The organism is Nocardioides sp. IC4_145, from assembly GCF_011250565.1.
Lineage (GTDB): Bacteria > Actinomycetota > Actinomycetes > Propionibacteriales > Nocardioidaceae > Nocardioides.
Genome location: NZ_JAANMS010000025.1, coordinates 1 through 56,731, shown reverse-complemented (window position 1 = coordinate 56,731; position 56,731 = coordinate 1). Strand labels below are relative to the sequence as shown.

Here is a 56,731-nt window from a genome sequence, read left to right as displayed (position 1 = left end):
ACCAGGAGCGCGACGGCGAGGACGGCGAGGACCAGCAGCAGGGTCGCCACCCGAGGCATGCGCGCGACGCGTGACCCTTCAGCCATAGGTCTGCTCCGGCGCGGCGACGGGCCGGACCTCGGTGACGGCGATGGACGGGGCCGTGTCGGCGGCGGTGCCCGAGCCCACGACGTACGTCCCGTCCACCTCGACCCACTGGTCACGCGCCGGGCGCTCCGGGCCCTCGACCTGGACCCGGTATGCCGCGGCGTCGGCGGCGCAGCAGCTGATCGCCATCCGGGTCACGAACCAGGACCGGTCGCCGCCGTAGCTCACGAAACCGGTCAGCGTGACCGGCTGCCCCTCGAGCGTGGCGCCACCCTCCTGGGCCCGCCAGATGAACTCGTCGAGCGGGACTGCGGCGAGCTGTGAGCCGTCGAGGACGGTCACCTCGTCGGGCTCGGCGACCATCGTGGTGTCCCCGGCGCGACGCTCGGCCAGGTAGGAACCGAGCTCCGGCGGGTCGACCACGACCGCGACCAGGGCGGGGAGGACGAGCAGCCACGTCACCAGCGGTACGCCGTGGCCGTGCTCGTGGTCGTGCTTGTGGACGTGGTCGTCGCCGCGGTCGTGCGCGCCGCCGCGGACGGCAGCGACCAGCGGTCCGGCAGCAGCCGCGAGGAGCAGCACCGCGCTGGCCAGCAGGGGCCACCTCATCCAGTCGGCGACGTAGCGGAGGTGCTCACCGGTCACGGAGAGTCGGACCAGGACGACCGCGAGCAGGGCGAGCAGGAGCGCCTGGACGGCAGGCCTCACAGCAGCCACCAACCGGTGGCGACGGCGCTCAGGACCGCCGTCCCGACGACGACCGGCACGAACTGGCGGGCGAAGGCCGAGCCGAACGCGCCGATCTCCATCGCCGCGAGCTTGACGTCCATCGCGGGGCCGACCACGAGGAACACCAGCTTGGCGGTGTCGGAGAAGGCGGTGAGGCTGGCAGCCACGAAGGCGTCCGACTCCGAGCAGAGGGCGACCACGAAGGCGAAGGCGGCCAGGGTCAGCACGCCGAGGACGGCTTGGCCCGCGACGGTGTCGACGATCGAGCGGGGCACGAAGGTGTTGACGGCGGCCGCCAGCATCGCGCCCAGGACCAGGAAGCCGGCGGCGTGCACGAAGTCGTGACGGGCGGTGCCGACGAAGCGCTCGCGCGCCCCCGCCTCGTCCTGCAGCGACCGCGCGCGCAGGACGATCGGCAGCCGGCTGCCCCGCGAGAGGCACCACCAGCCCACGACCAGGGCGGTGGTCAGCGAGGCGATGAAGCGCGCCAGCACCATCTCCGGCTGGCCGGGGAAGGCGACGGCGGTGGACACGAGCACCGCGGGGTTCACCGCTGGCGCGGCCAGCAGGAAGGTCAACGCGACCGCCGGGGCGATGCCACGGCGCATCAGGCTGCCGGCGATCGGGACGGCCGCGCACTCGCACCCTGGCAGGCCCAAGCCGGCGACGCCGGCGACGGGGACACCGAGGACCGGCCGCTTCGGCACGACCCGGGCGAGCACTCGCTCAGAGAGCAGCACCGAGATGGCGGCCGACAGCAGCACCCCCAGCACCAGGAACGGCGTCGACTGCACCACGATGGCGAGGAAGACCGTGCTCCAGGTGACGACCTCGGGCCGGTCCAGGAGCGGGCCGACCACCGGGGCGGACCCCAGCGCCACCAGCAGGGCGACCGCGACGAGCTCGAGCTGACCGGGGCGCGGTCGCCGACGCCCGGTGGCGTCCGTCGTGCTGGGCGACCGGGTGGTCGTGGTGGTCACGGTGCTCTCCTGGGGCAGGTCGTCGACCGCTGATCCTCGCCCATGGGCGAGGCGACGTCTCGGGTTCGACCGGGTCGAGACCCGCCGGACACCGGACTGCAACCCGCTCGTCGCGCCGCGGCTCGCCCCTCAGGTCCGGTCGACGTACCACCGCGCCAGCAGCGTGCCGGCGTCCTCGAGCAGCAGCTCGAGCGTGAGCGGTACGTCGACGCGCGGGCCGGCGGAGATGCGAGGACCGTCCGCAGCGACGACGGTCGGGACGACCGTGGTGCACAGCTCGTCGACGAGGCCGGCGGCGACCAGGTCCCGCAGCAGGTGCGGCCCACCTTCGGAGAGCAGGCTCTCGTAGCCGCGACCGACCAGGGCGTCGCGCAGCGCGACCAGGTCGACCGAGTCCTCGCCGAGGACCAGCACGTTGTCCTCACCCAGCAGCGACCGCGCCTCGTCCAGGCGCTCGGCAGCGGCGCACGTCGCCACCAGCACCCGGCCGGGCTCGTGACCCCGCAGGCCTTCGGGCACCTCGGCCCGCCGGGACACCAGCACGAGCGGCACGTCGGCCGGTCCGTACCCCTCCGCCCGGGCCGTCCCGGCGCCGACGACGATCGCGTCCGCGAGCGACCGGAGCACCCGGAAGACCCGGTGGTCCGCGGCGTTGTTGATCGACCCGCTACGCCCGTCGGCGCCGGTGGCGGAGCCGTCGACGGTGCTGACCATGTTCGCCCGCAGCCACGGGCGTCGCGGCACGGCGTACAGGTCGGGCAGCTCCGGTCGGTCGAGCTCGTCGAGACCCTGCGGGCCGAGCAGGACCCTCACGAGCCCCACCTCATGACCCAGTACTGCACGCCGTACGGGTCGTCGGCGTAGTCCACCGCAGCACTCCCACTGACAAGAGGCGAAGCCCGACGCAGCCCGTCGACCGACGCCCACAGCTCGTCGGCGAGCGACCAGTCGACGCCGGACAGGTCGCCGGCGACCAGCGCGTCCCCCAGGGCCGCGTCGAAGCCGAAGGAGCGCTCGTCGAGGTGCCCCGGCGCCTTCTCGGAGCGCTTGGCCGAGCCGTTGCCGACGACGAGGTACGCCGCCGTGCCACCGCGCCGCACGCCGGCGGCGCCCATCAGCGCTGCGGCCACCCGCTCCCCCTGCGTGTCGCCGAGAACCGCGGCCTCCGGCCCGAGCCACCGCACCGCCGCCAGCGCGGCCGCCCGCAGCTCGGCGACCGGGTCGACCTGGGAGGCGTACTCCGGCAGCAGCGCCAGCGCGCCGGGAACCAGCACCACGCGCGTCACTGGAGCCCCCGGATCGCCCGCGCGGGCAGCCGACGCCCGACGATCGTGTTCACCATGTCGACGACCTGACGCGTCTCGACGACCTCGTGCACGCGGTAGATCCGCGCACCGGCCAGCGCGCAGACGGCGGTCGCGGCCAGCGTGCCGGTGAGCCGTTCGCCGACCGGCAGGTCCAGCGACTCGCCGACGAAGTCCTTGTTCGACAGCGACACCAGCACCGGCCACCCGGTCGCCACCATCTCACCGAGCCGGCGGGTGATCTCGAGGGAGTGGAAGGTGTTCTTGCCGAAGTCGTGCGCCGGGTCGATCACCAGCGACTCCCGCGCGACGCCCGCGGCGAGCGCCCGCTCGGCGTACGCCACGGTGTCGTCGATCGCGGACCGCACCACGTCGTCGTACTCCACCCGGTAGGGCCGCGTCCGCGGCACCGCCCCACCCGTGTGCGTGCAGATCAGCGCGACGTCGTGCTTCGCGGCCACGTCGACCAGGGCGGGGTCGGCGCCGCCCCAGGCGTCGTTGAGGACGTCCGCGCCCGCCTCGCAGACCGCGTCGCCGACCGAGGCGCGCCAGGTGTCGACGGAGATGACGAGCGAGGGGTACGCCGCCCGAATCCGCGCCACGAAGTCGACGACCCGCCGCTTCTCCTCGACCTCGTCGATCTCCTCGCCGGGGGCAGCCTTGATGCCGCCGATGTCGACCATCTCGGCGCCCTCGTCGACGACCTGGGCGACCCGGTCGAAGGCCTTGTCCTCCGCCCAGGTGGCGCCCTTGTCGTAGAACGAGTCGGGCGTCCGGTTGACGATCGCCATCATCAGCGTCCGGTCGTCGTCGAACTCGTGTCGTCCGAGTCGCAGGGTCATGCCACGGACCTCGCCGGCGGGCGCTCCGAGACGAGCACCTGGCGCTCGACCGGCGTGATGCCGTCCGGGCCGGGCTGGTACTGCCGGAGGGTCACTGCTCGGCTGGTTGAGGAAGGCGCGCTAGCGCCTGTCTCGAAACCCGTCGCGCCTCGCCGCCGCGCCATGGCGGCCAGGATCTGCGTCGCCATCGCACCGAGGTCGTGCAACGCCTGGTGCGCATGGTCCCGTCGCCCGAGGTCGACCTGTGCGATCGCGTCGACCCCCAGCAGGGAGGCGGTGTCGACGAGGGCGGCCAGCTCGACGGCGTACCCGACCGGCACGGGCAGCGCCTCGAAGAGCGACCGCCGCACGGCCCACTCCCCCGCGAGCGGTTGCACGAGGCCGGCCAGCTCGGGGTGCTCGAGCGCGACGAGCGGCCGAGCGACGAGCTCGGTCACCCGCCCGCCGTCGTACGGCCCCTCCGCCCCCGGCCGCTCGTAGAAACCCTTGACCAGGGCGACGTCCGGCCGGGTCAGCAGCGGGCCGAGCAGGCCGGGCACGAAGTGGGTGTCCCACTCGGTGAGGTCGGCGTCCATGAAGACGAGGACGTCGCCGGTGGTCACGAAGAGCGACTTCCACATCGCCTCGCCCTTGCCGGGCCGCGAGCCGAGGTCGGGCCGCACCTCGGCGGAGCGGTGGACGACCGCGCCGGCGTCGCTCGCCACGTCGTACGTCGCGTCGGTGGAGTCGGAGTCGATCACCACGACCTCGTCGACGAGCGCGACCGTCTCGACGAGCGCCTCCCGCACCCGGGTGACGACGTCGCCGACGGTGCCGGCCTCGTTGCGCGCGGGGACCACGAGGCTGACCCGCTGGGAGCCCTTCGCCGCGACGAGGTCGTCGAGCGACCAGTCGTCCCAGTGGGAGGTGTTGCGGGCGAACCAGCCGCCGTCCGCAGCATCGACAACCATGCCGCCAACGTAGTCGGCGGCCGGGTGGTTGAATCGCGGGCATGGCGTCCCCCTCCCCCGCGCCGCGCCGCAGCCGCGGCCGCCCGCGCACGCCGGGAGCGGAGGCGCGGATCCTGGAGGCGGCGCTGGAGGAGTACGGCGAGCGCGGCTGGGCCGGCTTCACCATCGACGCGGTCGCCCGGCGGGCCGGCGTCGGCAAGTCGACGGTCTATCTGCGCTGGCGCGACAAGGACTCGCTCCTCGTCGACGCCGTCGAGCTCCGCGCGGCCGGCATCGAGGACGTCGACACCGGCTCGCTGCGCGGCGACCTCGAGGCGCTGGCGACCAACCTGTTCCGCCACTACCTGGACCCGGCCGGCTGGGCGACGGTCCGGATGATCGTCGACGCCGCCGGCGCTCCGTCGTCGCTCGGCTCGTTCACCGAACGGGTCGCCCGCCACCACACCGACGCCGTGCTGCCGATCCTCCGGCGCGCGGTCGACCGTGGCGAGGTCCCCGCGGACCTGCCTGCCGCGACCCTCGTGCTCTGCCTGTACGGCGCGGTCACCATGAACCGCCTGCTCCTGCCCGGCGGGGGCACCGCTGCCGGCGAGCCCGACCTGCAGGCCCAGGTGGCGTCGATCGTCGACTTCGTGCTGGCCGGCGCCGGCGCGACCTGAGCCGGCAGCGCCGGCACCACCTCGTCAGCTCAGTGGAAGCCGCTCACGTGCGGACAGGCGGGTCCGTGCTTGACCCGGCACTTCACTCGACGCTTCCACTTCTTGATCCCCCTCCACATGCCCTCAGGGTGCAACGCCGGAGAACCTGACGCAGGCGAACCGATCAGGCTGGTGGCACGGACCACACCTGCACGGCCGAGCTGTCTGGACCTGGTGCGGCGGCGCATGTCACCGAAACCGGTGAGTTCTGTGAACTACTGATTGGTAATCCAGCAAGGATGCGGTATAGGCGCCGCGGCTGTGCAAAGATCTGCACGTCTTGCACGCGATGCGTCCCCCCGGGCGCCACATGGGGAGATACCCACTATGAAGAAGCTCATCATCGGACTCCTGGCGTCCGTGCTCATGGCCGCCGGTTTCGTCGGCGCCAGCACCGGTGCGGCCAACGCGGCTTGCAACGGCTACAGCGGTTGCACCAAGCCCCAGACCGAGGTCGTCAAGGACAAGGTCATCGACCGCGGCGAGCGGCCGAAGGTCAAGGTCAAGTTCGACAGCAACGGGGACGCGACCGTCAAGGGTCAGGTCCGCATGAAGATCAAGCAGGTCGGCGGGCCGGTCGTCTCGAACAAGCTCAAGAAGGTCAACAAGAACGGCGCGGTCACCATCCAGGGCCCCAAGGGCCTGGCCCCGGGCAAGTACAAGGTGACCGTCCGTCTGCTCCCGAAGAAGGGTTCCCCCTTCGCGTACGTCACCCGGACGTACTGGATCACGGTCAAGTAACCAGCCTTGGTGCGAAGACCCCGGCCATCGGCCGGGGTCTTCGTCGTTTCTTGCCGGCTCGTCCCGAAAGTCACCGTCCTGCCGCTCGATAGGGTCCCGCCATGCCTCGCCCCCGCCGTCTCGGCACCGTCCTGGCTCTCGTCGTCGTCCTGGTGGTTGCGGCCGCTGCCTGGGTCGGGTGGACGGCGTACCAGGTCAATCGCTCGCTGAGCGCGGTGGTCGACGACGCCGACGCGGTCCAGACAGCGGTCGAGGACGCCGAGACCGGCCGCGCACGCGCAGCCCTCGAGGACTTCCGGCGGCACAGCGAGGAGGCGGCGGACCGCACCTCCGGCCTCACCTGGCGCGCACTGGGCGTCCTGCCTTTCATCGGCGACGACGCCGACGGGATCGCATTGGCGAGCGACGTCGTCGCCGGGCTGGGGGCGGACGGGGTGGACCCGCTCATCGCCGTGTCGGACGACCTGGACTCGATCGTCCCGAGGGACGCCCGGGTCGACCTCGATGCGCTCGAGCGGCTTCGGCAACCAGTCGAGCGGGCGGACGCGACGTTCACCGACGCCGATCAGCGGCTCACCGACGCCGACCCCAGTGGGTACGTCGACCGGCTCGCGGTCGCGTTCCGGGAGCTGCGCGACAAGGTCGGGGAGGCCCAACGCGCCATGAGCGCGGCCCACACCGCGCTCGAGGTCATGCCGAGCATGCTCGGCGCCGACGGCCCGCGCGACTTCCTCCTCGTGATGCAGAACAACGCGGAGGTCCGCGCGACGGGTGGCCTTCCCGGCGCGATCTCGGTGGTGCGGACCGACGACGGGCGGGTCGAGCTGGTACGCCAGGTCGCGGGCAACGCGTTCGGCCGCCGGCAAGGGCCCGTCCTCCCGCTCACGACCGCTGAGCGCGATCTCTTCGGCCCGAACCTCGGCCGCTACGTCCTCGACGCCAACCTGACCCCGGACTGGCCGCGTTCGTCCGAGCTGATCGCGGCCCGCTGGGTCGAGACCCAGCCGGAGGACCCGGCGGGCGTGCTGTCGATCGACCCGGTTGCGCTGTCGTACCTGCTGGAAGTGACCGGTCCGGTCCAGGTCGGCAGCGTCGAGCTGACGACGGACAACGCCGTCGACGAGCTCCTCCACCAGGTGTACGTGCGTCTTCCGGAGCCGGCCGCCCAGGACGCCTTCTTCCGCGACGCGGCCAAGACCGTCTTTGATCGCGTGTCCGCCGGTGGCGGGGCGCCTCAGGACATGCTGCGGGCGCTGAGCCGCGGCGCTCGCGAAGGTCGCCTGCTGGTCCACTCCTTCGACGAGACCGAGCAGGACGCACTGGCCGGGTCCGGGGTCAGCGGCGAGCTCCCGAGCGAGGAGTCCGACCGTCCGCAGGTCGGCGTCTACCTCGACGACACCGGCATCGGGAAGATGTCCTACTTCCTCCGGCACGCCGTTCGGGCAGCTGCGACTTCGTGCACGGACGACCGTCAGCGCGTCGACGGAGTCCTGCGCCTCGAGTCCACCGTCGACACGAACGCTGTCGCCTCCCTTCCGGACTACGTGACGGGCGGGGGGTACAGCGTGGACGTCGGCTCCCAGCTGGTGTCGGCCTACCTCTACGGCCCGGTCGGGGGTTCCATCGACCGGGTCACCTTCAACGGTCGGCCGGTCGACGTGCAGGGGTTCGAGCACGAGGGTCGGCCGGTCACCCGGGTCATCGCCGAGCTGGAGCCCGGCGAGGTCACGAACGTCGAGTGGCGGATGACCACCCTGGAGGGCCAGGACGGCGCCGTCGAGATGCGCACGACGCCGTCCATCGAGCCGACCCGGTCGAGGGCGACCTACCCCAGCGCCTGCGACTGACCGGCTCCCGCTGGTTGAGCAGCGAAGGCCGTCTGACGGCCTGAGCGATGTCGAAACCCCGCGACGTGCGCAGGGCCGCAACCCCGGTCACTCGTAGCCGAGGATCTCCTTGCGCTTCTCCCCCCACGCCAGCGCGGAGGCGATGGCGTCGTCGAGCGACAGCTCGGTCGACCAGTCCAGCAGCCGCCGCGACTTGTCGACGTTCGCGAAGGCGCCGACGGCGTCGCCCGGCCGTGGCGGCGCCTCGGCGGTCGGCACCGACGAGCCGAAGACCCGCTCGAACGACGCCACCAGCTCACGGACGGTGACGCCGCTGCCGGTGCCGAGGTTGATGACCGTGCTCGGCGCGTCGACGGCGGCGAGCACGTCGTCGAACCTCTCCACCGCGCGCACGTGGGCGCGGGCGATGTCCCAGACGTGGATGTAGTCCCGGATGCCGGTGCCGTCCCGGGTCGGGTGGTCCACGCCGGTGATGGTGAAGGCGTCCTTCTGCCCGCGCGCGGCCATGACCAGCTGGCCGAGCACGTGCGAAGGCTCCCGGGCGTAGATGCCCGTCTCCAGGTCGGGGTCGGAGCCGATGGGGTTGAAGTAGCGCAGGATGATCGCTCGCAGGTCGGTCGCGGCCGCCATGTCCTCGAGGACCTGCTCCATCATCCGCTTGGTCCGGGCGTACGGCGACTGCGGCGCGAGCGGGTCCTCCTCGGTGACCTCGAAGGAGTCCTTCGTCGCGTAGAGGCTCGCGGAGCTGGAGAACAGCACCCGCCCCAGGCCGAGACCGTCGAGCTCGTCGAAGAGCTCGAGTGACTTGGCGACGTTGTCGCGGTAGTACTCGAACGGCTTCTCGACCGACTCCGGCACGACGATCCGCGCGGCCATGTGGATGGTGGCGTCAAGGTCGGGGTGCTCCGCAGCGATGCGACGCAGGAGGGCGCGGTCCGCGATGTCGCCCTTGTAGAACGCGCGGTCGCCGACGAAGACGCGCGGGCCGGTGAGCAGCGAGTCGAGCACGACGGGCACGTGCCCGGCCTCCTCGAGCGCCTTGCAGGTCGTCGAACCGATGTAGCCGGCGCCGCCGGTGACCAGGACCTTCATGAGCGGCAGGCTAGCGTCCGCGGGCGACGAGCCGGCGACGGACGACCGGCGCCGGTCGACGACGCGGCGCGCCGCGACTCGTAGGTAACAAATCCGTCACCCGAGGTTTGGCCGAGGTACACCGCGGGAACAGCCGGTCAGGCACGCACATCGGAGGACGACATGAGCTTGGTGGGCCAACCCGTCGAGGACCAGTGGGCGACGCCCTACGAGAGCTGGTGCGAGCGGCAGGGCGTGCACCCCGAGGCGCCCGGCGCCTTCGACCACTACGTCGCCACGATGGACGCGCCGACCGCCTGATCCGAACGAACCACGTCCGTCCGCTTTCGGGCGATCGGCTGGGCCGAGGTGCCGCGAGGCTTTACATTGTCCGGGCACAGCCCGCGCTGGGTGAAGACCCGGATGCGGTGCTGATGACCGATTGCGGCAACGACGCCGTACGGGACCGCTCGAGCCACATGGGACATCCGATGGACACCGCATGACTGTCCTCTCCTCAGGACGCTCACGTCTGCGATCCGGCGCACCCTCGCGGTCGTTGCGCTTCCTGCCCGCGTCGGCGCTCGTCCTCGACGTGGCGGTCGTCGTCATGGCCGTGCTGGTCGCGGCGGCGGGTCGCCAGACGTTCGGGATTTTCCCGAGCCCGGCCGACGTGTCCCACCACCTCGGCACCGCCGGACCGCTCGTGGTGCTCGGCTGGGTCCTCACCTTGCTCGTCGCAGGGGCGTACAGCCCGAGCGTCTTCGGAGCCGGCACCGAGGAGTACAAGCTCGTCTTCAACGGCTCGATGGTCGCCGCCGCCCTGATCGGCGTCGGGTGCTTCTTCGCGGACTACCCGCTGTCCCGCGGCTTCTACTTCCTGTCCTTCGCCATCGGCATCCCGACCCTCCTGCTGGGCCGCTTCGCGGTCCGCTGGGCCCTGCACCAGGCACGCCGGCGTGGCTCGCTGTTGCACCGCGTGCTGATCGCCGGTTCTCCGGCTCACATCGACGAGATCGCCGCCGTGCTTCGGCGTGAGCGCTGGCTGGGTTACCGGGTCGTGGGCGCGCTGACGCCGGCGTATTACCTCGACGAGGAGACCCGTTCGGGCATTCCGGTGCTCGGCAACTCCGACGACATCACCTCGGTGGTCCTGGAGTCCGGCGCCGACGTGGTCTTCATCGCCGGCGGAGCCCTCGGGTCGGCCACCCAGATGCGCCGGCTGGCCTGGGACCTCGAGCACGAGCACGTGCAGCTGGTGGTGGCACCCAGCGTCACCGACGTGTCCGGTGAACGCATCCGCGTGCGCCCGGTCGGCGGTCTGCCGCTCATGCACATCGATCCCCCGCGGGCCACCGACGCCTCGCGCTGGGGGAAGCGCCTCTTCGACGCCTTCGGCTCCGCCGGCCTGATCCTCGCGTTCAGCCCGCTGTTCCTCCTGGCCGCGCTGCAGATCAAGCTGCACGACCGAGGCCCGGTGCTTTTCAAGCAGACCCGGGTCGGGCAGGACGGGCGAGAGTTCCCGTGCCTGAAGTTCCGCACCATGGTGGTCGACGCCGAGCAGCGGCTCAAGGAGCTGCATGCCCAGCAGGGCTACGAGGCCGGCCTGTTCAAGATGAAGGACGACCCGCGGGTCACCAAGCCGGGCCGGTGGCTGCGCCGGTTGTCCCTCGACGAGCTGCCGCAGCTCTTCAACGTGCTCCGCGGCGAGATGAGCCTGGTCGGCCCGCGGCCGCCGCTTCCCCTCGAGGTCGCGCGCTACGAGGGCGACACCGTACGCCGTCTGCGCGTCCGCCCGGGGATGACCGGCCTGTGGCAGGTCTCCGGCCGTTCGGACCTGTCGTGGTCCGAGGCGGTGCGCCTCGATCTCTACTACGTCGACAACTGGTCGATGATGCAGGACCTCTCGATCCTGGCGAAGACCTTCGGCGCCGTCTTCGGCTCCCGCGGAGCCTACTGAACGCCTTGCCGCTGGCTGAGCAGCGCAGGCCGGCGTCACCGCTGGTTGAGCCGCGAAGGCCGGCTGGCGGCCTGAGCGAGTCGAAACCCCTGGAGATACGCAGGGCGGCGCCCACCGTCACCGGGTTTCGACGACGGCTCGCCTGCTCAACCAGCGGGACGAGTCAGGCGTCGTCGTGCTTGGCGCGACGCCCGCGCTTCGCCGTGTCCGTGCTCTTCGGCGCCTCGGGGGCGTAGCCATACCCGTAGCCGTACCCATAGCCATACCCGTAGCCGTAGCCGCCGCGGCTCTTGGCCGGCGTCATGTTGAGCACCGTGCCGATGGGCTGGGCGTCGACGGAGTCGAGCCGCTCGACGGCTTGGGCGAGCTGGTCCTTGGTCGTCTTGCCGTGGCGGACCACCAAGAGCGCACCGTCAGCCTGAGCCGAGAGCAGCGCGGCGTCGGTGACCGGCAGCAGCGGCGGCGCGTCGATGATGACGACGTCGTACCGCGTCCGCAGCTCGGTCAGCAGCTCACCCATCGCGCGAGACTGCAGCAGCTCGGCAGGGTTGGGCGGGATCGCGCCGCTCGGCAGCACGTCGAGGCCGGTTTCCTCGTGGCGGACGATCACGTCGTCGAGGGCGACCTTGCCGACGAGCAGCGTCGTCACGCCGACGGCGTAGTCGATGTCGAGCATGGCCGACGCCTTCGGGCGGCGCAGGTCGGACTCGACCAGCAGCGTCTTCGTCCCTGCTTGGGCCAGGGTGACGGCGAGGTTCACCGAGGTGGTGGTCTTGCCCTCCCCCGGGACGGCCGACGTCACGACGAAGACCTTGCTGGCGACGTCGACATCGACGAACTGGAGGTTCGTGCGCAGCACCCGGAACGCCTCGACACGCGGGGCGTGCGAGTCGAGCGTGGTGATGAGGGGACGGGTGCGCGCCGAGGCGTCGTACGCGATCGTCCCGAGCAGCGGCGCCTCTGTCGTGCCGTTGAGGTCATCGAGGCTGGAGATGCTGGTGTCCAGCACCTCGCGCAGCACGGCGAGACCAACGCCGAGGAGCAGGCCGAGGACGAGACCGAGCCCGAGGTTGCGGACCGGCTGCGGCGAGACGGGACCGCCGGGCTCGGAGGCGGAGTCGACGATCGTGGCCTTCACCGCGGCCATCTCCTGGCCGTCGCCGGTCTCGACCTCGCGCACCAGGTCGGTCATCGCCTCGGCGTAGGTCTGCGCGATGAGCCGGGCCTCGTCGGGGTCGGGGTCGGTCGCGGTGAGCTTGAGGATCACGGTCTCGGGGCTGACCTCTGCGGTGATCTTCTCCGGCAGCTCGTCCGCGTCGACGCCCTCGATCTCGGCGGCCACCGCGTCGGCGAGGCGGCGACTCGTGGCGAGCTCCGCGAACGAGGTGACCTTCTGCTGCGAGAGCAGCCCGCCCTGGTAGGACTCCGAGGTCGATTCGCTGTCGCTGGTGCTGACGTAGAGGCTGGTCGAGGAGGCGTACTGCGGCGTGGCCGTGAACGTCAGGAGCGCCGCGCCGCCGAGCACCAGGGCGGTCACCACGACGATCAGCGCCCATCGCCGACGCAGGATCCGTGCGTAGTCCCGCAGCTCCACGTGGTCCTCCTGGTTCGGGTGCAGCGTCAGGGCATCCTAAGGGGACGCGCCTCACGACGTTCAGTCGCCGGTCAGTGCTCGAGCAGCCCCAGCAGGTAGTCGCCGTACCCACTCGCGCGGAGCCCCTCGCCGAGTGCGCGCAGCTGGTCGTCGTCGATGAACCCCATCCGCCAGGCGACCTCCTCCGGAGCACCGATCTTCGTCCCCTGCCGGTCCTGGATGGCGCGCACGTAGTTCGAGGCGTCGTTCATCGCGTCGAACGTGCCGGTGTCCAGCCAGGCCGAGCCCCGCGGCAGCACCTCGACCTGCAACCGGCCCTGCTCGAGGTAGCGCCGGTTCAGGTCCGTGATCTCCAGCTCCCCGCGCGCGGACGGTCGAAGCTCACGGGCGTGGTCGACGACGTCGTCGCCGTAGAAGTAGAGGCCAGGCACGGCGTACCGACTGCGGGGACGTTCCGGCTTCTCCTCCAGCGAGATCGCCCGGCCTGAGCCGTCGAACTCCACGACGCCGTACGCCGTCGGGTCGGAGACCTGGTAGCCGAAGACCGCCGCGCCGTCGATGTCGGCGAACCGCCGCAGGTGGGTGCCGAGCCCCGAGCCGTAGAAGATGTTGTCGCCGAGGATCAGCCCGACCGTGTCATCGGCGACGAAGTCCGCGCCGATGAGGAACGCCTGCGCCAGCCCGTCCGGCGACGGCTGCGCGGCGTAGGCGATCGAGATGCCCAGCGACGACCCGTCGCCCAGGAGCCGGAGGAACTGGTCCTGCTCGTGCGGGGTGGTGATGACCAGGACGTCGCGGATGCCGGCAAGCATCAGCGTGGAGAGCGGGTAGCAGATCATCGGCTTGTCGTAGACCGGCATGAGCTGCTTGCTGACCGCCCGGGTGATCGGGTGCAGCCGCGAGCCGGTGCCGCCCGCCAGGATGATGCCGCGCATGGGCCGACCCTAGTCGCGCGCCTAGACTTCGGCGGGTGCAGCGACTCCTCGTGACCGGTGGCGCCGGCTTCATCGGCGCCAACTTCGTCCACCACGTGATCGCGCACACCGATGCCGCGGTGACGGTCCTCGACAAGCTGACGTACGCCGCCAGCCGGGCCGCCCTCGACGGCCTGCCCGAGCAGCGGGTCCGGCTCGTGGTCGGCGACGTCGCAGACCAGGCCGTGGTCGAGCCGCTCGTCGCGCAGCACGACACGGTCGTCCACTTCGCCGCGGAGTCGCACAACGACAACTCGCTCGACAACCCGGCGCCCTTCGTCCGCACCAACCTGGTTGGCACGTTCACCCTGCTCGAGGCTGTCCGCCGCCACGACGCGCGGCTGCACCACGTCTCGACCGACGAGGTCTACGGCGACCTCGAGCTCGACGACCCGGGCCGCTTCATCGAGGCCACGCCCTACAACCCCAGCAGCCCCTACTCCGCGACGAAGGCCGGCTCCGACCACCTGGTGCGCGCCTGGGTCCGCAGCTTCGGCGTGCGGGCGACGATCTCGAACTGCTCCAACAACTACGGTCCCTGGCAGCACATCGAGAAGCTCATCCCCCGCCAGGTCACGAACGTGCTCGACGGCGGGCGGCCGAAGGTCTACGGCGACGGGCTCAACGTTCGCGACTGGATCCACGCCGACGACCACTCCTCGGCGGTCCTCACGATCATCGAGCGCGGCTCGGCCGGCGAGACCTACCTCGTCGGCGCGGACGGCGAGCGCAGCAACCTCGACGTGGTCCGCGCGATCCTGCGGCACCTCGGGCGGGACGAGGACGACATCGAGTTCGTGACCGACCGCGCGGGGCACGACCGCCGCTACGCGATCGACTCGACGAAGCTGCGAGCCGAGCTCGGCTGGCGGCCGCGGTTCGCCGACTTCGAGGCGGGGCTGGCCGACACGATCGAGTGGTACGACGCCCACGAGGCGTGGTGGCGTCCGGCCAAGGCGGCCACCGAGGCGGCGTACGCCGCGAAGGGACAATGAGGTGTCCTCCAATGCTTGAGGTGTCCCCCGTTGGTTGAGCTTGTCGAGACCCCGATCCCCGGCCTGCTCCTCGTCCGCCTCGACGTCCACGAGGACGCCCGCGGCTGGTTCAAGGAGAACTGGCAGCGCGCCAAGCTCGCCGACCTCGGCCTCCCCGACCTCGGGCCGGTGCAGCACAACGTTGCCTACAACCACCGGCGCGGGACTCTGCGCGGCATCCACGCCGAGCCGTGGGACAAGCTCATCTCGGTCGTCACTGGTCGCGTGTTCGGCGCGTACGTCGACCTCCGCGCGGGCGAGACGTTCGGACAGGTCGTGACCGTCGAGGCCGACCCGTCGATCGCGGTGCTCGTCCCGCGCGGTGTGGGCAACGCGTACCAGACGCTCGAGGACGGCACGGCCTACTCCTACCTCGTCAACGACCATTGGAGCCCGGACGCGACGTACGTCGCCGTGGACGCAGCCGACCCGGCGCTCGCCATCCCGTGGCCGATCCCCCCGGCGGAGTCCGTGATGTCGGAGAAGGACCGAGCCAACCCGTGGTTGTCGGACGTCGACCCGATGCCGGTACGCCGCCCGATGATCCTCGGCGCGGACGGTCAGGTCGGACGGGCGCTTGTCGCTGCGTTCCCGGGCGCCTGGCGGGTCAGCCGCGAGGAGGTCGACCTGACCGATTCCGAGGCCGTGGCCGGACTGCCGTGGCGGGACACCGACGTCGTGCTCAACGCCGCGGCGTACACGGGCGTCGACGCCGCGGAGACGCCCGAGGGCCGTCGTGCCGCGTGGGCGGTCAACGCGGCACTGCCGGCCACGCTCGCTCGTCTGTCGATCGAGCACGGCTGCACGCTGGTCCACTACTCGACCGACTACGTCTTCGACGGCACGGCGGTCGGCCCGGACGGCCACGAAGAGGACGAGCCGCTGTCACCGCTGGGCGTCTACGGCCAGTCCAAGGCGGCCGGAGACGTGGCCATCGGGACCGCGCCGCGGCACTACTTGCTGCGCACGTCGTGGGTGGTCGGCGACGGCGCGAACTTCGTCCGCACGATGCAGCGGCTCGCTGCCGACGGCGTCTCGCCCGCCGTCGTCGACGACCAGGTCGGCCGGCTGACGTTCACCGACGAGCTGGTCCACGCCACGCGCCACCTGCTCGACGGCCAGGCGCCGTACGGCACCTACAACGTCACCAACGGTGGCGCGCCGACCAGCTGGTACGACGTGGCGCGAGCCGTCTTCCGCCTCGCCGGACGCGAGGAGTCGGACGTGACGTCGACCAGCACGGCGGCGTACTCGCACGGCAAACAGCTCGCGCCACGGCCGCTCGACAGCGTCCTCGACCTGGCGAAGCTCCGGGCGACCGGGTTCGAGCCCGAGGACGCGATGGCCGCGCTCGAGCGGTACGTCCGCGGAGGGACGGCTCAGGCGGACAGCCGCCCGTAGTCGTCCTCGAGCCGGCAGATGTCGTCCTCCCCGGTGTAGGGGCCCAGCTGGACCTCGATGAGCACCAGGTCCTCGTCCTCGAGGTTGGTGATCCGGTGCGGCTGGCCGATGGCGACGTCCACGGAGTCGCCTGGTCCGGCCAGCACGACCCGCCCGTCGACCACGCAGGTGGCCTTGCCGGAGACGACGGCCCAGTGCTCGGCGCGGTGCTCGTGGGTCTGGTAGGACAGCCGCGATTGTGGCCGGACCGTGATGCGCTTGACCTTGAACCCGTCGCCCTCGTCGAGGACCTGCCAGGTCCCCCAGGGTCGGGTGTCGCACTCGCCGATCATCGAAGTCCCCCACTCCCGCCGACTCCTCCGTCAGCGAAGCGGGACGTTAGCGAGGCCACATCAAGCAACGCTCAAGGAACGGCGGTGGTCCAGCCCGGCTGGATCAGGGATCTGCCCGTTCGGTCAGCGGCGGCGTAGCCCGAGCAGCGCCGGGCGCACGTCGGCCAGGTAGACGAAGGCCGCGATCGTGAACGCGAGGTTCAGCAGCAGGCCGACCGGCAGCAGCTGCACGACGAGCCCGATGCCGAGGATCAGGCACCACGCCGTCTTGGTCAGCTTCCCGGCCGCCTCGTACTCCTCGGCGCTGTGCAGCAGGCTGTTGACGAACGCGAATATCTTCACCGCGAGCAGCACGAACATCACGAGCAGCATCACGTAGCTCTGCACGGCGAAGATGTCCATCACCGCACCAGCCTATCCGGCCGGCTTACTACGGCTGGCTGAGGAGGTTGCGCTAGCAACCGCCTCGAAACCCGCCGCCGCCCCGATCACCGCTCAGCGGTGTCCAGGATCAACGTGATCGGTCCGTCGTTCACCGACTCGACCCGCATGTCCGCGCCGAACCGCCCCCGCTCCAAGCGAGCACCGAGGCGCTCGAGCTCCGCACACACGGCGTCGTACGCCGGCTCGCTGACCGGGCCGGGCGCCGCGGCCTGCCACGTGGGGCGCCGGCCCTTTCGCGCGTCGCCGTACAAGGTGAACTGGCTGACCACGAGCACCGGCGCGCCGACGTCGCTAGCCGACCGCTCCTCGCGCAGCAACCGCACGTCCCAGATCTTGCGAGCGATCCAGGCCACCTCAGCCTGCCCGTCGCCGTGCGTGACCCCGAGATAGACCAGCAGCCCGGGGCCCTCAATCGCCCCGACGGTCTCGTCGTCGACGGTGACGCTCGCAGACAGGACGCGCTGGACGACGGCTCGCACAATCCCACCCTCTCGCACCCGCGCCACCGCTGGTTGAGCAGCAAAGGCCGTCTGACGGCCTGAGCGTGTCGAAACCCCCGCACCAGCGCAGGGCCACAATCGCAGCCACCGGGCCTCGACGAGGGCTCCCTGGCGCTCGCCTGCTCGACCAGCAGACACGACGAAGGCCCCGGACCATCCGGTCCGGGGCCTCCGTGCTCAGAACAGGCTCAGCTGCTCGTCAGTTCTTCAGTCGCCGACCTTCTTGGCGGCAGCGGCGGTCGCCTTCGACGCCGAGGTGGCGGTCTTCTTCGCGGCGGTGGCGGTGCCCTTGGCGCTGCTCTTGGGGGCGGCCGTCGTCTTCTTCACGGTCCGCTTGGCGGTGTTCGTGGTCTTGCGCGCGGTCGACTTGGTCGCCTTGGCGGTCTGCGTCTGCGTGGTCTTGGCCTTGCTGACGGTGGTCTTGGCCGCGGCGGCGGTTGCCTGCGTCTCCTCCTGGCGGCGGATCCGGGCGAGCAGCTGCTCGCCGCGCTTGGCGAGGTCGGCGTAGGTGTCGGAGACGATAACGACGTTCTCGTCGACGGTCTTCTGCAGGCGGGTCGGCAGCGCGCGGGCCTCGTCCTGGAGCTCGGCGACGCGGGCCTCGACGGCGGCGCGGCGGCCCTTGGCGTCCTTCGAGAGCGCCTCGAAGCGGGCGTTGACGGCGACGAGCGCCTGGTCGCGCAGCGCCTTGGGCTCGAGGTCGAGGTCGGCGACCGACTTCTGCACGGTCTCCTGGGTCGCGGCGAACCGCTTCTGCACGTCCGCGGCGTAGTCGCGGACGTAGCCCACGACGAGGTCGGTGGCGCCGACGCCGGCGTACAGCGGGCGCTTCGCGGCCGCGGGGATCTCGATGTCGGCCAACGTCTTGTCGGCCAGGGTCTTGATGTCGAACGTGGTCTTCGCCATGTCGTTCTCTCCTTCGGTGGTGGTCAGTCCTGGGTGTCGGGCAACGCTGGATCGTCCTGGGGCTGACCGGCGTTGAGGGCCAGGAACGAGGCGTGGATGTCGAGTAGGGACTGCTTCTGCCGCTCGGTCAGCCGCGCGTCGTTCAGGACCGCGAGCTCGACGGAGCTCCCGATCCCGTCCTCCGGGCTGACGATGCCGGCGCGGACGTAGAGCTGCTCAGCGGAGATGCGCAACGCCTTGGCGATCTGCTGGAGCACCTCTGCCGAGGGCTTGCGGAGCCCCCGCTCGATCTGGCTCAGGTAGGGGTTGGAGACACCCGCCTGCTCGGCGAGCTGGCGGAGCGAGAGCGACGCGGCGGTGCGCTGCTCCCGCAAGTAGTCCCCAAGGGACCCGACTGCGGTCCCCACCTTCCCCTTGGCCATGTCCCCATAGTGCTTGCTCCTGCTAGCGCTTGCAAGTGCTAGCAGCGTGAGTGGTCGCACAATCGGGAGCAGGTACGCCGCTTGCCGCCGGCTTGCACGTCTCAGACCGCTGCCCGGACAGTTCCCACGACCCGCCCACCGCCGTGCAGCTCGACCAGGCCGGTCCGGCGCACGGCGCCGTCCGCGACCCCGGCCCGTTCGAGGGCGGCTGCCAGCACCACCCGGCGAGCCCGGTCGGCGCCGTCGTCGATCTTGAGCGCGAAGGCCCGCCCGTCGGGCAGCGCGAGCGCATGGCACGCCTCGGCACCCATCTTCCCGATCGCGCCCGGGACGGCGGCAAGCACGTCCCGCTCGTCGCGGGTCGTGCCGGAGACCATCTCGGGGTGCTGCCGGATCGCGTCGGCGACCCGCCTTTCCGGGCCGTCGGTCGCCACGGCGAGCGTCCGGAACCCCTGCGCGAGACCGGTCAGCGACGTCGACAACAGGGGCGCGCCGCAGCCGTCGGTGGCCGCGACAGCGACCGGCTCGCCCGTCAGCTCGACGAACGTCTCGGTGATCGCCACCTGCAGCGGGTGGTGCGGGTCGAGATACGTGGCGGTGTCCCAGCCGTTGACGACGCAGGTGGCGAGCATCGCGGCGTGCTTGCCCGAGCAGTTCATGTGGATGCGCGTCCGTTGGCCACCCGCCCGGACGTGCGCGAGGCGCACCTCCTCGTGGAGCGGGTAGTCCTCGGGCGTCTGCAGCGCCGACTCGTCGAGGTCGACGGTGGCAAGGATCCGGCGTACGCCGTCCACGTGCAGCTGCTCACCCGAGTGCGACCCGCAGCCGAGCGCCAGGAGGTCCGGCGGAAGGTCCAGACCGTGCCGCACCATCGCCAGCGCCTGGACCGGCTTGTTGCACGACCGCGGCAGCACGGGCGACGTCACGTCGCCGATCGACCACTCCACCGTGCCGTCGGCGCCGAGCGCGACGACCGAGCCGTGGTGGCGGCCCTCGACGAAGCCGGAGCGGACCACCTCTGCCACGACGACGGGTCCAGCGACGACAGGACCGGGAGCATCAGGAGCAGCCATACGGCCAACCCAACCACGACGGTTTGCAAGGATGAGCGGGTGCCGAACCCGCCGCAGTACTGCCCCACCCCGCGCGAGCTCGACGACCTGGAGCTGCTGGTCACCGGCGCGTTGGCTCCGCTGAGCCGGTTCGACGAGCCGGGCAGCCCGGTGACCCTCACGTTGCCCGACGACGTGGCCGCCGCGGCCGCTGAGGCGGGTGCCGTAGAACTGGTCGACCCGGAGGGGCTGCCGCTCGCCCGCGTGGGCGTGCCCGGCGGCGAGATCGAGGCACTGACCCACGTGCAGTACGGCCCGTTCCGCCGTCACTACCTCTCCCCCGCGCAGGTCCGCGAGGCGTACGCCGGCTCCATCTTCGTGCCCGTCACCGACGCCCTCACCGAGGCTCAGCTCGAGGAGCTCCGCGCCCTCGGGCGGGTGGTCCTGCTCGCGTACGTCGGCGCCGGCACGCCCGCGCTCTCCCCGGTCGGTCTCATCCGAGCCTCCCTCGCCGCCGCGGACCTGCTCCCGGATGCGGCCGTCGTCGCCGTCCCCCTCGCTGCCCACGGGGACGCGGAGCTCGATCACCAGCTCGGGGTCCAGGTCGCTCACACGTACGCCGCCGGCGACCGCGTCCACGCATTGGCCTCACGGTTGGTTGAGGAGGGCGCGCTAGCGCCCGTCTCGAAACCCGACGACGCCTACCCGCCGTCGATCGCCGCGATCGTCGACTTCGACCGCCCAGAGCCGGCCGACCAGGGCTTGGTGCTCTTCTTCACCGGCCTGTCCGGCAGCGGCAAGTCGACGCTGGCCCGCGCGCTGATGGACCGGCTGCTCGAGCAAGGCGCCCGCACCGTCACGAGCCTCGACGGCGACGTCGTGCGACGGAACCTCTCCGCCGGCCTCACCTTCTCCAAGGCCGACCGCGAGACCAACATCCGCCGGATCGGCTGGGTCGCCGCCGAGATCTCGCGCCACGGCGGAGTTGCGGTCTGCAGCCCGATCGCGCCGTTCGACGAGACCCGCCAGCAGGTCCGCGCGATGGTCGAGGACGCCGGCGGGGCCTTCTTCCTCGTCCACGTCGCCACCCCGCTGGAGGAGTGCGAGCGCCGCGACCGCAAGGGGCTCTACGCGAAGGCTCGACGCGGTGAGATCCCCGAGTTCACCGGCATCTCTTCGCCCTACGACGAGCCCGCGGACGCCGACGTCCGCGTCGACACCACCGGTCGCACCATCGACGAAGCCCTTGCCGACGTGGTCGAGGCGCTGCGCGAGGCCGGCTACCTCGACCTGAGCCCTCGGCTGGTTGAGGAAGGCGCGCTAGCGCCTGTCTCGAAACCCGCTGAGGACGCCGCTCGGCCGGTTGAGGAAGGCGCGCTAGCGCCTGTCTCGAAACCCGCCGAGCAGCCCCTCAAGGTGCTCTTCGTCTGCACCGCCAACATCTGCCGCAGCCCGTTCATGGAGATCGTGGCGCGCAAACTCGCCGGTCCGGACGCGAGCGTGACCTTCGCCAGCGCCGGCACCCACGGCTTCCGCGACCATCCGATGGACGAGGTCATGAGCGGCACGCTCGCCGGCCGAGGAGCCGAGGTCGGCGACTTCGCCAGCCGGGCGGTGAGCCCGCGGATGGTCGACGAGGCGGACCTGGTGCTGACGGCCGAAGCGACGCACCGGACGTTCGTCCTCGACGACCAACCGGCGGCGTTCCGGAAGGTGTTTACGATCGGTCAGTTCGCCGAGGCGATCCGCGCCGCCGGCCCCACGCTCACCGGCCGCGAGTTGATCAAGGCGATCGGGGACCGGCGCGGCCAGGCCAACCCGGGGCTCGATGTCGCCGACCCGTACCGCCGCGGGTCCGAGGCCGCCGAGCAGGCGGCCGCAGGGATCGAAGAGCTGCTGCGCGTCATCGTCCCGCGGCTGACCGGTCGGGCCTGAATGTTCCTCCTCCGCAACGCGATCCGGGACTACGCCTGGGGCTCGAGCACCCACCTGCCGCGCTTCCTCGGCACCGAGCCGACCGGCGATCCGCAGGCCGAGCTGTGGATCGGGGCGCACGACGGCGACCCGTCGTACCTCCCCGACGGCCGCGCGCTCAACGACGTCATCGCCACCGCCCCGCGGGAGCTGCTCGGTCAGACCGTGGTCGAGACCTTCGGCCCGCGGCTTCCGTACCTCATGAAGGTGCTGGCCGTCGCCGAGCCGCTCTCGCTGCAGGTGCACCCGAGCAGCTCGCGGGCCCGGATCGGCTTCTCCCGCGAGGACGCCGCCGGCGTGCCGCTCGACGCCGCGCACCGCAGCTACAAGGACGCCTTCCACAAACCGGAGCTGGTCTACGCGCTCACCCGGTTCGAGGGGATGGCGGGCTTCCGGGACACCGAGAAGTCCGCCCAGATCCTTCGCCTCCTCGACCTGCCCTGGGCCGACGACCTGGCGCACCGGCTCGAGTCGGGACCGGCCTTCCAGACATTGCGCGCCGTCGTCACAGACATGCTCGCCCGCTCCGGCCCGGACCTCGAAGCGCTCCTCGCCGACGTCCAGCGCTCCGCCAAGCACGCGGAGGAGCGCGGCCACCGGGAGGAGAGGCGTGCGAACCCGGTGCGGGTCGACCCAGCACGGATCAACCGCGAGGCGACCCGTGTCTTCGCGATGGTCGGCAAGCTCATCGACCAGTACCCCGCCGACCCCGGCGTCCTGGTCACGCTCCTGCTCAACCACGTCGTGCTAGCGCCGGGCGAGGCGATGTTCCTCGACGCCGGCGTCATCCACGCCTATATCTCCGGGCTGGGCGTCGAGATCATGGCGTCCTCGGACAACGTGCTCCGCGCCGGGCTCACGCCCAAGCACATGGACGTGCCGGAGCTGCTCTCGGTCACCAACTTCACGCCGATGCCGGGCCCGCAGTGGCTGCCGTCGATCGCAGCGCCGCAGCACTGCCACCTCGAACCGCCGGTGCCAGACTTCTCCCTCACCGTGGGCGACGTCCCGGGCGTGACCGCGCCGACCGCCGGGCCGCGGACGGTCCTCGTGCTCGACGGCGAGGTCGAGCTGCTGACCGCCGACGAGACCGTGGCCGCGGGCCGCGGTCAGACCGTGTTCGTCGGCGACGCCGACGGGCCGGTCCGCATCGTGGGTCGCGGGCGGGTCGCCATCGGCGGCGTGCAGCTGTAGCCGTTCTCAGCCGCGCCAGTCCGGTAGGTCGGGCCGGTCGATCCAGTGCCGGCCCTCGTGGCGGAGCGCCTCGATGTCGGCGTCGACCATGATCTGCACCAGCTCAGCGAAACGCACGTCCGGCTTCCAACCGATGCGGGACTCCGCACGGCTGGCGTCGCCGACCAGCGCGTCGACCTCGACGGGGCGCACGTACCGCTCGTCGAAGCGCACGTGCTTCTCCCAGTCCAGACCGGCGTGGTCGAACGCCGCCTCGACGAAGTCACGCACGGTCGCGCTTTCCCCGGTCGCGAGGACGAGGTCCTCCGGCTCGTCGGCCTGCAGCATCCGCCACATGCCCTCGACGTACTCCGGCGCGTAGCCCCAGTCCCGCACCGCGTCGAGGTTGCCGAGGTAGACGAAGTCGTCGAGACCCGCCTGGATCCGGGCCACCGCCCGGGTGATCTTGCGGGTCACGAACACCTCGCCTCGCCGCGGGGACTCGTGGTTGAAGAGGATCCCGTTGACGGCGTGCAGGCCGTAGCTCTCGCGGTACGTCGTGGTCAGCCAGTGCGCGTACGCCTTCGCCGCGCCGTACGGCGAGCGTGGCCGCAGCGGCGTCCCCTCGCTCTGCGGCGGCGGCTCCGCGCCGTACATCTCCGAGCTGCCGGCCTGGTAGAACCGCGCGCCGACACCTGACATCCGCAGCGCCTCGAGCAGCCGGACCGCGCCGATGCCGGCCGCCTCGCCAGCATGCTCCGGCTCGTCAAAGCTGGCGCCGACGTACGACTCCGCCGCGAGGTTGTAGACCTCGTCCGGCTGCACCTGCTGCAGAAGCGCTAGCAGCCGGCCCCCATCGGAGAGGTCGCCGCGGTGCAGGAAGAACCGGCAGTCCGGTTCGTGGGTGTCCTCGACCAGGTGCGCGACCCGGGAGGTGTTGACCGACGATGTGCGCCGCGCGAGCCCGTGGACCTCGTAGCCCTTGGTCAGCAACAGCTCGGCCAGGTACGACCCGTCCTGGCCGGTCACGCCGGTGATCAGCGCCCGCTTCGTCATGGATCCTCCGCTGGTTGAGCTTGTCGAAACCCCCACAGCGTCCCACGGCGCACCCGGTGACAAATCCCGCCTTTCACGATGACAGCACTAGGCTTTCACGCCGTGGACGACCTTCTCACCACCTCTGCCCTCGCCGTGCTGGCGGTCAGCTTCGGCGTCGGCATCGTCGTCGGGCTGACCGGGATGGGCGGCGGCGCCTTGATGACGCCGGCCCTCATCTTCCTCGGCATCCCGCCGACCGCTGCGGTCGCCAATGACCTGGTCGCGGCGGCGGTGAACAAGACGGTCGGAGCGTCGGTTCATTGGCGCACCGGGTCACCGAACCTCAAGCTGGCGACGTACCTCGTCGTCGGCTCGGTGCCGTTCGCCCTCGCCGGCGGCTTCATCGTCCAAGAGATCGGCGGTGAGGACGCCGAGGACTTCCTCGTCACCGCCATCGGCATCGCACTGCTGTTCGCAGCAGCCAGCTACGCCCTGCGGATGTACCTCCAGCTCCGCCTCGTCACCTCCGGCAACCAGGCGCCCGCCGGCGAACCGGCCATCCGCCCGATCCCGACGCTCCTCGTCGGCGCCGTCGGCGGCCTGCTCGTCGGCATCACCTCGGTCGGCTCGGGGTCGCTGATCATGGTCGCGCTGCTGCTGCTCTACCCGACGCTCTCCGCGCTGAAGCTGGTCGGCACCGACCTGGTCCAGGCCGTCCCGCTGGTCCTTGCCGCCGCCATCGGCCACGTCGTCGTGAACGGTGTCGACTGGGGCGTGCTCATCCCGCTCATCATCGGTGGTACGCCCGGCACCTTCCTCGGCGCCCGCATGGCCAGCTGGGTCAGCCAGTCGGTCATCCGGCGCGGCATCGTCATCGTGCTCACCCTGACCGGCCTCAAGATGCTCGGCGTCTCCCCCGAGGCGGTCGGCATCATCGGCGCCGGCCTGCTCCTCCTCGGTCCCCTCGCCTGGGGTTTCGTCCGCCAGACCCGCGGCCTTCCGGCCTTCGACAACAACGCAGCCGCCTGGTACCACGACCGCCAGGACCAAAAGCAGAACCAGTAGCCCCGGCCAGCCCGCGGCTGATTGGGAGGCCGCGCCAGCGCCCCAGCCCGCTGGTTGAGCCGCGAAGGCCGTCTAGCGGCCTGAGCGAGTCGAAACCCCGCGAGTGACGCAGGGCGGCGGCAACCACGGTCACCGGCTGATTGGGGGGTCGCGCTAGCGACCGTCTCGAAACCTGCCGGCACACAGCAGCACCAGCGGCTCAGTCCCGCCCGTAGATGTCCCGCGTGTAGACCTTGTCCGCAACATCGGCCAGCACGTCGGTCCGCCGGTTCGCGACGATCACGTCCGACCGCTTCTTGAACTCGTCAAGGTCCCGCACGACCTCCGACCCGAAGAACAGGTCGTCCTCGAGCGCGGGCTCATACACGACCACCTCGACGCCCGTCGCCTTGAGCCGCTTCATGACTCCCTGCACCGACGACATCCGGAAGTTGTCGGAGCCGGCCTTCATGATGAGTCGGTAGATGCCGACCGCCTGCGGGTTGCGCCGCAAAATGTCGGTGGCGATGAAGTCCTTGCGGGTCGTGTTCGCCTCGACGATCGCGCTGATGAGGTTCTGCGGGACGTCGCGATAGTTCGCGTGCAGCTGCTTGGTGTCCTTGGGCAGGCAGTAGCCGCCGTACCCGAAGCTCGGGTTGTTGTAGTGGCTCCCGATCCGCGGGTCCAGCCCGACGCCCTCGATGATCTGGGCGCTGTCGAGCCCGCGAGTGGCAGCGTAGGTGTCGAGCTCGTTGAAGTAGGCGACGCGCAGCGCCAGGTAGGTGTTGGCGAAGAGCTTGATCGCCTCGGCCTCGGTCGAACCGGTGAGGAGCACCGGGATGTCCGCCGCCACAGCCCCCTCCACCAGCAGGTCCGCGAACAGCTTGCCGCGCTCGCCTTGGTCCCCGACCACGATCCGCGAGGGGTGGAGGTTGTCGTGCAGCGCGCGCCCCTCACGCAGGAACTCCGGGCTGAAGATGATCGACGCGCCCGGGTGCCGCTCGCGCAGCGACGCCGTGAACCCCACCGGCACCGTCGACTTGATGACGACCGTGGCGTCGGGAGCGAGCTCCAGGACGTCGGCGACGACGGACTCGACCGAGCGGGTGTTGAAGTAGTCGGTCTGCGGGTCGTAGTCGGTCGGCGTCGCGACCACGACGAGGTCGACACCGTCGTACGCCGCGCGTTTGTCGACGGTCGCAGTCAGGTCGAGTTCCCGCTGCGCGAGGTACGTCTCGAGCTCGGGGTCCTCCAGCGGTGACTCCCGCCGGTTGACAGTCGCCACCCGTGCCTCGTCGAGGTCGAGGGCGCGCACCTCGTGGTGCTGCGCCAGCACGACAGCGTTCGACAGCCCGACGTAGCCGAGACCTGCGATGGCGATCTTCACAGGCTGAGGGTATGCGCGCTCATCCCGCGCCAGGGCAGCCAGTAGATTGCGCGCGCCCGAACGAGGAGCACACGATGACCCACACCCGCGCGCGAGCCGCTCGGGTCACTCTCGCCGGCTACCTGCTCTTCCTGGTCTGGGGCTTGCTCGCCCCGGTTCCCGACGCACCGTCCGGGCTCGTGACCTGGATGAGCAGCTCCGGCGATGCGATCGGCCTGCCTCCCGCCCTGACCGAGGGCAGCCGGATGGAGTTCGTCGCGAACGTCCTCATCGTCGCGCCGGTCCCGGTCCTGGCGACGTGGACGGACGTACCGGCGATTCGCGGCTGGTCTCGGCGCGACTGAACGTCCGTGATGTTCGTAGGCTCTGCCGGCGTCGAGCTCGTCCAGGCATTCCTGCTGCCGGCCCGCTCCGCGACGTACGTCGACATCGTCGCCAACACCGCCGGTGGATTGCTCGGCGCGGCCGCCGTAGCAGTCCTGCGCCGTTGGTCCGGCTCAGTCGGCGTCGATGTGACCGAGAACGGGTAAACCGCGACGCAGACGGACGACTTTCGTCCCGTCGGCGCTCTCGTGGCTACGATGACGGCTGCTGTCCCGACGAGAGGTCCCCTGCACGTCATGACCGACACCCACTCCGACTACCGGCTGAGCCAGCTCGACCAGCTGGAAGCCGAGTCGATCCACATCTTCCGCGAGGTCGCTGCGGAGTTCGAGAAGCCCGTCCTGATGTTCTCGGGCGGCAAGGACTCCATCGTCATGCTGCGCCTGGCCGAGAAAGCGTTCTACCCGGCGAAGATTCCGTTCCCCGTGCTCCAGGTCGACACGGGCCTGGACTTCCCCGAGGTGCTCGCCACCCGCGACAACTGGGTGAACCGTCTCGGCGTGAACCTCGTCGTTGCCAGCATCGACGACGCGATCGCCAACGGCGTCGTTGTCGACGACGGCAAGACGAGCCGCAACCGGCTCCAGATCGGCACCCTGCTCAACGCCATCGAGGAGAACGGCTTCACCGCCGCCTTCGGCGGCGGGCGCCGGGACGAGGAGAAGGCTCGCGCCAAGGAGCGCGTCTACTCCCACCGTGACGAGTTCGGCCAGTGGGACCCGAAGAACCAGCGCCCCGAGCTCTGGAGCCTCTACAACGGGCGCCTGCACGCGGGCGAGCACATGCGGATCTTTCCGATCTCCAACTGGACCGAGCTGGACATCTGGGACTACATCGGCCGCGAGGGCATCGAGATCCCCTCCATCTACTTCTCCCACCAGCGCCGCGTCTTTGAGCGCGACGGCATGCTGATGAGTGAGACCCCGCTCAACCCCACGCGTCCCGGTGAGGTCATCGAGGAGCGCACCGTGCGGTTCCGCACCTGCGGCGACATCACCCTGACCGGGTGCGTGGAGTCCACGGCGTCAACCATCGACGAGATCATCGACGAGATCTCCGTCGCGACGCTTACCGAACGAGGCGCCACCCGTGGCGACGACCGGTTCTCCGAGGCAGCCATGGAGGACCGGAAGAAGGAAGGCTACTTCTGATGAGCACCGTCAAGAGCACCCAGATGGACCTGCTCCGATTCGCCACCGCGGGCTCCGTCGACGACGGGAAGTCCACCCTCATCGGACGGCTCCTGCTCGACTCGAAGTCGATCTTCGCCGACCAGCTCGAGGCGGTCGAGTCGACCTCGAAGTCCAAGGGGTACGACTACACCGACCTCGCCCTCCTGACCGACGGCCTGCGCTCCGAGCGCGAGCAGGGCATCACGATCGACGTGGCGTATCGCTACTTCGCGACGCCGAACCGCAAGTTCATCATCGCCGACACCCCGGGCCACGTGCAGTACACGCGGAACATGGTCACCGGCGCCTCCACCGCCGACCTCGGCCTCGTGCTCGTCGACGCCCGCCAGGGCCTCACCGAGCAGTCGCGCCGCCACGCGGTGATCCTCTCGCTGCTTCGCGTCCCGCACCTGGTGCTCGCGGTGAACAAGATGGACCTCGTCGACTTCTCCCAGGAGGTCTACGACAAGATCCACGCCGAGTTCACCGCGTTCGCGACGAAGCTCAACATCCCGGACCTCGCGGTCATCCCGATCTCCGCGCTCGCTGGCGACAATGTGGTCAACCGGTCCGAGAACATGCCGTGGTACTCCGGCTCCACGCTCATGCACCACCTCGAGAACGTCCACGTCGCCTCCGACCGGGACCTCATCGATGCCCGCTTCCCGGTGCAGTACGTCATCCGGCCGAAGTCCGACGAGTTCCACGACTACCGGGGGTACGCCGGCATGGTCGCCGGCGGCGTTCTCAAGCCCGGCGACGAGGTCGTCGTCCTGCCCTCCGGCATGACCTCGAAGATCTCCAGGATCGACCTCTTCGACAAGGAGATCATGGAGGCGTTCCCACCCATGTCGGTGACCGTCCACCTCGAGGACGACGTCGACGTCTCCCGCGGCGACATGATCGCGCGCGTCAAGAACGCTCCGCAGCCCTCGCAGGACATCGACGCGATGATCTGCTGGATGAGCACGACGCCCCTGAAGCCGCGGCAGAAGCTCGCAATCAAGCACACGACCCGCACCGCACGCGTCCTGGTCAAGGACATCCAGTACCGCCTGGACATCAACACCCTCCACCGCGACCAGGACGCCAACGAGCTCGGCGTCAACGAGATCGGCCGCGTCCAGTTGCGCACCACCGTCCCACTCCTGTGCGACCCCTACTCGCAGAACCGCACGACTGGCTCGTTCATCCTGATCGACGAGGCCACGGGCGTCACCGTCGGCGCTGGCATGATCAACAACTGACGCTGGACGATGACTGACCCCGCTTCCGGCGACCTGTACTGGTGGAAACCAGCGGAGAGCGCAAGATCCGTTATTCGCGAGGTGGCGAATGGACCGGCATGGCTCCGCCTGCTTGCGCGGGGACCGGCACAAAACTTTGGTGACACCTACTCAGCCGCGGTCTTCAGGTATTTAACCGGACGCAGCCCCCAGTGGCGACCACCCGAGCGGGCAACTCTTGCTCTGGTTGGCTCGATAATCGAGCCGGCCCTGGTAGGCGGCACTGGAGCGATTCTCGGTCCGGGTCTCCGATCCCCAATGCCGAAGCAGCGAGACTTGTTCCTAGAGCGCATAGTGGGCGTCCGCGGACCACTCACGGCGCGCACCCTCGGACTCGGTATGGACGTCGTCGTGGGTGACCCCGGCCTCTTGGTCGGTCGAGTGATTGATGCACCGCAACGGGATCCTCGAGGAATAACAATTCCTCCGCACTTTCGCGAGTTTCACTCACGGAAGGCTGTTGCACTACTCCGCAGCGCGGAAGCCTTTGGCATGAAGGTGGTCGCACCCAACTCGGCCCCATTGAAGGTAGCGGAGGCTGTAGCCACTTCGGAACTCGTCCTTTCCTCAAGCTTACATGGGCTGATCTTTGCAGACGCCCTTGACGTCCCATCCTCCTGGATCAGGATTGGCCCCCACAAAGAGAGTTCATTCAAATTTCAGGATTACTTCGAATCTGTTGGATATCCGCGACAGCGCACAAATTTTTCCGACTGGTTACAGGCTGACCGGACGACAGTACTAGAACGCCGACGGCAGCACATCACGATTAGCCAGAAACTCAGAGAGACCGTTTCGACGCTGACACAGAGCTTTTCGATCAGTGCCCAGAGCCTGGGGCTCCGGCGGCCGGCTGGCCTTCAAGAGCCGCGCTAGAAGGATCAGTCGCGCAACAGCGGCGGGCGGAACGATGACCACGCACCTGGAGTGCGATCGGAGCATCAAAGCGGTCTGCGACAGCGTTTGTCAGGGAGGCGCGCTACACGCCGACTGCGCGCGGGAAGCCCCAGATGGGGCTCGGTCACCGAGATGGCTGCGCGTTCAAGGCTCGCGACCGTCTCGTGGGCTACTCCGCCGATGCCGGACTACCCGGGCGACAAGGGACGAACAAGTACAGTAACTGGCTAGCTACGCCGCCACTACTCTTAGTGACGTCAACTTGTTGACGCAGCTATCGAATGGTCGCAGCTCTTACGGGCTCCTCACAGATGACCATGAAGACGGGCTGGCGCAACGGCCGGGTCAAGCGGGCGACTTCGCGGAAATGGCGGTTTCCTACGCCAGCCTTTCTAGACGTGCCCGAGGCTACCGCCTGCGAGAACCCCGACGCATTCGCTCTCCCCGACCTGTCCATCTTCTGCAGCCTCGACGACCTCGGCTTCGTCATCACACCAGCGCCTCGACCCCGACGTTGCAGTGCTCGCATGCCGAATCTCTCAACCCGATCAGTGATACCGCCGCCCGGCCGCGAACGCTCCACGCGGCACGGTCACCAAGAACTGGCCCGCGAGCCGCTCCACTGACGATCCGCGACGCTGCCGGCCACCATTCTAAGTCACCGATGCATCTCCGGGCGTTACACGTGCGCGCAGCTGGACTTCCGTGCCTAGCCGATGATGAGGTGGGCGACCGCGACCGCGATCCACTTGAATGCCCACCGCAATCCCCGGCGCAGGGGATCGATAGGCTCGGGATCGCGGAGCAACACCTCCAAGCGGCTTAGCCCCGCTCGAACGGCAATTGCGCCCTCCTTGCCGAGGCCAACGGCTCCCGACATGGTCGGTGGGCGACCGAAGTGGGCATTCCAGACATCGCTCGCGGCCCGGCCCGAGACCTGGCGCGACGGCGTCGGGGTCCCCGCGATGGACGCCATCCAGCACGTCATCCGTGCCCACCGCAAACACAGGCTGAGCCGCCCTGGTCGGCTCGCCGGACCCGGCGCACCTGAGCCGGTCTCTTCCCTTTAGCAGCCAGGTTGGCTGGCTGCGCGCTGTTCGCCGATGGGCGGCACTTCGAGATCGATGCGACGTCGGAAATCCAAGGCGCACGAACCTCACCTGCTAGCACGGGACTGAGAGCCAGGGCCGAACGCCGGACTCAACTACGCCCGACCACTCCCCTTACGGGACCGGATCCGAGTGCGTAGGAGCTGAGTACAACCGGCCGTGGCCGCGCGAGCCACTCGGCTAGGGCGTTGCCGCCGCGTCTACCCGGCAAGGCGACCGCACAGCGCCAAGCAGCATCGCAACAAATACAAGAACAAACAAGACCTCGATGGCGCTCAGGACACTCAGCATCGTCAGTCCATTCAGCGAAGACAGGGCGGCCCCCGAAGCCACCACTTTTCCCACAGAAACTGCGGCGCTTCGGTGGGGGCGGCCGAGGAGGGTCAACTGATTCGCCACGGGGATCTTGAACAGCGAAGCCCACACAACCCCTCCCGAGGCGAACAAGAAGACAGCGCCAGCGGTGTAGTCATGCATCGACGCGAGCGCGTAGGCGCTACCGATAACGCCCGCGCTCATCGCCGCACTCGCGTACAGAGCTCGCCTTACTGCCGCGTGGACCGCGGGCTTTGCGCCCTCTCCTGACCTGATAGCCGAAGCTACCGACATGTCAAGATGCGGGCCGACAAGTTGGCCTGCAATGGTCATCATCCCGTTCGTTAGGCGTAGCACTGACGCCCAGGCCTCTTGATAGTGACCGGCAAACGGAAGCGTGAGATTCACAACTTGGACCCCCAACTCCTGTCCCAGCGCGCCGACCGTCTGACCCACACGGCGCCGCGCAAACGCGAGCGCCTTCTTGAAATTCGGGACTTCGATCCCGTCCAAGCTGAGCGCACCGCGGAATAGAAAAATGGCGGAGCAGCCGTGAGTTAAGGCAGAGGCTATGACCAGAGACAAATGAGACTTCGAGACCAGTAGTGCAGCAGCCACGGTTGCTAGATTGAGAACGCCATAAAGAAAGCGAACTCTGATTATACGGCTGAAATCGCCGTGCCGGACGCCGACCGCGACCCCCGACCTATAACTTCCAATAGTTAAGACCAGGACGGAAACGCCGACTACAAGGTCCGTAGGCCCGGCCGCGAAAGACCCGCTGACGACAGATGCGAGTCCGGAAGCAAGCAGAAACATCATGCCGAAGAATCCCAAAGCCCCGACAGCTACCCTCGCCTCTTGGTCCGAGAGGCTGGGATAGGTCCCCGGGAATCCCATAAGGACAAACTGACACAGGATCAGGGCGACAGCACTCGTGAATAAAAGGAAGGCCACCTGATCTGCACGCCCGACGACGACGGGCAGCAGCATTGCTCCGACATTCAGTGCTTGGCCCAGTAACGCGGGCGCCAAGCCTACAAAGCGCCTCCAGATGAGCCGTTTCCGCAACCCATTGACGATCGTCATTGGGAAACAGCGGCGGAAAGGTCGCTAACCAGCCGTCGCCACGAATAGGAACTGTTTGACGCTGCAATCGCAGCCTCCGAACAAGCCCGGTACAACGACGCGTCCGTCAACAATCTAGAAAGCGCATCATGGACTGCGGACGCGTCGACCGAGGAAGCCACTAGGCCCCCACCAGAATCCCGGACCTGCCTCTCGATACCGCCCACAGGCGTGCTTACCACCGGGACGCCGCAACTCATCGCCCAAGCAATCACGCCGCTTTGACTGGCGTCCCTATATGGAAGGACCAAGACGTCGAACGATCTGATCAATTCTTCGAATGAGGACTCGCGCACCCATCCAACGTTCCATTGAAGTAGGCCGTGAGGATCGAGTATCTCGGGATCGTCCCCGGCACTACCCGCACCCCATACCTCGAAATCCCAAGGAAGATGGGCCGACGCAGCGATCTCCGCAACCTGAGCGTAGATGTCAAGGCCCTTATATGGTTCGAGCCTGCCTACGAAACCCACGCGCGGATGCGCTGGCAACGAGCGCGGCTCACTGTTGACGACCCCAGAGAATGCGGGATGAACCGACGTAACCACCTGCTTGTCGAGAAACCTCCTCTGTTGACGGATGCGAGCAGCGGAGTCGTCCGATAGCGCAAGTACAAAATCCGCACGCCGGATCTCGAGCGCACGCCCAATCCGTTGCAGGATATTCCCAGCACCCGCATGGAAATTCCCGTCATGAACACAGAAAACATACGTGGACGATCGAGGAATCGAGAGCGGGACAACCACGCTTTGGAGGTAGTTTTCCATCGCGGAGATCACGATGCTCGGTCCGCGACGATTCACTAGACGGCGGAACCTCCAGGTCAATATCGGTATTCGCAGGAAGGCAAGAAGCGCGGTCCATGCCGACCCATAGGTTCGTACTGGGTCCTCCAGAGCCTGCGCTGGCCCCGAGCGTGACCGACACTCATTGAAATACTCTGCCGTCGCGTTACGTGACAAAACGACGTCACTACCACTTTCCGCGAAAGCATCAGCCAACTCGCTCGCGAATCGAGGACCTGCGCCTGTGCGCCCCCAGTGAACCACTATGACCGATTCCGCCCGCGCCTGCATGGTTGACCTCACTATCAGGGGCTGCCGTTGACATCACGAAGAGCATCGCTGGGATCAGCGGGGTCAAGTGTCGCAGAGCTGAGCCGAAGTCGGGCTCAAACACCGCTTGCACAGCGACGAACGCCACGATGATGGGCGCAAGCCGCAGCGCCTGAGCACCTTGACCACTGCCGCGCACCAGTGCCCGCCAGAAGCCGAACCAGAGGGAACCGATGAGTATAGCCAAAGTCGCGTGGTAAACCGTTCCGATCAGGAAGAGCGGCACCGGGACCTGCAGAAATACAAAACTAGCCAATACGTTCGCCACTCCCTCGACTGGGCCATCACCCGGTACGAACGACGGTATCGCCGTTGTGGCATCGGCGCTTGCGAGTCTGTCACTATTCGCCACCTCGCGATAGTGTCCGATATCAACACCCACCAGGGCTGGCAAAGCCAGACTCAGGCCAACCCAGAAAGCCAGGATCACCATCGTGGATAATCCAGCCCGAGCGCGCGTTCTGTTCACCGCCCATAAAGCAAGAGTGAGCATCAGGACAAGAAACCAGTACTCTCGAAAGAACGCTGCATAGACCACTGCACTAAGGACAAAGACTAACCGCCAGCGAAGAGCGTTTGTCCGACTGAGGACCAGTGGCAGATACGTCAGCGCAGGCAAGAGATCCTTCGTATACTGCCCCAGGTAAACAGCACCGAGGAAGATCGTTCCCAGCAGGGCAGCCGTCTCGTACAAAGGCGACGCCGATGGCGCCGTCCGGCTGAGTACAATAAAGCACACCGTGCAATAGATCAGGAACGTGGTCACGCCGGCAACAACAGCATCGTTGTCAAGATTCAGGATGCGATAAAGGTGCGCGACGGATTCGAAGTTTTGGTCATTTATGACGTAGTTCTCGTTAGCTGCGATTGCCTGAATCTTTCGTGCGTCATAACTGAAGTATTCCGGCAGTCCAGGTTGGCCTAACGCTATGAACACCACGCCACAGAACGTTGCAGCGAGAAAAATCAGTGACCGCCGCACGGCTGGTGTCCAAGGCACCTCGGCTAACCTCCGATCGTTGGAAGTCGCGGCCGCATGCTCGCCGGCACGCCGACGGCCGAGTGAGCCTTCGGCACATCTTTGAGGACGACAGCATTGGCTCCAATTCGACTGTCGTCACCCACTATGATCGCTCCGAAGAGTTTCGCTCCCGGCCCAATCCGCACACGGTCACCGATCTGTGGTGATTCGCCAGGTCGAGCATCGTCATCACCCGTACCGCCTATAGTCACGCCCTGCTGAATTCGGCAGCCAGACCCTATAGTGACGTACTTGCCTATCACCACGCCGGTCGGATGGAATAATCTGAGATCGTGCCCAATTTTCGCCTGCCAAGCGATGTCCGCGCCGGTGACCATGTGATTCAATTGTTTGATTAACAGGCCGAGCAACGGGAGTCGGCCGCCCAGCCTGTGCGATAGGCGGTACAGAAAGACGCCCAAGTGGCTGATCGTCATCTACCGCACGTCCCAACGCGTCCCGCGACTAGAGTCACTGTAAACCAGTTCGAGCGCGCGCGCTTGCGCCGTAACTGAGTGCTCCTCAAGAAGATCGGCCTGGAATGCCAAAGCTCCCGCCCTTTTCAAGGACAACTCGTCCCATATGTCTGGAAGTTGACCCGGCGTCGCGCATATCAAGGGAAATTCGTAGGGCCGGAACGCGGGTATATCTCGAACGATCACCGGAACTCCTAGGCGTGCGACTTCGAGGACGGCGATTGGAAAACCCTCCCAAGATGCGGAATGAAGGTAGACCGTTGCTTTCGAGAGGGCTTCGAGTGCCTCTGCTCTCGGGAGCCACCCCGTAACTTCCACGCCCGACGACCTAAGTAGATCGGCACTCTCAGGGTCTCCTCCGCCGACCCAGATGGCGTCAACGTCGGCACCCGAGGCACGGAGCGATTTCACGGCGGCCCCGAAGAACATCGGATCCTTCTGGGCGGCGAGTCGGCCGGATCCAGCAATCAAAGGTCGGACGTGTGACTCCGAGCGCGTGGGGGGAAGATCTGTCCGCTGCGGTGCCAGATTCGGGACCACAATCACCCGACTGTTCCGCCGCAGCGACCGCACCAATTGCGCCTCTCGCAGAGAACAGGCGGCAAAAATGTCAGTATTCCGGGCAAGTACACTCTCGGCAACGCGATACTTTGCGCGTGCGAGCTTCGAGATGTCCTGCCGCTCGAACGCAAAGCAATGGGGCGTGTAAACGATGCGCCGGACTGGCAACGGGCTCATTCGGACATAGAATCCAGCGAAACTTGAGTGAGCATGCACAATCGTTCGCGGCCCGAGCCTCCAGGAAGCTTCCCTAACGTCACGGACCCGCTTTAGCGCGCCCGCACCCATGGTCGATCGTGTCTCGAATACGTCAAGCGCGCTGTGGTCGTAGGCGAAACCGTCGCGCTCAGCCATGAGCAAGTGGTGATTCAGGTGTGGTGTCGTGGACGCATAGTCCGCTACGGCCGCGAACAGACCCCCGCCGATGTTTTCAACGACGTGCAGGACGTCCTCCGCCACCGAAGATCTCCCCCTCAAAGGTCAGCCCGTCTGCATAGCGCTCCGCATCGAAGACGCCCCAGGCCGGAACGATAACGCGCCCAGCCGGGGTCTCGAAACGTCCGCCGACAGACTGTCGCTCTTGCGCCAGCGCCCGAGCGGGGTCTGGCCGCGAAGGCAACTCGTCGGTGTCGCTGGGGTCAAGCGTTTAGCCGACCTCCAGCGAGGCCCTAGGCGCTGCGACAACAACGGACGGCACGGCGCTCGGTGCCCTGTGCGACTTCCCTATTGGTCCTCCGCGCTCAAACACCGCAGGAGAAGCACAGCAGTGCCGTGCACGACCGACCCCCGGACCCCAGCGGCCGCCCTAACGCTCCGGCGTCGTACACCTCCGCACGGCTCTCGCGGAACCCTTCAGATACGCACGACCACTTCAGCGACGGAGCCCACGGATGCGACGACCTTCCTGTCGACGGGGTCCGCCTCCGGGGCGAGGGTGCGGAGCGTCCACTCGCCGTCGCCGGCGAAGAAGCGGAAGTGACCGGTGGCCGAGGTGGGGACCTCGGCGGTGAACTCATCGGACTTATCGAGCAGACGCACGTAAGCGTTGCCGACGGGCTCGCCGCCACGCAAGACCTGGCCCTGGACGATAGCTTCCTTGGCGACGTTCACGCCGTCGAGCGGGAGACCGCCCTCGGTGGCACCGCACATGTTCTTACTTCCTTTGCTTCGTTGTGTCGTCAGGCAGGGCCCGGCTGGTTGATCCGAGCCCTGCCTTGGGTTACGGGGTTTAGACACGCTCGCGCGCTAGCGCGCACTCGCTGCTCAACCAGCGGTTGAGCGGGGTGGCGCGGTTGGTCAGGCCTCCCCGGGCTCGTCGCCGAGGGCGACGGGGACGCCGACGAGGGAGCCGTACTCGGTCCAGGAGCCGTCGTAGTTCTTGACGTTCTGGTGGCCGAGCAGCTCCTTGAGGACGAACCAGGTCAGCGAGGAGCGCTCACCGATGCGGCACAGGGCGATGGTGTCCTTGGAGTCGTCGATGCCCACCTCGGCGTAGAGCGCCTTGAGCTCCTCGTCGGACTTGAAGGTGCCGTCGTCGTTGCAGTTCTTGCTCCACGGCACGTTCAGCGAGGTGGGGATGTGGCCCGCGCGCTGGGCCTGCTCCTGCGGGAGGTGGGCCGGAGCCAGGAGCCGGCCGGCGTACTCGTCGGGGCTGCGGACGTCGATGAGGTTCTTGACGCCGATGGCCTCGACGGTCTCGTCGCGGAAGGCGCGGATGGACAGGTCGGGGTCCTGGGCCGTGTAGGTGGTCTTCTCGCGGGTGGGGACCTCGTCGGTCAGCTCGCGGGAGTCGAGCTCCCACTTCTTGCGTCCGCCGTCCATGAGCTTGACGTCCTGGTGGCCGTAGAGCTTGAAGTACCAGTAGGCGTACGCGGCGAACCAGTTGTTGTTGCCGCCGTAGAGGACGACGGTGTCGTCGTTGGCGACGCCGCGCTCGGAGAGCAGCTCGGAGAACCGGTCGCGGTTGACGAAGTCGCGGCGGACCTGGTCCTGCAGGTCGGTCGTCCAGTCGAGCTTGATCGCGCCACGGATGTGGCCCTTGTCGTACGACGTCGTGTCCTCGTCGACCTCGATCACGACGACCTTCTCGTCGTCGAGGTGGTCCTCGACCCACTGGGTCGAGACGAGGGAGTTCTCGCGGCTCATGTGGTGCTCCTTCTGCTGCTGCTTCTCGGGGACTGTGTAGTGGACCTGGGTGGTCCGAGTTGGTCTTGGCTTTGCGGACGGCGGGTTTCGAGACGGTTGCTAGCGCAACCTCCTCAACCAGCCGCGGAGGTTGCTGGCGCTTGCTGCTCAACCAGCGGTCGCGGCTGGGCGGAGGCGTTGAAGGAGGAGGTAGAGCTCGCAGCCGAGGCAGAGGCGGAACACGGCGTTCAGCAGGGCGGCGGCGAGGGCAAGGCCGGTGGCGACCTGGCCGATGACCGTCGCTCCGGCGAGGAAGCCGACGAACGCGACCGCTGTGAAGGCCAAGCCGACGCCCTGGGCGAACTGCGGCGGACGCGGGTCCTCGAACTCGACCGGCGGGCTCAGGCGCGGGCGGACGAGGCGGCGGAACAGCCAAGCGTGCGGCGTGCGCTGGACGCCACCGAGCGCGCCAACGGCGAACAGGACGGCCTGGGCGCCGACGAGCAGCGCCGCGGCCGGCGTCGGGACGAGCAGCACGATCGCCAGGACCAAGGCCGTCACGGCCGCGGTGAACTGGGGGCCGCGGGGGTCGACGCCTGGCGGCGTACTGACACGCGGTGGTGCGGTGACGGACATGTCTCTCCTGCTGACCGGACGGGGCGGACGGACCGTTCCCGGGGTCGGCGGAGCCGAGCAGGCAGGAACGTCAGGAGGTACGACAGAGCGACGAGCGGACGCGGCAGTGGTCGACTGCGCGTCGGCGGGTCAGCAAGGTCGTGGACATGCTGACCAATGTAGGCGGGGGCTCCCGGCGCACCCGAATCGGCATCTCGAGGCATGGACAGCGAGTCCACGATGCGGGACGCAGGGAAGGTCGCCCATCAGCCCTACACTTCGGGCGTGACGCGGCGCGCATTCATCACGGGCATCACCGGGCAGGACGGGTCGTACCTGGCCGAGCTGCTGCTCTCCAAGGACTACGAGGTGCACGGCCTCGTGCGGCGCGCCTCGACGCTGAACCGGGGCCGCATCGACCACCTGCACGCGGACCCGAGGCTGCACCTGCACTACGGCGACCTCACTGACGGCGTCAGCCTGAGCAACCTGGTGCGGGACATCGAGCCACACGAGGTCTACAACCTCGGCGCACAGAGCCACGTGAAGGTGTCGTTCGAGATGCCGGAGTACACCGCGTCGACCGACGCGGTCGGCACGCTGCGACTGCTCGAGGCGATCCGGGCGTCGCGCATCGACTGCCGCTACTACCAAGCGTCGACGTCGGAGATGTTCGGCGCCACTCCCCCGCCGCAGCACGAGGGGACCGCGTTCTACCCACGCTCGCCGTACGGCGCCGCGAAGCTGTACTCGCACTGGGTGACGGTGAACTACCGCGAGGCGTACGACCTGTTCGCCGTCTCCGGGATCCTCTTCAACCACGAGTCGCCGCGGCGGGGCGAGAGCTTCGTGACCCGCAAGATCAGCCTGGGCGTCGCCGCGATCAAGCTCGGCGTCAGCGACCGCCTCGAGCTCGGCAACCTTGACGCGGTGCGCGACTGGGGCTACGCGCCGGAGTACGTCGAAGGCATGTGGCGGATGCTGCAGCACGACACCCCGACCGACTTCGTGCTCGCCACCGGCACGGGCCGCACGGTGCGCGACTTCTGCGAGGCGGCCTTCTCCCACGCCGGCCTTGTGTGGCAGGACCACGTCCTCCACGACAAGCAGTACGAGCGGCCGACCGAGGTGGACGCGCTCATCGGCGACGCGAGCAAGGCGCGCGAGCTGCTCGGGTGGGAGGCGCAGACGCACGCCGACGACCTCGCCCGGCTCATGGTCGACGCCGACATCGAGCAGCTCGGCCGGCTGATCGACCGATAGTCGTGGCTGTCGCGCTCGTCACCGGGGTCGCCGGGCAGGACGGCATCTACCTGGCGCGCGAGCTGCTCGCGCGCGGGTCGCGCGTCGTCGGCACGGTGCGCCCCGACAGCTCGGAAGCGACCCGGATGGCGGCGTACCTCGACGACGTCGACGTGCGGTCGCTGGATGTCCGCGACACCGCAACCTTCGCGACGCTGGTCGAGGACGTCCGGCCGGACCGGGTCTTCAACCTCGCCGGGCTGACCTCCGTCGGGCAGAGCTGGCGCGAGCCGAAGCTGACCGAGGAGGTCAACGGCGCGGCGGTCGAGCGGATGCTCGATGTGCTGGTCGGGCGGGACGTGCGCTTCTTCCAGGCGTCGTCGGCGGAGGAGCTGGGCCACCCGGCGGCGTGGAGCCCATACGCGCGGAGCAAGGCGCGGGCGCGGGCGGCCGTCGAGCGGGCGCGAGCGGGTGGGTCGTTCGCGTGCGTCGCGACGCTGTACAACCACGAGAGCCCGGTGCGCGGCCCACAGTTCGTGACGCGCAAGATCACGCAGGCGGTCGCCGAGATCGCCCTCGGTCGACGGTCGACGTTGACCCTGGGCAACACGGCGGTGACCCGGGACTGGGGCTTCGCCGGTGACTACGCCGCGGCGATGGCCGACCAGCTGGAGCTCGACGGACCGCAGGACGTCGTGCTGGCGACAGGTGTGGGCCGAACCCTCGACGAGCTGGTGCAGGTGGCGTTCGCTGCCGCCGGGATCGACGACCCGGCGGTACACGTCGAGCACGACCCCGCGCTCATGCGGCCGGCGGACGTGCCGGTGCAGGTGGGCGACCCGAGCACGGCCGAGCGGCTGCTGGGGTGGCGGAGGACGGTGTCGTTCGAGGACATGGTCGAGCACATGGTGCGGGTCGACGTGGAACGGTTGCGGTCCGGCGTCGACGAGTCGCCGGCGTACCTCCTCCCCGCCTGAGCGTCGCTCAGCCGCCGGCGAACGGTGGGAGGAACTCGACGTCCGACCCGACGGGCACCTGGACCGCGTCCGGGTCCTTGGACGCGGTCGGGCGGTCGCCGACGAGCGTCGAGCAGGTGCGGAGGATGTCGCCGAGCCGGTCGGCGTCGGGGTGCATCGCGAGCGCCCGGTCGCGGACCTCAGCAAGCGTCAGCGGGCCGTCCACGGTCAGCACGTCCTCGGAGGTGCCGGCCGCGGCCTTAGCCGCCGCCCAATAGCGGACTCGGATGGTTTTCGTCTCATTCACGTTGAATCGATCCACTGTGTCCACCACGTTTCGCTAAACTTCCGAGAACTTCACGACCGAGGCCCAGTGTTGCGTCCCGGTCCCCGCCCGCTAACGGGAGGAGACCATTGTGAGCACCTTGCTGTTGCTGACGAGCGCCCTGCAGCCCTCGGCCGAAGTTCTCCCCGGCCTCGCGCTGCTCGGCCACTCGGTCCGCATCCTGCCCGCCGAGGGCAGCGCGCTGCTCGAGGCGCCCGACTCCGACCTGCTCCTCGTCGACGGGCGCAAGGAACTGGCGCAGGCCCGCGACCTGTGCCGGCTGATCCGGACGACGGGCACCGACGTGCCCGTGCTCCTCATCGTCACCGAGGGCGGCCTGGCCGTCGTCAGCCACGACTGGGGCATGGACGACGTCGTGCTCCACACCTGCGGCCCGGCCGAGCTCGAGGCGCGCATCAAGCTGGCGATCGGTCGGCTCACCGCGCAGCGCGACGCCGCGGACCCCGATGCGCACGTGATCCGCTCCGGCGAGGTGGTCGTCGACGACGCGACGTACACCGCAAAGGTCGGGGGACGCGCGCTCGACCTGACGTTCAAGGAGTTCGAGCTACTGAAGTTCCTCGCTCAGCACCCCGGGCGGGTCTTCAGCCGCCAGCAGCTGCTGCAGGAAGTGTGGGGCTACGACTACTTCGGCGGCACCCGCACCGTCGACGTCCACGTGCGCCGCCTGCGCGCCAAGCTCGGCCCCGAGAACGAGACGCTCATCGGCACCGTGCGCAACGTGGGCTACCGGTTCGTCGTGCCGGCGAAGGAGAAGGCCGCCTCCGACGACGCCCGTGCGGTCGAGGACGAGGCTGAGGGCGAGCGGCAGGACGCCTGAGGCCCGCCTGACACACTCGGGGCGTGGTCGATCTCGAGCTCGTACGCCGTGTCGCCGACGCCGCCGAGGAAGTCGACGGTGCCGCCCCGCTCGACGAGGCGACGTGGCTGGCGTTGCGGAACCGGCCGGACTCCGTGCGGTCGTGGGTGCGCGAGGACGGTTTTGCTCTGCTGGTCGGCGAGGACCTGTCGCTCGTCGTGCACCCTTCTGCTCGTGGACGGGGCGTGGGTGCCGCCCTGGCGGTCGAGGCCGTACCTGCTTCGGGTCCGGTCGAGGCGTGGTCGCACGGTGACCACCCGGCCGCACGCGCGCTCGCTGCTCGGCGCGGGTTCGAGCGCGCGCGAGAGCTGTGGGTGATGCGGCGTCCCTCGTCCGTCCCGCTGCCGCCACTGCCCGAGCGGGACGGCGTGCTTGTGCGCGGTTACGAGGCGGACGACGCGGAGGACGTCGTCCGCGTGAACGCCGCTGCTTTCGCCGCGCACCCCGAGCAGGGCGCGATGGACCTGGCGAACCTGCGGGAGCGGATGGCGGAGTCGTGGTTCGACCCGGCCGGTCTGCTCGTCGCGGTCGACTCCTCGTCCGACGAGGTGCTCGGCTTCCACTGGACCAAGCAGCACTCCTCCGCGCTCGGCGAGGTGTACGTCGTCGGCATCTCACCCGCCGCGCAGGGCCGCGGACTGGGCAAGCTGCTCACCCTGGCCGGTCTTCATCATTTGATCGGCAAGGGCGTCGACGAGGTGCTGCTCTACGTCGAGTCCGACAACGCCCCGGCGATCGCCGTCTACAGCGGGCTGGGGTTCGAGCACGCCGCGAGCGACACGCACGTGCAGTACCGGCGGAGGTAGTCACGCTGCGGGACGGACATCCCGCCGGCGCCGCTTCATGCGGCTCAAGGATGGATGGAGGTGGACCGTCCGCCGATGGCGCCAACTACCGGCGGAATCATTGCTCGACGCGTAGACGTGCTCCGGCGATTCGCACCGGCAGGTGGTGTCGAGGTAGTCGTAGATCGCGTCGATCTGGGCCGGGCAGTGCCTGATGCGCCGTCGGGGCACGAATGATGGTTCGGCGGCGCACGTCACGACAGCCGCATGCCCGCAACGCGTGCACGTGGTACTCGCGCCCAGTCCGTCCCCCACGTCTTCAATCGCACCCATCTGAGCACTGTGCAACTTTCGTTCGTCTCGATGCGAAGCATGCCGCCTACATACCCAGGATTGGGCGTCATCAGGTCATGCCCTGGTGACGAAGCGCCCGGTCAGGAGTTCGATGACCGAGCGGCCCCGGCTGGCGCAGGAGCCGCTCACCCGGGTCTCGTCGTCGGCAGGTGACCGGACGAATGCCTCGACCAGTTCGGCACCGGCCGCGACGACCGACTCGCGGGCGGCGACGGACGTGGAGGTGCCTAGGGGTCGACCCGGACGGCGGCGACGTAGCTGATCCGCTTGCCCTTGAGCGCGTAGGCGTCCGAACCGGCGCGCGAGTCGTGGGTACGGCGGGCGCCGGCCTTCAGGGCTCTCCCAGTTTCCGGGCCGGTGCCGGTCCTCGAGGGTCAGCGAGCCGTCGCTGGTCGGCGATTCGGCGGAGCCATGGCGGTCTCTGACCGCACCTGAAGTGCCCGTAGCGCACCGCCAACATCTGCCGCAGCCCGCGGCCCGGTCGGTCGAGCGGGTTGCATCAGCCAAACAGTCGTCGTGTTGAGGCTCGTGTCACCCGATCGCTCGGTTTGCGTCGTGTTACGGCGCGCCTCGGCGCCAGAGCCCGGCGCAGGCCGCGAGCCCCAGCAGCCAGAGGCCGAGCACCGGGACGTCGCCGGCGTTCAACCCGTGGTCCTCGCTCAGCCCGAGCAGGACGGGCCCCGCCCACGGGCCGTGACCGGCGATGAGCAGCACGCAGAGGATTGAGACCACCTCCGCCAGGACGATCGCGAGGAGGCGGAGCGGCATCCGCCGTACGTTAGCGGCCGCTGCGGTCGCGGTCCTCGGAGCTGTCGGCCTCCTCCGGCTTGCCGTGGGTCTCTCGAATCTCGCGGCCCTTGGCGACGTCCTCGGCGATCTTCTCGTCCTGCTTCTTGATGTTGCGGTCGTCGCGCGGCGGGAGCTGGACGGTCTCCTCGGCGGGGATCCCGGCTTGCAGCTCGCGGCCGCGCTCCAGCTCGGAGTCGAGCTCGGCACCGAAGAGCAGCGCCAGGTTGGTGATCCACAGCCACAGCAGGAAGACGATGACGCCGGCGAGCGAGCCGTAGGTCTTGGAGTAGGAGGAGAAGTTCGCGACGTAGAAGCCGAACAGCGCCGAGGCCAGCACCCACACGACGATCGCGAGCAGCGCGCCGATGGAGATCCAGCGGAACTTCGGCTGCTTGATGTTCGGGGTGACGTAGTAGAGCAGCGCCACGATGAGCACGACCATCAGCAGGAGGATCGGCCACTTGGCGATGTTGAAGACGGTGACGAAGGTGCTGCCGAGACCGATCTGGCTGCCGATCGCGTCGGCCACCGGGCCGGAGACGACCAGCCCGAGGAGGACAACGGCGACGAGCGTCACCAGGACCAGGGTCAGCAGCAGCATGACCGGGCGGAGCTTCCAGAACGGCCGGCCCTCACGGATCTCGTAGATTCGGTTCATCGCGCGGCCGAACGCGCCGACGTACCCGCTCGCCGACCACAACGCCGTCGCCAGACCGATGATCAGCGCCAACCCCGCGCCCTGGGCGGTCGCGAGCTCGGTGATCGTCGGCTCGAGGGTGTCGGCTTGCGAGCCCGCGCCGATGTCGCGCATGACCTGCAGGATCTGGTCGACGGTCTTCTGCGGGTTCGACACCAGCCCGACGATCGACGTGAGCGCGATGAGGGCGGGGAAGAGGGCGAGGACGGCGTAGTACGTCAGCGCCGCCGCCACGTCGGTGCACTGGTCCTTGGAGAACTCCCGCGCCGTCTTGCGCGCGACGTACATCCACGACCGCTTGGTCAGGTCGTCCGGCGAGTCCGGCTTCGCCGGGTGTTCCTTGGGATCAGCGGTGCTCGTGTGGCGGGCCATGGTGCTTCGGTTTCCGCAGGTGGGCGCGGCAAACCCGATCGTGCGCGATGCTTGCACCCGTGCGGATCATCAGCGCCATCGCAGCCGCGGTTCTCTCGGCGTCCATCGCCTCCCCCGCCGGTGCGACGCCACCTCCCCGCTTCGACGCCTACCCGCTGAGCGATCTCGACGCCGGCGCGCCGATCGAGGTGCGCCTCAGGATCACCGGCTCGATGCCCGAGCACGTCTCGACCGGTCCTCTCCGCGTCGTGCTGCGCCAGGACGGAGCCGTGGTCTGGTCGAAGACCAAGCCGCAGAACGCCCATGGTGCCGCCCGCTTCAGCACACCCGGACTGGCAGCAGGGCGTTACGCACTGGTCGCGCGGTACCTCCCCGATGCCGACGCCACCCTCCCGCCCTACAAGAAGCGGCGGGTCATCGTCGTCGAGTGACGCGGGCCGGCCGGCCGCTCAGCGCAGCGGGCGGACGTGCAGGCCGACCTCGGGATCGACCACGACCTCCTGAGCGGCCGCGATGCCGTCGACGAGCAGCTCGGCGTCGGTGGTGACGTTCCGCTTGAGCAGGGCCAGCGCGATCGGGCCGAGCTCGTGGTGGCGGGCGGAGGAGCCGACGGTGCCGATCACCTTGTCGCCGAGCAGGACGTCGGCGCCCTGGGCGGGGAGGCGGTTCTCGCTGCCGTCGAGGTGGAGCAGCGTCAGGCGCCGCGGCGGGCGTCCGAGGGTGTGGACGCGCGCGACGGTCTCCTGGCCGCGGTAGCAGCCCTTGTCCAGGTGGACCGCGCGGCCGATCCAGCCGACCTCGTTGGGGATCGTGCGGTGGTCGGTGTCAAGGCCGAGGCGCGGCTCGCCGCGCGCGATGCGGAGCGCCTCGAAGGCCCACAGGCCGCACGCCGGCCCGGCGGCCTCGGCGTACGCCGGGAGCTGGTCGCGCGGGACGAGGTCGTACTTGGCGGGCTGGTCGGTGACCGCGCGCCACGTGACGGCCAGGTCAGGGACCAGCGAGAGCTCGACACGGGTCATGAACTTCATCCGCTCGAGCCACTCGACGAGCGCCGCACCGGCGCCCGGCTCGGTGTGGGCGGTGAACGCCGACCCGTCGTCGTACCCCTCGAAGGCGTGCTCGACGTGGCCCTGCGGGCTCAGCACGAGCGCCTGGGTCCAGGCGCCGGGGGCGAGGTCGAGGAAGTGCTGGGTGGTGAGGTTGTGCAGCCAGCTCAGCCGGTCCGGCCCCTCGATGCGCAGCACCTCGCGGTGCGAGAGGTCGACGAAGCCCTCGCCGGACTCCAGCGTGCGCTGCTCGCCGTTGAACGAGCCGTAGTGCGCCGCGACCGGGGCGTCGATGCCGTCGCCGGCGACCGCTCCGGGCAGGTCGAGCAGGGGGCTGGTCATGAGGACTCCTCGGTCGGCGTGCAGGTGGTGCAGTGGCCGAACACCGTCAGGTGCCCGACGTCGGCGACGAAGCCGTCGGCCTCGAGCCGGTCGGTGAGCGGCTTCAGCACATCGGGGTCAACGGAGACGACCTTCTGGCAATTCCGGCAGACCAGGTGGAAGTGCTCGTGGTCGGAGATCGAGTGGTACGTCGGGGCGCGGTCGCTCAGGTGGGCGTGCCGCACCAGGCCGAGCTCCTCGAGCACCTCGAGCGTCCGGTAGACGGTGGAGATGTTGATCGCCGAGGAGTGCTCACGGACCTTGCCGAGCACCTCGTCGGGGGTGGCGTGGCCGAGCTCGTCGACCGCGCGCAGGACCATCTCGCGCTGGGGGGTCAGCCGGTAGCCGCGCGACCGCAGGCGCTCCCGCCAGTCCTGCTGGGCCATGTCAGGCCCGCTGGAGACGCGCCCACAGGTGCGGCTGGAGCGGCTGGCCGACGGCGGCCATGTCGTAGGCGTAGAGGAGGTCGCCCTCGACGTTGCCGTAGAGCCGGTGGCCCGCGGTGACCTCCTTGGCCGACTCGGTGCGGGCGACCGCGTCGGTGGTCAGCTCGAGCTTGCCGTTCTCGGCGGTGCCGTACCAGATCTCGACGAACCCGGTGTTGTGCGTCAGCACCAGCTCCACCTGCCCCTCGGGCCGGCAACGCAGGAAGCCGGTCTCCTGCGCGCCCTGGCGCACGGTCTTGCCCTCGTCGTCGATGACCCACGAGCGGGCGAAGTAGTGGAGGAAGGGGCGGCCGTCCTGCTGGAAGACGAGCTCCTGGCCGTACTGGTACGGCTCGATCGTCGGGTAGTCGCCGCGCCCGTTGCCCTGCCAGGTGCCGAGCATCCAGGCGACCGGGCCGCAGTCGGGGTGGAGGTTCTCCGGGATCTGGAAAGGCACCCGCCCACTCTAGGCTGACGCCCATGTCGCGCCCACTCGTCGTCAAGGTGACCTGCGGCTCCGAGGACGCCGAGCGGTGCAACCAGGGGTTCACCGTGGCGGCCGCCGCGGTGGCCGCCGGTGCGGAGGTCTCGCTGTGGCTGACCGGCGAGGCGGCGTGGTACGGCGTGCCCGGGCGCGCCGAGGGCATCGCGCTGCCGCTCGCCACTCCCCTGGCGGACCTCCTGGCGGCCGTCGTCGCCGGCGGCACCGTCACCGTCTGCACCCAGTGCGCCTCGCGCCGCGGGATCACCGCCGAGCAGCTGCTGCCGGGCGTGGTGATCCGCGGTGCGGCGTCGTTCGCCGAGGAGGTCCTCCAGCCGGACGTCCAGGCGCTCGTCTACTGACCTCGGCCGGGCGGGCCAGCCGATACGATCCGGCGCCATGAGCGCCGCACCCCCTCCGGACGAAGGTGCGACCGCCCGTGGCTGGCGTCGCCGGCAGAAGCAGGCCACCGCGCCGCTGCCGCCCCTGACCCACGAGGAGGCGCTGGCCCGGCTCGCCGAGCAGACCGCCGCGGCCGACCACGCCACCTCGCTGCGCCGCGCCGCCGAGCTGGCCGCCTCCGAGCAGGCCGCCGAGCGGCTCGTCGCGGAGGAGGCCGCCCGGGCCGCGGCCGCGGAGGCCGAGGCCGCCTCCCGCCGGGCCGCCGAGCTCGCGGACGCCGCCGCCGAGGCACAGGCGGCGGCCGTCGCGTTGTCGGAGCAGGCCGCGGCCGCGCTCGCGGCGGCCGAGGGTCGGGAGGCCGCCGAGGCCCGCCTCGACGAGGCGCTCACCGCGCGGGCGGCCGCCGAGGAGGCCGCCGCCGAGTCCGCCCGCCGGCACGAGGAGGCGGCGACGTACGCCGCGGAGCAGGCGTCGCTCGCCGCCGCGGCCGCCGAGGCGCGGGAGGCCGCGGACAGCTCCGCCGCCGAGCAGGCCCGGCTCGCGGACGAGGCGCACGCCGCCCGGCTCGCGGCGGAGGAGTCCGCCGCCGACGCCGCCCGCGAGCTGGCGCTGGCCGAGGCCCGGGCAGCCGAGCTGGCCGACGCCAACCGGGAGGCGACCGACGCGCGCCGTGCGGCCGAGGAGGCGGCCGCGGCTGCCGCCGCCGCGATGGAAGCAGCGTCCGCACGGGCCGAGGAGCTCGCCCTGGCGCGGGTCGCCGCTGAGGAGACGGCTGCCGTGCACGCCCGGCTCGCCGCCGAGGCGCACTCGGCCCGCGAGGTCGCCGAGCAGGCCGCCCGGGAGCGGGCGGAGGAGGCCGCCGCCGCCAGCGCCGAGTCCCGCGACCAGGCCGCCCTGGCCGCTGCCGCGGCCGCCGCCGAGCACGCGGCGCTGGTGGCCGCCGAGGAGCAGGCCGGGATCGCCGCCGCCGCGTCCGAGCTGCGCGCCGCCGCCGACGAGATCGCGTCCGCACACGCCCGCGACGCCGCCGAGGCACTCCAGGGCCGCCGCGTCGCCGACGAGTCCGCCGCCGAGCACGCCCGGCTCGCCGCCGAGGCGCACCAGGCCCGGGAGGTCGCCGAGCACGTGGCGCGCGAGCGCGCCGAGGAGGCCGCCGCCGCGAGCGCCGAGTCCCGCGACCAGGCCGCCCTGGCCGCTGCGGCCGCCGCCGCCGAGCACGCGGCGCTGGTCGCCGCCGGCGAGCAGGCCGAGGTCGCCCGGGTCGCCGCGGAGGCACGCGCCGCGGCCGACGAGACCGCCGCCGCGCACGCGCGCGACGCCGCCGAGGCGCTCGAGGGCCGCCGCGTCGCCGACGAGTCCGCCGCCGAGCACGCCCGGCTGGCCGCCGAGGCGCACGAGGCACGGGTCGCCGCGGAGCAGTCCGCCCGCGAGCGGGCCGCCGAGGCGGCGGCCGCGTCGGAGTCGGCGTACGACGCGTCGGTGCTGGCCGCCGCGTCCGCGCAGGCCGAGCACACCGCGCTCGTCGAGGCCACCGAGCAGGCCGAGGCCGCCCGCGCGGCCGCCGAGGCGCGGGCGGTCGCCGAGGAGACCGCCGCCGAGCAGGCCTGCCTCGCCGCGGAGGCGCACGCCGCGCGGACCGCCGCCGAGGAGTCCGCCCGGGCCGCGGTCGAGGCGCGCGAGGCCGCCGAGCACGACGCCGCCGAGCACGCCCGGCTCGCCGCCGAGGCCGTCGCCGGCCGGCAGGAGGCCGAGCGCCGGCTCACCGAGCTCGCCGCCGAGCTGGCCGCGGCCCACGAGGCTCGGCTCGCCGCCGAGCGCGCCGCCGAGGAGCAGGCCGCCCAGCGGCTGGTCGCCGAGGAGAAGGCCGAGCAGCGGGCGATGGACCGCAGCGCCGTCGAGGCGTCGGTGCGCCACCAGGCCGAGCTCGTCGAGGCGGCCCTCCAGGACCGGCTCGCCGCCGAGCAGCGCGCCGCCGAGCTGGCCGAGCAGCTGGCCGAGGCACGGGGCGGCCCTGGGGGCGGCGAGCCTGTCCAGCCGCGCCCGCTCGCCGGCGTACCGGCTGCCGAGCCCGCTCCCGCCACTCCTGCCGCCCCGGCACCCGCCGCCTCGTCCGGTGCCATCCCCTCGGCGGAGCAGCGCGGCCGACGGGTCCTCTACCTGCTCGCCGCGCTCGTCGCCGCCGCGCTCACCGTCGTCGCGTGGCGGACCGGCCACGACGACCCGGTGCTCCTCGCCGTCGGGGCGATCGTCACCGTCGCGTTCCTCGTCGGCTCGACCGGCGCGGGTCAGCGCGACTGACGCTGGGTTCGCCCCGGCGGGTTTCGAGACGCTTCCTAGCGGAAGCTCCTCAACCAGCCGGGGTCGGGCGAGAGCTCAACCAGCCGGGTGCAGCGCGGTCCGGACGCGGTCCGCGATCACGGCGACGGCGGCCTTCGAGGTGCGGCCGGCGCCGACGATGTTGAAGAACCCGTGGATCTGGTCGGGGAACCGGCGCGTCTCCACCTCGACCCCCGCGGCGGCGAGCTTCGCGGCGTACGCCTCGCCCTCGTCGCGGAGCGGGTCGAAGCCGGCGGTGACGACGTACGCCGGCGCCAACCCCGCCGGCAGGTCGGCGCGCAGCGGGGCGACGCGCGGGTCGGTGCGGGTGGCGGGGTCGGGCGTGTAGGAGGCGACCGCGAGGTCCATGAACTCCTGGGTGAGGAACAGACCCTTGCCGAACATCCGCTTGCTCTCGGTCTCGCCAGAGACGTCGGTCGCCGGGTAGACGAGCAGCTGCCACGCCAGCGGCAGCCCGTCGCGGGCCGCCTCGATGGCGATGTGGGCGGCCAGGTTGCCGCCGGCGGAGTCGCCGCCGACGGCGATCCGCGCGGGGTCGGCGCCGAGTGCGGCGGCGTGCTCGAGGACCCAGCGGTACGCCGCGAGCGCGTCGTCGTGCGCAGCCGGGAAGGGGTGCTCGGGGCCGAGGCGGTAGTCGACGGCGAGCACTCGCACACCGGCCCGCTCCGCGATGAACCGGCAGCTGGCGTCGTGGGTCTCGAGGTCGCCGAAGAAGAAGCCGCCGCCGTGGAGGAACAGCAGCAGCGGGCCGGGCGTCTCGACCGGCCCGTGCGCGCTCGAGGGGGTGTAGAGACGGGCGAGCAGCCCGCCGGCGTTCAGGTCGCGCACCGAGCCGACGCGCTGGCGGCCGGCGGTGAGCCCGGTCTGCCGGACGGCGGCCTGGCGACCGAGCTCGACCTCGAGCGACTCGATCGCGGGCTCGCGGGTGAGCTGCTGGATCCGCAGCATCAGCTGGAGGTCGACGGCCAGCTTCTGCCCGTCGAGGCGCAGCGGCGGTCCGGCCAGCACCCGCTGGACGGGGGCCGGCAGCCCCATCAGGGCCCGCAGGGCAGCCACCTCGACGACGGTCTTCGCGCTCACGGGCGGGACAGTAGCGGGCCGCCAGCCATCCACACGGCGGGCTCGCGCACGCCGCTCCCCAGTCCTTCGCGAGCGACACCTGCCGTTCACCCTCCGGTGCCACACTGGCGAGGTGACCCTGGAGACCGGACCCGCCGAGGACCTGCTGCCGCGCGACCGGGCGCCGCACGACTCCTTCGACGTGGAGCCGCCCTACGTCCCCGACCACGAGGCGCTCGCGGCGGTGGAGAAGTACGACGACCGGTTCCTCGACCGCGAGCTGTCGTGGCTGCACTTCAACCAGCGGGTGCTCGAGCTCGCCGAGGACCCCGACCTGCCGCTGCTCGAGCGGGTGCGGTTCCTGGGGATCTTCACCAGCAACCTCGACGAGTTCTTCATGGTCCGGGTGGCCGGCCTGAAGCGCCGGATCGCCGCCGGGCTGGCCGTGCGCGCCGCCTCCGGCCTGATGCCGCGTGAGGTGCTCGAGCGGATCTGGCTCACGAGCCGGGAGCTGAGCGAGCGGCAGGTCTGCCTGTTCCGCGACGAGATCGACCCCGCGCTGCGCGATCACGGCATCGAGATCGTGCGCTGGGGCGAGCTGGACGACCGCGAGCAGAAGCACTGCAAGAAGCTCTTCAAGGAGCGGGTCTACCCGGTGCTGACCCCGCTGGCCGTCGACCCGGCGCACCCCTTCCCGTACATCTCCGGGCTCTCGCTCAACCTCGCCGTCGTGCTGCGCGACCCCGAGACCCGCAAGGAGCACTTCGCGCGGGTCAAGGTGCCGCCGAACTTCGCGAGGCTCGTGCCGCTCGGGAACCAGCGGTTCGTGCCGCTGGAGGACGTCATCCGCGAGCGGCTGAAGAAGCTGTTCCCCGGCATGGAGGTGCTCGAGGTCCACACGTTCCGGGTGACCCGCAACGAGGACCTTGAGGTGGAGGAGGACGACGCCGAGAACATCCTGGCCGCGCTGGAGAAGGAGCTGCTGCGCCGCCGGTTCGGGCCGCCGGTCCGGCTCGAGGTCGAGGACTCGATCACCCCTGCCGTCCTCGACCTGCTGGTCTCCGAGCTCGGCGTGGCCGAGGAGGAAGTGTTCCGGCTGCCCGGGCCGCTGGACCTGCGGGCGCTGACCAGCCTCGCTGACCTGCCTCGCGAGGAGCTGAAGTACCCCGCGTTCGTGCCCACCACCCACCCGGTGCTCGCCGAGGTGGAGTCCGCCGCGCCGGTCGACGTGTTCAAGGCCGCCCGCCGCCACGACGTGCTGCTGCACCACCCCTACGACTCCTTCGCCACCTCCGTGCAGCGCTTCCTCGAGCAGGCCGCGGCCGACCCGCACGTGCTGGCGATCAAGCAGACGCTCTACCGGACCTCCGGCGACTCACCGATCATCGACGCGCTGATCGACGCCGCCGAGGCCGGCAAGCAGGTGCTGGTGATCGTGGAGATCAAGGCCCGCTTCGACGAGGAGGCCAACATCCGGTGGGCCCGCAAGCTCGAGCAGGCCGGCTGCCACGTCGTCTACGGGCTGGTCGGGCTCAAGACGCACTGCAAGCTGTCGATGGTGGTGCGCGAGGAGGACCACGCCGGCGGCGGGATCCGCCGCTACACCCACATCGGCACCGGCAACTACAACCCGAAGACGTCACGCACCTATGAGGACCTCGGGCTGATCACGACCGACGACACGATCGGCGAGGACGTCGCCCACCTGTTCAACAACCTCTCCGGGTGGTCGCGCAACGCGTCGTACGAGCAGCTGCTGGTCGCGCCCGACTCCGTGCGCTCGGGGCTCGTCGAGCGCATCCACCGCGAGATCGCCCACCACCGGGCCGGGCGCCCCGCGCGGATCCGGATGAAGGCCAACTCCGTGGTCGACGAGGCCGTCATCGACGCGCTCTACCTCGCCTCGCAGGCCGGCGTCCCCGTCCAGCTGCTCATCCGCGGCATCTGCGCGCTGCGGCCCGGCGTGCCCGGGCTGTCGGAGACGATCGAGGTGCGGTCGGTGCTGGGGCGGTTCCTCGAGCACAGCCGGGTCTCCTGGTTCGACAACGGCGGCGAGCCCGAGGCCTGGATCGGCTCGGCCGACATGATGCACCGCAACCTCGACCGGCGGGTCGAGGTGCTCGTCCGGCTGCCCGGGGCCGCCGGCCGGCAGGCCGTCGACGACCTGCTGACGCTCGCCTTCGACGCCGACACCGACGCGTGGGTGCTCGGCCCCGACGGCGCGTGGAGCCGCTCGCCCGGACCGGTGCACCTCCAGGAGACGCTCATCGAGCGGCAGCGCCGACGGCGTACGGCGCCCTGACGGCGTACGACCTCGGCCGGCGGCACCACCTCGGGTGACGGGGCCGACGCCGTCCTCGCTTGCGTGATCTTCCGACGGTGGCCCTACTCTGTTCAACGCTCGTTCCCCCGTCGTTCAGGAGTCACTCCGTGGGACTGCGTTTCCGTCCGGTCGAAGCCACGTTCTACGACCAGTTCGCCGAGCAGGCGGACCACCTCGTCACCGGTGCCAGGATCCTCGCCGAGATGCTCGCCGACGGCGCCGACCACGCGTCCGTGGCTCAGCGCATGCGCGACGCCGAGCACGCCGCCGACGAGACCACCCACGCGATCATCCGGAAGGTGAACTCGACGTTCATCACGCCGTTCGACCGCGAGGACATCTACTCGCTCGCCTCCGGGCTCGACGACGTCATGGACCACATGGACGAGGTCGTCGACATGATCCTGCTCTACGAGGTGCGGGAGATGCCGACCGAGGTCTCCGGCCAGGTCGAGCTGCTGCAGCGCTGCGCGGACCTCACCTCCGCCGCGATGCCGAACCTGCGGTCGATGCAGTCGCTCGAGGAGTACTGGATCGAGATCAACCGCCTCGAGAACGCCGGCGACAAGAACCACCGCCGGATCCTGACCAACATCTTCGGTGGCGACTACAAGACCATCGAGGTGCTCAAGCTCAAGGACATCGTCGAGGCCCTCGAGGACGCCATCGACGCGTTCGAGCGGGTCGCGAACACGGTGGAGCAGATCGCCGTCAAGGAGTCCTGACCGGTGGAGATCGCGATCATCATCGCGGTGGTCGTGGTCGCCCTCGTGTTCGACTACACGAACGGGTTCCACGACGCCGCCAACGCCATCGCGACCTCGGTCTCCACCCGCGCGCTCACGCCGCGGGTGGCCCTGGGTCTCGCGGCGATCATGAACTTCATCGGCGCGTTCCTCGGCCAGAAGGTCGCCAAGACCGTCGCCGACGTCATCCAGTTCAGCCCCGAGCAGCTCGATCCGAACGCCGCCACCTCGGTGACCGTGCACGCGCTGGTCATCGTCATGTGCGGCCTGCTCGGCGCGATCATCTGGAACATGATCACCTGGTACTACGGCCTGCCGTCGTCCTCCTCGCACGCCCTCATCGGCGGCCTGGGCGGCGCGGCGATCGCCGGTGGGGTGAGCGTCAACTGGGACACGGTCCTCAACAAGGTCGTCATCCCGATGCTGATCTCGCCGGTCTTCGCGTTCGCGGCGGGCTTCGCGGTGATGCTCGCGATCATGTGGATCTTCCGCAAGGTCAACCCGCACAAGGCCAACCGCGGCTTCAAGCTCGCCCAGACCGCCTCCGCCGCCGCCATGGCGCTCGGCCACGGCCTCCAGGACGCGCAGAAGACGATGGGCGTCATCTTCCTCGCCCTGCTCGCCGGGGGGTACGTCGCCGAGGGCGACGACCTGCCGCTGTGGGTCATCTTCGCCGCCGCCGCCGCCATCTCGGCCGGCACCTGGGCCGGCGGCTGGCGCATCATGCGCACCCTCGGCCGCCGCATCATCCACCTCGACCCGGCCCGCGGCTTCGCCGCGGAGTCGGTCGCCGCGTCGGTGCTCTACACCACGGCCTACGCGTTCGAGGCGCCCATCTCCACCACCCACACCATCACCTCCGCGGTGATGGGCGTCGGCGCCACCAAGCGGTTCTCCGCCGTCCGGTGGGGTGTCGCCCGGTCCATCGTCACCGCCTGGGTCCTCACCTTCCCCGCCGCCGCCTCCGCCGCCGCCGCCACGTACTTCATCGCGCACTACGTCTTCCGGCTGGACTAGCCCCGGGCTACTCCGTCCCCGGCCTCCGCCGGGGTAGTAACGGTCAGAAACGTCCGTCACTACCCCGGCGGAGGTCATTTTCGTCCGTTACTACCCCGACGACGTCCCCGATGGGGGCCGGACCGGGCGGGCGGAGCGGCCGGGCGGGCAGGGGATGGATGTCCACCCGTCAACCGGCGCGGCCGCGCAGCAACCGACGACGGTCCTGCTCGCCCAGACGGCGACGTTGCTCGACAGTGGTGGTCGGGGTCCACCAGGCGGGCGGGTCGACGGTCCATCCCCGGGTGGCCTCCGGCTCGAACCGGGCCCTCGCCCGCGTCTGGAGCATCCGCGGCACCACCGTCCGCAACGGGTCGACGCGGTCGGCCGCGGTCATGGTGAAGTACTCCAGACCGGCCCGGCGGAACTCGTGCTCCCGGTCGATGTCGGCCGTCCGTCGCCGGCGCTGCAGGTGAAGCGCCCCGTCGTACTCCCCGACCACACCGGCCTCCACGTCGAGCAGGTCCGGGGTGCCGATGTGCCGGCCGGCCCGGTCGAAGACCGGTGTGTTCATCAGCGGCGTCGGCAGCCCGGCGTCGATCTCCCACACCAGCCGCATCTCGACCTCCATCGGGGACCAGCTGTTCTCCGAGCCGAGCGCGATCGCCGCCCGGCACTGTGGGATCCCGATCCACCCGTTCAACGTGTCGGCGTAGGCCTGCGCCTCCGCCCGGCTGACCAGGTCCGCAGCAGCGGCCATGTCGAAGGCGACCGTCGCGGCGCGGACGTCGGCGGCGTACCGCATCTCGAAGCACACCGAGCGCGCCGCCGTCGTGACGGCCAGCCCGTCGACGACCTCGAGCGTCTCGGGCGCGATCCGCTCGGACGTCACCTGCAGACCCGGCTGCTCGCGGACCGCCTTTCTCAGCACGGCCAGCACGACCGGCCGCGCCGCCTCGTCGAGCGTGTCGCCGAAGTACTCCGCGCCCATCCAGCGCAGGGCCGCCCACCCCGTGACGCCGCCGTACGCCGGCAGCACCATGCCGGCCTCGGCGATCCGCTGCTCGACGGTGACCGGCAGGTCAGCGGGCAGGAAGTAGCCGCGCGTCGTCTGACGCCAGGCGCGGCCGTACGCACGGCTCGACGGCGGACCGGTCCGGCCGTCCGGGTCGATCCGCATCGGCCGCAGCACGTGCGGGCGCGCCGGATGGAACGGCTCGGGTCGCGGCGTGGTCGGCATCCCGCCATCGTGGCCGGATCCGCCGCCCGCCGTCGGCGCTCATCCACAGGCCATCCGGGCCGCACCGACGGTCTGAGGGCCGTCGTCGGGGTAGCAACGGACCTTTCTGACCGTTACTACCCCCGCGACGGACGATTCCGACCGTTACTACCCCGCGGGCCGGGTCAGGGCGAGACGACCTCGGAGGCGACGACGGTGCGGCGGATCC

At 69.9% G+C, this 56,731-nt stretch carries 56 protein-coding genes and 1 pseudogene (1 of these 57 cut by a window edge); 25 read left to right on the top strand and 32 right to left on the bottom strand.

Features of this window, described 5'->3' with window-relative positions; genetic code table 11:
* The 7 genes from G6553_RS12010 to G6553_RS11980 form a co-directional block, all read right to left on the bottom strand.
* On the bottom strand, positions 1–59 hold the 5' end (the start) of the coding sequence (locus G6553_RS12010) for a hypothetical protein (protein ID WP_166192894.1). It extends 379 nt beyond the left edge of the window; 59 of the gene's 438 nt are visible here — the first part of the coding sequence; it begins with the start codon at positions 57–59; its stop codon lies beyond the left edge, outside the window.
* 19 nt (positions 60–78) lie between these two features.
* On the bottom strand, positions 79–795 hold the full coding sequence (locus G6553_RS12005) for a TIGR03943 family protein (RefSeq protein WP_166192891.1): 717 nt from the start codon (positions 793–795) through the stop codon (positions 79–81).
* Entirely contained in the window at positions 792–1,796 is a 1,005-nt protein-coding gene (locus tag G6553_RS12000; protein ID WP_166192888.1) for a permease, read from the bottom strand. Before G6553_RS12000 ends, G6553_RS12005 begins: the two co-directional genes overlap by 4 nt.
* A gap of 129 nt (positions 1,797–1,925) precedes the next feature.
* On the bottom strand, positions 1,926–2,609 hold the full coding sequence (locus G6553_RS11995) for a dihydrofolate reductase family protein (protein ID WP_166192886.1): 684 nt from the start codon (positions 2,607–2,609) through the stop codon (positions 1,926–1,928).
* Positions 2,606–3,073 (bottom strand): hypothetical protein, encoded by a 468-nt coding sequence (locus G6553_RS11990; RefSeq protein WP_347565675.1) that lies wholly within the window; start codon positions 3,071–3,073, stop codon positions 2,606–2,608. Before G6553_RS11990 ends, G6553_RS11995 begins: the two co-directional genes overlap by 4 nt.
* Before the next feature lie 5 nt (positions 3,074–3,078).
* Positions 3,079–3,942, bottom strand: coding sequence for a dihydropteroate synthase (gene folP / locus G6553_RS11985; protein WP_166192880.1), 864 nt, complete (start codon positions 3,940–3,942; stop codon positions 3,079–3,081).
* Entirely contained in the window at positions 3,939–4,892 is a 954-nt protein-coding gene (locus tag G6553_RS11980) for a glucosyl-3-phosphoglycerate synthase (RefSeq protein WP_166192877.1), read from the bottom strand. Before G6553_RS11980 ends, folP begins: the two co-directional genes overlap by 4 nt.
* A 41-nt stretch (positions 4,893–4,933) precedes the next feature.
* On the opposite strand from G6553_RS11980, the gene G6553_RS11975 reads away from it, so the two are divergent.
* From G6553_RS11975 to G6553_RS11965, 3 genes are all read left to right on the top strand, one after another.
* On the top strand, positions 4,934–5,551 hold the full coding sequence (locus G6553_RS11975) for a TetR/AcrR family transcriptional regulator (protein ID WP_166192874.1): 618 nt from the start codon (positions 4,934–4,936) through the stop codon (positions 5,549–5,551).
* Between the two features lie 366 nt (positions 5,552–5,917).
* A complete protein-coding gene (locus G6553_RS11970; RefSeq protein ID WP_166192871.1) occupies positions 5,918–6,331 on the top strand; it encodes a hypothetical protein in 414 nt (137 codons plus the stop codon).
* A 101-nt stretch (positions 6,332–6,432) separates the two neighbouring features.
* Complete coding sequence (locus G6553_RS11965; protein ID WP_166192868.1) at positions 6,433–8,178, top strand: DUF4012 domain-containing protein; 1,746 nt, start codon at positions 6,433–6,435, stop codon at positions 8,176–8,178.
* A gap of 87 nt (positions 8,179–8,265) precedes the next feature.
* Here G6553_RS11965 and galE read toward each other — a convergent pair whose 3' ends face one another.
* On the bottom strand, positions 8,266–9,270 hold the full coding sequence (gene galE, locus G6553_RS11960) for a UDP-glucose 4-epimerase GalE (protein WP_166192865.1): 1,005 nt from the start codon (positions 9,268–9,270) through the stop codon (positions 8,266–8,268).
* A 162-nt stretch (positions 9,271–9,432) separates the two neighbouring features.
* Between galE and G6553_RS11955 the strand changes: the two genes are divergently transcribed.
* Together G6553_RS11955 and G6553_RS11950 are read left to right on the top strand one after the other, a co-directional pair.
* Positions 9,433–9,570, top strand: coding sequence for a hypothetical protein (locus G6553_RS11955; RefSeq protein WP_166192863.1), 138 nt, complete (start codon positions 9,433–9,435; stop codon positions 9,568–9,570).
* A 238-nt stretch (positions 9,571–9,808) separates the two neighbouring features.
* Complete coding sequence (locus G6553_RS11950; RefSeq protein ID WP_166192860.1) at positions 9,809–11,209, top strand: sugar transferase; 1,401 nt, start codon at positions 9,809–9,811, stop codon at positions 11,207–11,209.
* A gap of 163 nt (positions 11,210–11,372) precedes the next feature.
* On the opposite strand, the gene G6553_RS11945 is transcribed toward G6553_RS11950, so the two are convergent.
* A complete protein-coding gene (locus tag G6553_RS11945; protein WP_166192857.1) occupies positions 11,373–12,803 on the bottom strand; it encodes a polysaccharide biosynthesis tyrosine autokinase in 1,431 nt (476 codons plus the stop codon).
* Between the two features lie 71 nt (positions 12,804–12,874).
* Positions 12,875–13,738 (bottom strand): glucose-1-phosphate thymidylyltransferase RfbA, encoded by an 864-nt coding sequence (gene rfbA, locus G6553_RS11940; RefSeq protein ID WP_166192854.1) that lies wholly within the window; start codon positions 13,736–13,738, stop codon positions 12,875–12,877.
* Positions 13,739–13,773: 35 nt separating this feature from the next.
* On the opposite strand from rfbA, the gene rfbB reads away from it, so the two are divergent.
* Positions 13,774–14,772 (top strand): dTDP-glucose 4,6-dehydratase, encoded by a 999-nt coding sequence (rfbB, locus tag G6553_RS11935; protein ID WP_166192851.1) that lies wholly within the window; start codon positions 13,774–13,776, stop codon positions 14,770–14,772.
* A gap of 30 nt (positions 14,773–14,802) precedes the next feature.
* Complete coding sequence (locus tag G6553_RS11930; protein WP_207619677.1) at positions 14,803–16,212, top strand: bifunctional dTDP-4-dehydrorhamnose 3,5-epimerase family protein/NAD(P)-dependent oxidoreductase; 1,410 nt, start codon at positions 14,803–14,805, stop codon at positions 16,210–16,212.
* Here the strand turns inward: G6553_RS11930 and G6553_RS11925 are convergent.
* From G6553_RS11925 to G6553_RS11900, 6 genes are all read right to left on the bottom strand, one after another.
* Positions 16,191–16,544 (bottom strand): phosphomannose isomerase type II C-terminal cupin domain, encoded by a 354-nt coding sequence (locus G6553_RS11925; protein ID WP_166192845.1) that lies wholly within the window; start codon positions 16,542–16,544, stop codon positions 16,191–16,193. The genes G6553_RS11930 and G6553_RS11925 overlap by 22 nt on opposite strands.
* A 123-nt stretch (positions 16,545–16,667) precedes the next feature.
* Complete coding sequence (locus tag G6553_RS11920) at positions 16,668–16,946, bottom strand: DUF2516 family protein (RefSeq protein ID WP_242680355.1); 279 nt, start codon at positions 16,944–16,946, stop codon at positions 16,668–16,670.
* Between the two features lie 86 nt (positions 16,947–17,032).
* The gene (dtd, locus tag G6553_RS11915; protein ID WP_166192839.1) at positions 17,033–17,467 is read right to left on the bottom strand and encodes a D-aminoacyl-tRNA deacylase; all 435 of its coding nucleotides are present in this window, start codon (positions 17,465–17,467) and stop codon (positions 17,033–17,035) included.
* Between the two features lie 228 nt (positions 17,468–17,695).
* Positions 17,696–18,394 (bottom strand): hypothetical protein, encoded by a 699-nt coding sequence (locus G6553_RS11910; RefSeq protein ID WP_166192836.1) that lies wholly within the window; start codon positions 18,392–18,394, stop codon positions 17,696–17,698.
* A 23-nt stretch (positions 18,395–18,417) separates the two neighbouring features.
* Positions 18,418–18,816 (bottom strand): helix-turn-helix transcriptional regulator, encoded by a 399-nt coding sequence (locus G6553_RS11905; protein WP_166192833.1) that lies wholly within the window; start codon positions 18,814–18,816, stop codon positions 18,418–18,420.
* A 101-nt stretch (positions 18,817–18,917) separates the two neighbouring features.
* Entirely contained in the window at positions 18,918–19,841 is a 924-nt protein-coding gene (locus G6553_RS11900; protein WP_347565674.1) for an asparaginase, read from the bottom strand.
* An 87-nt stretch (positions 19,842–19,928) separates the two neighbouring features.
* On the opposite strand from G6553_RS11900, the gene cysC reads away from it, so the two are divergent.
* Both cysC and manA read left to right on the top strand, forming a co-directional pair.
* Positions 19,929–21,803 carry an adenylyl-sulfate kinase gene (gene cysC, locus G6553_RS11895; protein WP_166192827.1) on the top strand — a complete coding sequence of 625 codons (1,875 nt, stop codon included), beginning with the start codon at positions 19,929–19,931 and terminating at the stop codon, positions 21,801–21,803.
* Positions 21,804–23,036, top strand: a complete 1,233-nt coding sequence (gene manA, locus G6553_RS11890) for a mannose-6-phosphate isomerase, class I (RefSeq protein ID WP_166192824.1) — start codon at positions 21,804–21,806, stop codon at positions 23,034–23,036.
* 6 nt (positions 23,037–23,042) lie between these two features.
* On the opposite strand, the gene gmd (G6553_RS11885) is transcribed toward manA, so the two are convergent.
* Positions 23,043–24,071, bottom strand: coding sequence for a GDP-mannose 4,6-dehydratase (gene gmd / locus G6553_RS11885; RefSeq protein ID WP_166192821.1), 1,029 nt, complete (start codon positions 24,069–24,071; stop codon positions 23,043–23,045).
* Positions 24,072–24,173: 102 nt separating this feature from the next.
* On the opposite strand from gmd (G6553_RS11885), the gene G6553_RS11880 reads away from it, so the two are divergent.
* The gene (locus G6553_RS11880; protein ID WP_166192818.1) at positions 24,174–25,118 is read left to right on the top strand and encodes a sulfite exporter TauE/SafE family protein; all 945 of its coding nucleotides are present in this window, start codon (positions 24,174–24,176) and stop codon (positions 25,116–25,118) included.
* 199 nt (positions 25,119–25,317) lie between these two features.
* On the opposite strand, the gene G6553_RS11875 is transcribed toward G6553_RS11880, so the two are convergent.
* Positions 25,318–26,484, bottom strand: a complete 1,167-nt coding sequence (locus G6553_RS11875; protein WP_166192815.1) for a nucleotide sugar dehydrogenase — start codon at positions 26,482–26,484, stop codon at positions 25,318–25,320.
* A gap of 74 nt (positions 26,485–26,558) precedes the next feature.
* On the opposite strand from G6553_RS11875, the gene G6553_RS11870 reads away from it, so the two are divergent.
* The 5 genes and pseudogenes from G6553_RS11870 to G6553_RS22170 form a co-directional block, all read left to right on the top strand.
* A complete protein-coding gene (locus G6553_RS11870; protein WP_166192812.1) occupies positions 26,559–26,828 on the top strand; it encodes a hypothetical protein in 270 nt (89 codons plus the stop codon).
* 9 nt (positions 26,829–26,837) lie between these two features.
* Positions 26,838–27,014 carry a hypothetical protein gene (locus G6553_RS11865; protein WP_166192809.1) on the top strand — a complete coding sequence of 59 codons (177 nt, stop codon included), beginning with the start codon at positions 26,838–26,840 and terminating at the stop codon, positions 27,012–27,014.
* A gap of 90 nt (positions 27,015–27,104) precedes the next feature.
* The gene (cysD, locus tag G6553_RS11860) at positions 27,105–28,019 is read left to right on the top strand and encodes a sulfate adenylyltransferase subunit CysD (RefSeq protein ID WP_166192806.1); all 915 of its coding nucleotides are present in this window, start codon (positions 27,105–27,107) and stop codon (positions 28,017–28,019) included.
* Complete coding sequence (locus G6553_RS11855; protein ID WP_242680347.1) at positions 28,019–29,287, top strand: GTP-binding protein; 1,269 nt, start codon at positions 28,019–28,021, stop codon at positions 29,285–29,287. Before cysD ends, G6553_RS11855 begins: the two co-directional genes overlap by 1 nt.
* A gap of 1,334 nt (positions 29,288–30,621) precedes the next feature.
* A pseudogene (locus G6553_RS22170) lies at positions 30,622–30,760 on the top strand (ISL3 family transposase); the annotation flags it as partial.
* Between the two features lie 752 nt (positions 30,761–31,512).
* Here G6553_RS22170 and G6553_RS11845 read toward each other — a convergent pair.
* From G6553_RS11845 to G6553_RS11810, 6 genes are all read right to left on the bottom strand, one after another.
* A complete protein-coding gene (locus G6553_RS11845; protein WP_166192800.1) occupies positions 31,513–32,640 on the bottom strand; it encodes a hypothetical protein in 1,128 nt (375 codons plus the stop codon).
* 1,128 nt (positions 32,641–33,768) lie between these two features.
* Positions 33,769–34,890, bottom strand: a complete 1,122-nt coding sequence (locus G6553_RS11835) for a hypothetical protein (protein WP_166192794.1) — start codon at positions 34,888–34,890, stop codon at positions 33,769–33,771.
* A gap of 5 nt (positions 34,891–34,895) precedes the next feature.
* Positions 34,896–35,348, bottom strand: coding sequence for a serine acetyltransferase (locus G6553_RS11830; RefSeq protein ID WP_166192791.1), 453 nt, complete (start codon positions 35,346–35,348; stop codon positions 34,896–34,898).
* 1,452 nt (positions 35,349–36,800) lie between these two features.
* Positions 36,801–37,097, bottom strand: coding sequence for a DUF1416 domain-containing protein (locus G6553_RS11820; protein ID WP_166192785.1), 297 nt, complete (start codon positions 37,095–37,097; stop codon positions 36,801–36,803).
* Between the two features lie 147 nt (positions 37,098–37,244).
* Entirely contained in the window at positions 37,245–38,093 is an 849-nt protein-coding gene (locus G6553_RS11815) for a sulfurtransferase (RefSeq protein ID WP_166192782.1), read from the bottom strand.
* Positions 38,094–38,240: 147 nt separating this feature from the next.
* Positions 38,241–38,708, bottom strand: a complete 468-nt coding sequence (locus G6553_RS11810; RefSeq protein WP_166192779.1) for a DUF4395 domain-containing protein — start codon at positions 38,706–38,708, stop codon at positions 38,241–38,243.
* A gap of 264 nt (positions 38,709–38,972) precedes the next feature.
* Between G6553_RS11810 and gmd (G6553_RS11805) the strand changes: the two genes are divergently transcribed.
* Positions 38,973–39,950, top strand: coding sequence for a GDP-mannose 4,6-dehydratase (gmd, locus tag G6553_RS11805; RefSeq protein WP_347565673.1), 978 nt, complete (start codon positions 38,973–38,975; stop codon positions 39,948–39,950).
* A 2-nt stretch (positions 39,951–39,952) separates the two neighbouring features.
* Complete coding sequence (locus G6553_RS11800) at positions 39,953–40,906, top strand: GDP-mannose 4,6-dehydratase (RefSeq protein ID WP_166192776.1); 954 nt, start codon at positions 39,953–39,955, stop codon at positions 40,904–40,906.
* 7 nt (positions 40,907–40,913) lie between these two features.
* Here G6553_RS11800 and G6553_RS11795 read toward each other — a convergent pair whose 3' ends face one another.
* Positions 40,914–41,111, bottom strand: a complete 198-nt coding sequence (locus G6553_RS11795; protein ID WP_207619674.1) for a MoaD/ThiS family protein — start codon at positions 41,109–41,111, stop codon at positions 40,914–40,916.
* Positions 41,112–41,301: 190 nt separating this feature from the next.
* Between G6553_RS11795 and G6553_RS11790 the strand changes: the two genes are divergently transcribed.
* Together G6553_RS11790 and mshD are read left to right on the top strand one after the other, a co-directional pair.
* Entirely contained in the window at positions 41,302–42,051 is a 750-nt protein-coding gene (locus tag G6553_RS11790) for a response regulator transcription factor (protein WP_166192770.1), read from the top strand.
* 23 nt (positions 42,052–42,074) lie between these two features.
* Positions 42,075–42,896, top strand: a complete 822-nt coding sequence (gene mshD / locus G6553_RS11785; RefSeq protein ID WP_166192767.1) for a mycothiol synthase — start codon at positions 42,075–42,077, stop codon at positions 42,894–42,896.
* 891 nt (positions 42,897–43,787) lie between these two features.
* Here the strand turns inward: mshD and G6553_RS11780 are convergent.
* Positions 43,788–43,997, bottom strand: coding sequence for a hypothetical protein (locus G6553_RS11780; protein ID WP_166192764.1), 210 nt, complete (start codon positions 43,995–43,997; stop codon positions 43,788–43,790).
* Between the two features lie 10 nt (positions 43,998–44,007).
* On the bottom strand, positions 44,008–45,087 hold the full coding sequence (locus G6553_RS11775; RefSeq protein ID WP_166192761.1) for a YihY/virulence factor BrkB family protein: 1,080 nt from the start codon (positions 45,085–45,087) through the stop codon (positions 44,008–44,010).
* A 59-nt stretch (positions 45,088–45,146) separates the two neighbouring features.
* On the opposite strand from G6553_RS11775, the gene G6553_RS11770 reads away from it, so the two are divergent.
* Positions 45,147–45,518 carry an Ig-like domain-containing protein gene (locus G6553_RS11770; protein WP_166192758.1) on the top strand — a complete coding sequence of 124 codons (372 nt, stop codon included), beginning with the start codon at positions 45,147–45,149 and terminating at the stop codon, positions 45,516–45,518.
* Positions 45,519–45,536: 18 nt separating this feature from the next.
* On the opposite strand, the gene G6553_RS11765 is transcribed toward G6553_RS11770, so the two are convergent.
* Genes G6553_RS11765 through G6553_RS11755 form a run of 3 tightly spaced genes read right to left on the bottom strand, consistent with a single transcriptional unit; the run spans position 45,537 to position 47,396 of the window.
* Positions 45,537–46,475 (bottom strand): folate-binding protein YgfZ, encoded by a 939-nt coding sequence (locus G6553_RS11765; protein ID WP_166192755.1) that lies wholly within the window; start codon positions 46,473–46,475, stop codon positions 45,537–45,539.
* Entirely contained in the window at positions 46,472–46,900 is a 429-nt protein-coding gene (locus G6553_RS11760) for a Fur family transcriptional regulator (protein WP_166192752.1), read from the bottom strand. Before G6553_RS11760 ends, G6553_RS11765 begins: the two co-directional genes overlap by 4 nt.
* Position 46,901: 1 nt before the next feature.
* A complete protein-coding gene (locus tag G6553_RS11755) occupies positions 46,902–47,396 on the bottom strand; it encodes an FABP family protein (RefSeq protein ID WP_166192749.1) in 495 nt (164 codons plus the stop codon).
* 23 nt (positions 47,397–47,419) lie between these two features.
* On the opposite strand from G6553_RS11755, the gene G6553_RS11750 reads away from it, so the two are divergent.
* Together G6553_RS11750 and G6553_RS11745 are read left to right on the top strand one after the other, a co-directional pair.
* Positions 47,420–47,782 carry a DsrE family protein gene (locus tag G6553_RS11750; RefSeq protein ID WP_166192746.1) on the top strand — a complete coding sequence of 121 codons (363 nt, stop codon included), beginning with the start codon at positions 47,420–47,422 and terminating at the stop codon, positions 47,780–47,782.
* Between the two features lie 37 nt (positions 47,783–47,819).
* Complete coding sequence (locus tag G6553_RS11745; protein WP_166192743.1) at positions 47,820–50,120, top strand: hypothetical protein; 2,301 nt, start codon at positions 47,820–47,822, stop codon at positions 50,118–50,120.
* A gap of 75 nt (positions 50,121–50,195) precedes the next feature.
* On the opposite strand, the gene G6553_RS11740 is transcribed toward G6553_RS11745, so the two are convergent.
* Complete coding sequence (locus G6553_RS11740; protein WP_347565672.1) at positions 50,196–51,239, bottom strand: alpha/beta hydrolase; 1,044 nt, start codon at positions 51,237–51,239, stop codon at positions 50,196–50,198.
* Between the two features lie 181 nt (positions 51,240–51,420).
* Between G6553_RS11740 and G6553_RS11735 the strand changes: the two genes are divergently transcribed.
* The 3 genes from G6553_RS11735 to G6553_RS11725 all read left to right on the top strand — a co-directional run bounded on the left by G6553_RS11735 (position 51,421) and on the right by G6553_RS11725 (position 55,304).
* Positions 51,421–53,520, top strand: a complete 2,100-nt coding sequence (locus G6553_RS11735) for an RNA degradosome polyphosphate kinase (RefSeq protein ID WP_347565676.1) — start codon at positions 51,421–51,423, stop codon at positions 53,518–53,520.
* A 128-nt stretch (positions 53,521–53,648) separates the two neighbouring features.
* Complete coding sequence (locus G6553_RS11730; RefSeq protein WP_347565671.1) at positions 53,649–54,266, top strand: DUF47 family protein; 618 nt, start codon at positions 53,649–53,651, stop codon at positions 54,264–54,266.
* Between the two features lie 3 nt (positions 54,267–54,269).
* Positions 54,270–55,304 (top strand): inorganic phosphate transporter, encoded by a 1,035-nt coding sequence (locus tag G6553_RS11725; RefSeq protein ID WP_166192740.1) that lies wholly within the window; start codon positions 54,270–54,272, stop codon positions 55,302–55,304.
* 169 nt (positions 55,305–55,473) lie between these two features.
* Here G6553_RS11725 and G6553_RS11720 read toward each other — a convergent pair whose 3' ends face one another.
* Positions 55,474–56,523, bottom strand: a complete 1,050-nt coding sequence (locus G6553_RS11720) for a hypothetical protein (protein WP_166192737.1) — start codon at positions 56,521–56,523, stop codon at positions 55,474–55,476.
* Positions 56,524–56,731 lie beyond the last annotated feature (208 nt).

What these genes read in the sequence shown, in the direction of transcription:
- folP (WP_166192880.1), bottom strand. Translation starts at nt 3,942, where the DNA reads ATGACCCTGCGACTCGGACGACACGAGTTCGACGACGACCGGACGCTG.
- G6553_RS11980 (WP_166192877.1), bottom strand. Translation starts at nt 4,892, where the DNA reads ATGGTTGTCGATGCTGCGGACGGCGGCTGGTTCGCCCGCAACACCTCC.
- G6553_RS11975 (WP_166192874.1), top strand. Translation starts at nt 4,934, where the DNA reads ATGGCGTCCCCCTCCCCCGCGCCGCGCCGCAGCCGCGGCCGCCCGCGC.
- G6553_RS11970 (WP_166192871.1), top strand. Translation starts at nt 5,918, where the DNA reads ATGAAGAAGCTCATCATCGGACTCCTGGCGTCCGTGCTCATGGCCGCC.
- G6553_RS11965 (WP_166192868.1), top strand. Translation starts at nt 6,433, where the DNA reads ATGCCTCGCCCCCGCCGTCTCGGCACCGTCCTGGCTCTCGTCGTCGTC.
- galE (WP_166192865.1), bottom strand. Translation starts at nt 9,270, where the DNA reads ATGAAGGTCCTGGTCACCGGCGGCGCCGGCTACATCGGTTCGACGACC.
- G6553_RS11955 (WP_166192863.1), top strand. Translation starts at nt 9,433, where the DNA reads ATGAGCTTGGTGGGCCAACCCGTCGAGGACCAGTGGGCGACGCCCTAC.
- rfbA (WP_166192854.1), bottom strand. Translation starts at nt 13,738, where the DNA reads ATGCGCGGCATCATCCTGGCGGGCGGCACCGGCTCGCGGCTGCACCCG.
- G6553_RS11925 (WP_166192845.1), bottom strand. Translation starts at nt 16,544, where the DNA reads ATGATCGGCGAGTGCGACACCCGACCCTGGGGGACCTGGCAGGTCCTC.
- G6553_RS11920 (WP_242680355.1), bottom strand. Translation starts at nt 16,946, where the DNA reads ATGGACATCTTCGCCGTGCAGAGCTACGTGATGCTGCTCGTGATGTTC.
- G6553_RS11910 (WP_166192836.1), bottom strand. Translation starts at nt 18,394, where the DNA reads ATGGCGAAGACCACGTTCGACATCAAGACCCTGGCCGACAAGACGTTG.
- G6553_RS11905 (WP_166192833.1), bottom strand. Translation starts at nt 18,816, where the DNA reads ATGGCCAAGGGGAAGGTGGGGACCGCAGTCGGGTCCCTTGGGGACTAC.
- manA (WP_166192824.1), top strand. Translation starts at nt 21,804, where the DNA reads ATGTTCCTCCTCCGCAACGCGATCCGGGACTACGCCTGGGGCTCGAGC.
- gmd (WP_166192821.1), bottom strand. Translation starts at nt 24,071, where the DNA reads ATGACGAAGCGGGCGCTGATCACCGGCGTGACCGGCCAGGACGGGTCG.
- G6553_RS11870 (WP_166192812.1), top strand. Translation starts at nt 26,559, where the DNA reads ATGACCCACACCCGCGCGCGAGCCGCTCGGGTCACTCTCGCCGGCTAC.
- G6553_RS11865 (WP_166192809.1), top strand. Translation starts at nt 26,838, where the DNA reads ATGTTCGTAGGCTCTGCCGGCGTCGAGCTCGTCCAGGCATTCCTGCTG.
- cysD (WP_166192806.1), top strand. Translation starts at nt 27,105, where the DNA reads ATGACCGACACCCACTCCGACTACCGGCTGAGCCAGCTCGACCAGCTG.
- G6553_RS11855 (WP_242680347.1), top strand. Translation starts at nt 28,019, where the DNA reads ATGAGCACCGTCAAGAGCACCCAGATGGACCTGCTCCGATTCGCCACC.
- G6553_RS11845 (WP_166192800.1), bottom strand. Translation starts at nt 32,640, where the DNA reads ATGCTGCTGCCCGTCGTCGTCGGGCGTGCAGATCAGGTGGCCTTCCTT.
- G6553_RS11830 (WP_166192791.1), bottom strand. Translation starts at nt 35,348, where the DNA reads ATGACGATCAGCCACTTGGGCGTCTTTCTGTACCGCCTATCGCACAGG.
- G6553_RS11820 (WP_166192785.1), bottom strand. Translation starts at nt 37,097, where the DNA reads ATGTGCGGTGCCACCGAGGGCGGTCTCCCGCTCGACGGCGTGAACGTC.
- G6553_RS11815 (WP_166192782.1), bottom strand. Translation starts at nt 38,093, where the DNA reads ATGAGCCGCGAGAACTCCCTCGTCTCGACCCAGTGGGTCGAGGACCAC.
- G6553_RS11810 (WP_166192779.1), bottom strand. Translation starts at nt 38,708, where the DNA reads ATGTCCGTCACCGCACCACCGCGTGTCAGTACGCCGCCAGGCGTCGAC.
- G6553_RS11780 (WP_166192764.1), bottom strand. Translation starts at nt 43,997, where the DNA reads ATGCCGCTCCGCCTCCTCGCGATCGTCCTGGCGGAGGTGGTCTCAATC.
- G6553_RS11775 (WP_166192761.1), bottom strand. Translation starts at nt 45,087, where the DNA reads ATGGCCCGCCACACGAGCACCGCTGATCCCAAGGAACACCCGGCGAAG.
- G6553_RS11765 (WP_166192755.1), bottom strand. Translation starts at nt 46,475, where the DNA reads ATGACCAGCCCCCTGCTCGACCTGCCCGGAGCGGTCGCCGGCGACGGC.
- G6553_RS11760 (WP_166192752.1), bottom strand. Translation starts at nt 46,900, where the DNA reads ATGGCCCAGCAGGACTGGCGGGAGCGCCTGCGGTCGCGCGGCTACCGG.
- G6553_RS11750 (WP_166192746.1), top strand. Translation starts at nt 47,420, where the DNA reads ATGTCGCGCCCACTCGTCGTCAAGGTGACCTGCGGCTCCGAGGACGCC.
- G6553_RS11745 (WP_166192743.1), top strand. Translation starts at nt 47,820, where the DNA reads ATGAGCGCCGCACCCCCTCCGGACGAAGGTGCGACCGCCCGTGGCTGG.
- G6553_RS11720 (WP_166192737.1), bottom strand. Translation starts at nt 56,523, where the DNA reads ATGCCGACCACGCCGCGACCCGAGCCGTTCCATCCGGCGCGCCCGCAC.